Genomic DNA, 55452 nt, shown 5'->3' with positions numbered 1-55452 from the left:
GGATGCATCCAAAGCCCGATCACGGCGAGAAAACCTACAAAGGGGCAGGTCGGTTGAAAGGGCGCAAAGCCCTGATCACCGGAGGAGATTCTGGCATTGGACGAGCCGCAGCGATTGCGTTTGCACGGGAGGGTGCCGACGTCGCCATATCGTTCCTGCCGGAGGAAGAACCGGACGCGAAAGAGGTTATCGAGTTGATCGAGGCCGAGGGCCGCAAGGCGCTCGCCTTGCCGGGTGATGTGAAGGATGAAGACTGGTGCCGCGCGTTGGTGTCGCGGGCACTGTCCGAGCTTGGTGGCATAGATATCCTGGTGATCAACGCGGCCCGACAACAGTTTCGCAGGAACGTCTCGCTTGTAACGTCCGAGGACTTTGACGCCACGCTGAAGACCAACCTCTACGCCTTGCACTGGATTGTTCAGGCCGCCGAGCCGCATTTGCCCCCAGGTGCGTCCGTCATCACAACCGCGTCCATCCAGGCATATCAGCCATCGCCAATTCTCCTCGACTACGCCACGACCAAAGCTGGGATCGTCGCCTACACCAAGGCACTCGCAAAACAACTCATCGAGAAGGGTGTCCGGGCCAACGTCGTGGCACCGGGTCCATTCTGGACGGTCTTGCAGCCAAGCGGCGGCCAGCCTGACGAGAAAGTGAAGAACTTCGGGAAGGACAGCGATTTCGGTCGGCCCGGCCAGCCGGTCGAGCTGGCCCCTATTTACGTCTTCCTCGCCTCGCAGGAGGCAAGTTTCGTCAATGGTGAAGTTTACGGTGCGACCGGCGGAAAAGGCGTTGATTGATGCCGTATGATTTCGGCGCGGCCGGTGCCGACGGCCGACGGGCTGGTGCGGCAAGCCGCCTTCAAGGGGCTCCGCGAGGATAAGCCAGCTGCCGAGATTAAGGCAGAAAAGCCGGCCCGACGGCGGTCGCTCCACTATCGCCGCGAGCCCGGTCAGGGGCGACTGCCTCCATGCCTCTCAATTGGGCGCAAGTGAAATCCGATCTCGGCCCGAAGCGGTTCATAGCGCGCACGGTCCCGGCGCCCTCACCAAAATCAGGGCCGAACCGCCGAGCGACGTTCGCGGTTAGAACTTCGTCAACGCTGGGCAGAAACGGAAGCCGAGCGAAGCGAACCGGAGACAAGGAAGGCACGTGGACAGGCACAATTAGTGACGAGGAGCAGGATGTAAAGGCAAAGGGCAAGGAAAAAAATACAGGCGCGCTATCCGATACTCCTCGATGGGAGATCGCCCCTACGAGCGCGCGATCGCCACGCATGTTGGAGTAGTCCTTCTAACCAGGTCTTACGGCGAAATAGCAGATATCAGAACGGTCCGCAATCTCTATTTCCCTCCATGGGTGCGATGAACTTGTCTGGGCTACCTGGCCGCGGGGTTCACTCGATGAACTGGTAAGGACCTGGTCCGAAAAAACGACGCCGACCTCTGAACTCAAGCGGGGCTGATGGTTTCCGACATTGGAAGATTTGCGGCAGGCGCGTCGCGGGGGCAGAAGTGGGTTCCGCTTCCCCTCGCAGTTCGCTTTCATGCGTTTGGAAGAACGGCCCTTGCCGCCGTGCTTTTTGCCGGTCTTCAACGGTGCCTTCAGGCAAAGGGTCCCGTCGCCTCGATCAAAACGGTTGCCTTTGAAGGCGTCGCAAGCGCGGCCATGATCTATGACGACGAGTCGATCGTCGACCATTTTCGACGGATCAATGACGACAGCTTGATGGGACTGATGGCCATGCGAGATGACGATCGGTTTTATGTTTTTGAACTTGAGAGGGTCATCCATCCCATCGCGCTGGCGCAGAACCTGCCCGTGGGCTGACGAGAGCCAGCCGTGCCGTCGTCAAGGTCTAAGGGTCGCGGATGGTTCATTTCCGGGGACGACGCTCCGCTGCGACCGACTTTTTCAAGGCGTCCATGATGTTGACGACGTTGCTGGGTGGCGATGGTGTGGTTGACGATTTGGACTTGGCCCTGGACGGTTTCTTTATCGCCTTCTTCTTGGCAGCGATGATGTCGACCAGGCGTTCCTGCACGGGGTCCTCCACCATGCTGGGGCTCCAATCCTTCGTCAGCTTCTTTATCAATCGCTGCACAAGCGGCATCATTTCGGGGTCCGCCTTGGCGTCGCTCGCGGTGGTGAAGTACGTTTCTTCGCCACGAACTTCGTCGCCGTAGCGCAATGTCCAGAGCACGATCCCCTTGCCACGCGGCTCGAGCATGACGGCTCGTTCCCGACGCGATATGACCAGTCGTGAAATACCGACCATATTCTGGGCTTCCATCGCATCTCGGATAACAGAAAAGGCCTCCTGGCCGACCGGTTCGCTCGGAGAAAGGTAGTAAGGCGTATCGAGCCATATCCACTCGAGGCTGTCGCGCGGGGTGAACGTCGAGATATCGATGGTCCTGGTGCTTTCGAGTGCGACAGTCTCAAGCTCCTCGTCCTCGATCACGACATACTCGTTTTCCCCGCGCTGGTAACCCATGACCTCATCGTCTTCCTTGACCTCTTTCCCGGTTACCGCATCGACGAAGTGACTGACGACACGGTTCTCGGTCTCGCGATTAAGCGTGTGAAAGCGAACCTTTTCGCTCTCGGACGTGGCCGGCATCATCTCAACCGGGCACGTCACCAGCGAGAGTTTCAAATAGCCTTTCCAGTAGGGGCGGACAGCCATGGCTCAATCTCCCGTCAGCCGGTGCGACGCGACGTTGCCGCCTGTTTCGACTTGGAAGACGAGCTCGACTCTTTTTGCCGACGAGCGCCCTTGTTTGCGTTGGCCGCTTGACGCTTGGACTTCGACTTGCTCGCATTGACGCCCGCGCTCTCGCGGAGCGCCTTGAGCAGATCGCCGGGTTTGGATGCTACGGGCAACTTTTTCTTCGGCAGGGCACGCCCCTCGATTTTGGCTTTGACCAGCTCGGCAACAGCCGCCTCGTACCGATCATCAAAGTCGCCGGGGTCAAAACTGCCTTTCTTGGTGCGGATAATGTGCTCTGCAAGTTCCAGCATCTCGCCCTCGATCTTGAGGTCGGGAAGCTCCTGGAACGCCTCTTTCGAAGATCGCACTTGATAGTCAAAGTTGAGGGTTGCCGCCACCAGCCCCTTGCCGTGTGCGCGGATAAGTACGGTTCGTAGCCGGCGAAAAAGCACGGTCTTGGCGATCGCGGCGACCTTGGCCTTAGCCATCCCATCACGGAGCAGTGCGAAAGCCTCCCCGCCCATCTTGTCGGGTGCAAGATAGTAGGGTTTGTCGAAATAGGTTGTGTCGATCTGCGAGCAGGGAATGAAGGCCTCGATCTTCAGGGTCTTGTCACTTTCCGGAACCACCGCTGCGACTTCTTCAGGTTCCAGGACGACGTATCGTCCACCCTCGATTTCATAGCCTTTTACCTGATCGTCGGCCTGAACGGGCTCTCCCGACTCGCTGTCAACGAACTCGCGCTTTACCCGGTTGCCTGTTTTTCGATTGAGCCTATGGAAGCTGATGCGTTCGGACGAGGACGCGGCGGTGTAAAGTGCCACTGGACAGGTGACCTCTCCGAACTTGATGTAGCCTTTCCAGTTCGCTCGCGGGGCAACCATGGCTCCATTCCTTTCGACACCCGGGAGGGACGCAACCTGTCGGTATGCAAATCGTTCCACGGTCAATTTCGTCAAACTCTACGAAACGTCTAAGCGCTTTTGTCAGGTGCCGTTGTTGCGACGAGAGAGCCTGCCAATCATCAGGAACGTGCGAAGGCCAGTTTACGGTTCAGGTGATCTGAACGCATCATGGCCGCCTTGGTTCAAACTAGCGCATGCTCTCGAGACGTTGACGTTCCTTCTCGACTTCGTCGGCGGTGTAGGGATCGAGCGTCTCGTCAAAGCGTGTCCAGCCCTGTTCCGTGTAGGCGGCGCGGCGTTGGACAGGATCCACCCAGGTCCCTCGGCGCAGGATCGCTTCGGCATCCGCCTGGAGCGCGTCGTCGACCCGTGCCGTGACGACCGTGCCACCGCGCCGTACGCCTTCCGCATAGACATGGGCATGTTCCTCCGGAACGCCCGAATCCGTCATCGCTCCGATAATCCCGCCGGCGGCACCACCTGCTACCGCGCCGGCGGCAGCACCCGCCGCGGTCGCGGCAAGCCAACCGGCTGCGACCACCGGCCCGACACCCGGGATGGCCATGAGCCCGAGACCAGTCAACAGGCCGCCAATGCCACCGACCGCAGCGCCGACACCGGCGCCCGTCCCAGCGCCTTCAGCCGCGTTGCTTTCGTCTGCAGTGCCGTACCAATCGCCAACATTGTTGGAAACGATGCTGATGTCGTCCGACGGCACGCCGCGATCTTCAAGGGCTGACACTGCTGCTTGGGCGTCCGAATAGTCGTCAAAAAGTCCACTAACGGTTTTCATGGGAATTTCCTCGTTGCTGGAGTTAGTTGGCAACAATGTTGCCCTGGTAGTCGAGCGCGACCTGCATGGATTTGCCGTCCTTCGAGGCAGTTGCACGCCAGACGCCCTTGTCGTCGAGCTTTAGACCGGTCACATCGGTGTAGCCGGCATCAGTAAGGCGATCCTTGGCCTGTTCTTCAGTGAAACTGTTGGCACCGGCGACGGGCGCTGTTGGATTGGTGGTGTCTGGTGTTGCCACGGCAGGCGTATCACCATCTGCCGTAGCCGGAGGTGTGGCGGTCTGCGCGAGCACGCCCAAACTCGATCCGCCGAGGAAGACCGCGGCGAGCAGTACGTTCTTCATGATGTTCGGTTCCTTGTTCTCAGCCCGTTAAAGGCAATGTTCAAACTCGGCGAAACGCTTTTGGTTCCTAAGCATTTGGTCTTTTCCACTCCCGACCGGAGCACTCGAACCATGAGCGGAGGCTAGTCCGCAATTCTTTGCGCTTACGCAAGTTGCATTTGCCGAAGTCGGGTGGGAGCTGCTTTTAGCATCAAGAAGTCAACGCCGGACGTTCTCTGCTTTGTAGGAAATGTGATTGCTGCGGATAGTCGACGTGCCATCGTGAGCCGAGCCTCACTGGCACGCCCAATGGTCTGGCGCCGCAGATCTCGTTTAGCGTTGGCCCTCGAACGCCGTCCGCCGAGACCCATCAGTTAGAAGGTGCCATGCTTATTTTCTGGCGCTTTTGCCTCTTTGCATAAGAAGCTGCATTTCTTCAAATCGGCGTCGGCGTTCGCCATCTTCCTGGTCGGAAGAGTAGCAAGTCCGGGAGACGCAGAAGCGTAGGAGTTTTGTGATCGGATTTGGCTGATCGAATTCGCAGTCGAACGTATCTGACATTTCGGCCTTCTTCGTATCCGATCTCTCAGAATATTTGAAGCGGACGCCAGGGGGCTTAAGCTCAGGGAACGATTGCACGACCCCGACATTCAGCGTGTCGGTCATGAAAAAATTCCTTGCGACCGACGTGCAGGCCGATTCAAGTTCGGCACTTTGGGCAAAGGCGGGGCCAGCGATAAGAACTGCGGTGACAGGAAGCCATTTCATTTTCCTCTCCATTCGCACCTGGTCCACACGAAAAGGTTGTTGCGTGAACCCGAAAAGACCGGGAAAAGTTCCAATCCATGAGCAAAATGCGGACAACCGATAGAAACCCACGCCTGGTCCAAGAAAATCTCCTACCACCACGACCTCATCGAGGTTTCAAGGAGCGAATGGAGGGACGCCGAGCTTAGAGGTGGGCCGCCAGTCGATGTCGTCATGCTGGACAAGAACCTTCAGGGGATAGCGGGCTTCGGGTAGCAGACGCCTGCAAGGAGAAATCGATAGCGTTTCTTATCTTGAAGTTCGGGAGCGCCCAAACTGCCCCAATTCTCTCCAAGCCGTTTTCGAGCTAGGCCCTCATCGAGGGGGTTGAGGCCCTTCTTGAGCAAAGCAAGAGGAACGGCATCTTCCTCAACATGATCGGACAGTAGAGCCCTAAGCTCGCAGCACCGCAGCGTCCGTTGGCGGACGCTGCGGTGCTGTGCAGGGGCTGAGGGAGTCCCTGCGCAGGGCGGGGTTGTTCCACGAGATCGATCGCAGTCGCCCAGCGTCTTCATTGGGCAGCGCCTTCGGATCGAACAAACGCCAAGCCGAGTGCCGTATGAGGCAGGGAACAAGATAGCGATCCGCTGGTTGGATCGCAACGAAGGGCCCGCGTCAGAGAACCAGGAGGTTTGTGATGATCGAAAACCCGGAGAACCGTAGACAACAACAACAGCAACCTATTTCGCCCTCACAAGAAGGCGGCCCTTATTCTGGGGGGGCGAGAGCGATGCAGGTCGGCCCCGCGTCGACCAGAACGTCGCGAGTGACGATCTTTCGGGCCAGGCAAAAGCGGCGGCAGCCAAAGTCGTGGATGACGAAAAGGGGGCATTGGCGCGCCAATTGCGTGGTCTTGCTGGCGCCATGGAGAAGGTGGGATCTGAACTTCGCGATTCCGATCAACCGGGGCTTGGCCGCTACACCCAGGACCTTGGAAATTCGATCGGACGGCTGGCCCGCGAATGCGAAGACCGGGATCTCGGTGAAATCGCGTCGATTGCAGAAAACTATGGGCGGAAGCAGCCCCTTGCCTTTCTTGGCATGGCAGCGATTGCGGGACTGGCAGCGAGCCGATTTCTTCCTCTGCTTTTGGGAGTGGCGGCAGCCGTTCTTCGGTTCCTGCGGCAATGCGGCGCGCCTCGCTCAATCGGGCGGAACGCCGTCATGCGATGGGCAAATTCGATAACGCGCACGAATTTGTCCGCTCTTGTGCCGAGCGCACAATCGCAGATTGCATCCATCGGCGCGGGAACGCTTTCTGGAACTTTGCGGGGAGGCTCGGGTTAAGCGATCAACTCTTCTGGAAAGGACAGTAAAACGCCACGCCTCCGATCTCAAAGACGAAGATTGCTCCAAAGGCTGCCCTTAATCGCGGTTGCTCTGCCTGGCTGCCAGGGCACTCAATCCGCGTTGAGCCCCGCGGGTTCGGAAGCAGAGGCGACGTTGACTCTGTTTGTCGTCATGTCCATCGGCGCAGCCGCGATCTGGTTCGCGGTGGTCGCCTTCGTCTGCTTTGCCGTGCGCAGTCAAAGACGAGTTTTCGCAGAGCCTGCCGCAAGCCGGCTCGTCCTGTGGGGCGGCGGCGTGTTCCCAACTGTGACGCTCTTTGCCCTTTTGACATATGCATTCTGGTTAATGCCGACGCTTAGACCTTCGCCGACTTTTCGCGATGCTACGGATTTTCGGGTCGAAGTCACCGGCAGGCAATATTGGTGGCAAGTGGTCTATGTCCATCGCGGCCTCACAATCGCAGCGGCAAACGAGATCCGCTTGCCGGTCGGTCGGCGAATAGAATTTCTACTGAAGAGCGATGACGTGATCCATTCCTTCTGGATACCCTCTCTCGGGGGCAAGATGGATATGATCCCGGGTCGCGAAAACCGCCTTTCGCTGATGGCGCAAAGAACGGGGGTATTTCGCGGCGCGTGCGCCGAATTTTGCGGGACGTCTCACGCATTCATGGCGCTCACCGCAGTGACCATGGAACCCGACGCGTTCGACGCATGGCTTGCCAGCCAGGCGAAAGCCTCGATAAACGTCGCGGGAGAGGGGCGCGCACTCTTCTTGCGCCATGGCTGCGGCTCCTGTCATCGCGTTGCGGGCACGGAGGCCGCAGGCGCGGCTGGACCCGATCTTTCTCACCTAGGGTCTCGGCAGATGCTGGGAGCCGGGATCGTCGCCAACACCGAGGACAACATTGCTGGCTTCATCGCGAACCCGGGTGCGATCAAGCCTGGTGCAGCCATGCCCGCTTTCTCCATGCTGGCGCCGCAAGATATCCGTGCAATCGCCGCCTGGCTGAAAGGACTGAGATGACCGAGCCGGGCGCCCGCGCGAGTGAAGAGGAGCGCGCAGCGCAGAGCGAGCGGCTGCGCAAAGTATGGGAGAATCCGCACGGCTGGCGCTACTGGACGAGCGTCAACAACACGCAGGTTGGGCTGTGGTATGCGTCCACCGCCTTCATCTTTCTGCTCTTTGCCGGCGCGCTGGCATTGATTATGCGGGCGCAATTGGCCATGCCCGACAATGATCTGGTTTCGGCGGACTTCTACAATCAGCTATTCACGCTGCACGGGACCGTCATGATGTTCCTGTTTGCCGTGCCAATCTTCGAGGCAGTGGCGATTTTTCTGTTGCCGCCGATGATCGGGGCTCGAGAGTTGCCGTTTCCGCGACTGGGCGCGTTCGGGTTCTGGAGTTTTTTTCTCGGTGGCATCTTTGTGTGCGGCTCGATTTTCTTTGATGCAGCGCCTTCCTCCGGTTGGTTTATGTATCCGCCGTTGGCAACCGACGAAAAACTTTCCGGCATTGGCGCCGACATCTGGCTGCTAGGCCTCTCTTTCATCGAGGTGGCTTCGATTGCAGCGGCGGTGGAGCTCATCGTCGGGATCATGAAATGTCGCGCGCCCGGCATGCGCATCAATCTGATGCCGCTCTTCGCCTGGTATCTGCTGATTGTCGCCGGCATGATCCTCTTTGCATTTCCGCCGCTGATTGCCGGCGATATCCTCTTTGAAATGCAGCGCATGTTCGACTGGCCCTTCTTCGATCCGGCACGCGGCGGCGATCCGCTGCTGTGGCAGCACCTTTTCTGGATTTTCGGCCATCCGGAGGTCTACATCATCTTCCTGCCGGCGATTGCCTTGATGGCGATGATCGTTCCAACCTTTTCGGGGCGTCCGATCGTGGGTTACTCCTGGATCGTGCTTGCCGCGGTCGGCACGGGCTTCCTGTCATTCGGCTTGTGGGTACACCACATGTTCGCGACAGGACTGCCCCAGATATCGCTTGCCTTCTTTTCGGCCGCTTCCGAGGCAGTGGCGATCCCAACGGCGGTTCAAGTCTTCGTCTTCATTGCCACCATGCTTGCTGGCCGCGTCATCCTTTCTACTCCAATGCTGTTCGGGGCAGGCGGCATCGCCATTTTCGTCATCGGCGGGCTAACCGGCGTCATGGTGGCAATTGCGCCCTTCGACTGGCAAGCGCACGACACTTACTTCGTGGTTGCCCACCTCCACTATGTCCTGATTGGAGGGATGCTGTTGCCGGTCGTTGCGGGGATCTACTACTATTACCCCCTCATCGATGCAAAACGTCTGTCCAATACGCTCGGACACATTGCCTTCTGGCTGATGTTTGTCGGTTTCAACGTCACCTTCTTTCCAATGCATCTGACCGGCCTTTTCGGCATGCCGCGTCGGGTTTTTACCTATCCGGCCGACCTTGGGTGGAACCTCTTGAACCTTGTGTCGTCTGTCGGCGCCATCGTGTTTGCCTTCGGCGTTTTGATCGTGGTGTGGGATGTCCTGCGCCCTAAGCACCGGGAGCCTCGCGCCGAACAAAACCCGTGGAATGCCGGAACGCTTGAATGGGTCAGCGAGCCTGAGGAAAACTGGGGTGTGCGCTCCGTTCCCTTCGTTTCGAGCCGCTATCCACTTTGGGATCAACCGACGCTTGCCCGCGAGATCAGCGAGGGGCGATGGTATCTTCCCGACGCCAAGGAAGGGCGTCGCGAAGGTCTGGTCACCTCCGTGCTCGATGCACGGCCGGAACAGGTCTTGCGCGTTGGCGGCACCTCAAAGGTCACCATCCTCTCGGCTTTCTCGCTCGGTGCCGTGTTCATCGCCTTGACGTTTAAGTGGTGGATCGCAGGGGCAATCGCCGCCTTCACCTGTTTCTGTGCGATCCTCTATTGGCTCTGGACGGGGACCGGGGAAATTCCCGAGAAGCCGCAGAAGGACGTCGGCGTTGGGCTCGCCTTGCCGCTTTACGCATCCGGTCCGTCTTCAGTCGGCTGGTGGGCCATGTTCATCACGATGGTGGGCGACAGTACCGCCTTTGCGAGCCTGATCTTCGGCTATTTTTTCTATTGGACGATACACGAAGACTTCACGGCGGGAGCTGGTCCCGGAATGATGTGGCCACTGGTTTCGGCAGCGCTCTTTGTCTTTGCGTGGCTCGCCACCTTAGCTGCAAGACATTTCAACGCCCTCGCGCGTACGGCGTTCGCGCGTGCCGCTTTGATCGTGGCGCTCGCCCTGACGGTCGTCGCATCCGCGGCTGGCATCGCGGGCCCCTGGTTGCACGCCATGAACCCGACCGCCCATGTTTACCCGGCCATCGTCTGGGTGCTGGTTTGCTGGACAGTCGTTCACGCTTGTGTCGGCGCTGTCATGCTTGCTTATTGTCTCGCGCGAAGCCTTGCCGGGCGCCTTACGAAAACCCACGACATGGACCTGCGCAACGTGGCCCTCTACTGGCATTTCCTGGCAATTACGGCGCTCATCACCTTCTTCGTGATCGGTCTTTTCCCGGAGGCACTTTAATGCGTCTGCTGCCAAGGGAAATCGAAACGTTCTGGACGCTGTTCACGGGGCCGGCCATCTGGGCCGGGCACTTCCTGATATGCTACGCCAGCGCGGCGATTTTCTGTGCCAAACCAGCGTTGTTCGCGATGGAGTTCAAATCCTTGCGCCTAGGCATCGCCGTCATCACGGTTTTAGCGCTCGCAGCCATTGGGCTTTCGGCGTTCCTTGCGTGGCGCCAGTGGGGCTTCGGCGCGCACGATCCTCCGCATGACGATCCGACGCGCCACGATCGCCTTCTGTTTCAGGGATTTGCAACCTTGCTGCTTGCCGGCTTGAGTTTCGTCGCCGTCCTGATGACGGCACTGCCGACGATCTTTGTTTCGGAGTGCTTGCGATGAGGGTGCTCTGGCTTGCGAATGGTTGCCTCCTTTTGGCCGTTATCTGGCTTGGCCCGCTGTTGAGTGCGTGGCGCGGCTCGGTTACCGCCCACATGCTCGCGCACATGGGGGTCGTAGCAGTCGCAGCACCTCTGATCGCTATAGGTGTTGCTCCCCGTCTCGCCAGCTGTCGCCGGCCCGTGCTCACCGGGTTGCCGATCGTCGCCTCGCTCGTCGAACTCCTGGTGGTCTGGGGTTGGCATGCACCGGCTGCACGTCGGTTGGCGGAGAGTTCGCTTTGGGGCACCGCCCTTGAGCAGGCCTGCTTTCTAGCCGCCGGGTTGTTCCTATGGTCCACGTGTCTTGCGGCCGGGAGCACGAACAGGTCTTCAAGCAATGCGGCAGGCGCCTTCGGTTTGCTGCTGACGAGCGTTCATATGACGCTCCTCGGCGCCCTCTTAGCGCTCAGCCCACGCACGCTCTATCAATTTGGCGATGTCACCTGTTTCGGCACGACCTTGACGGCGGCTCAGGATCAGCAACTCGGCGCCGTTGTCATGCTGATGGTTGGCGCCGCAGCCTATCTCGCAGGTGGGGTCGCCTTGCTTTCCGGTCTGCTTGCAGAGCCAAACCGGAGGGTCGCCTGATGCATGTTCGATGGAAGCACCTGGCCGTCGGGCTCGCCATCCTGCCGATCGTCGTCCTTTTTGCCACCTGGATCGGCTTCTTCAACGTCGGTGCGTCTTCCGGCCATTGGAGGATAACCGAGTGGTTTTTGCATTTTGCCATGCGTTCGGCCGTTCGCACCTATGCGCTCGCCGTTGATGCCCCGGAGAGGCTACCTGATAACGGCATCCCACCGGCAGCCGGTCACTTTGCCCGTGGCTGTGCTACCTGCCACGGTGCGCCGGGCGAACCGCGGTCCCCAGCAGCACTTGCGATGTTGCCGCGACCGCCGGATCTTTCCGCTGTAGTCGAGCAATGGGAGGACGCAGAACTGTTTCGCATCGTGAAGCACGGGGTTCGCTTCACCGGCATGCCGGCGTGGCCGACCCAGGCGCGCGACGACGAAATCTGGAGCATGGTTGCGTTCCTGCGAAAGCTTCCGGCTATGGATGCGGCCACCTATCGTTTGCTCGCCTATCGCGAGAGGCCACAGCCACCCATGCATGCGTTCCGATTCGAAGATGCATTGGCAGAATGTACCCGCTGCCATGGGACCGATGGGATGGGCTTTAGCCCGCTCACGCCTGTTCTTGCAGGACAGAAGGAGGCCTATCTGCTCGAAAGCCTCAACGCCTATCTCGAGGGACGTAGACCAAGCGGCATGATGCAACTTCCCGTGCAGTCGGTGGATCCGGGGCATCTTCGCGCTCTTGCCAGCCATTTCGCAGCTTTGAAGCGCAATGCGGTGGTGCAACCACTAAAAGACGATCGGGTGGGGCAGGGCGAGCAGATTGCGCAGCACGGCCGTCCCGCCCAAAAAGTTCCGGCATGCTTGGGCTGCCACCAAAATTCGCAACGTAACCCGTCCTACCCAAGGCTTGACGGTCAGCCCGAGGCATTTCTCGCGGCACAACTGAAGCTCTTTCGCGAAGGCTCGCGATCGGGAACTCCGTTCAGCCATTTGATGGAGAGTGCGGCAGAATACCTGTCTGACGCAGATATCGAGAATGTTTCGGCATATTTTTCGAGTTTGCCTCCTGAGGATTGAAACACCTTCGTGCCGAAATCGTTTGGCTCGGTCATTGAGGAGCCGGTCATGAAAAAGCTGCTGATCACCGTTCTTGTTGTCGCTGCGCTTGTGGTTGCCGCGGGTGGGGGCTTAGTTGCGCTGTCCCGGCATGAAGCCACGGTGCCGATCGAGCAGACCTATGGACCGGATCCGGTTCTCGTTGAACCGAAAGCGGAGTGGTTGCCTTCCGTGAACGTCGCCGAGGCCACGCCCTGGCCCAATGGGCAAATGCCCGTCGCGGCGCAAGGGCTTGAAGTCAAGGAATACGCCGGCGATCTGGAGCATCCACGCTGGCTTCATGTGCTGCCCAATGGCGATGTTCTGGTGGCCGAAAGCAATGCGCCGCCGAAGCCCGACGCGGGCTTTTCGATCCGGGCCTTCTTCATGGGCCTCTTCCAGGCTAGAGCCGGTGCCGAGACGAAGAGCGCCAACCGCATATCGCTTCTGCGTGATTCAGATGGTGACGGCGTGGCGGAAACCAAGACACCGTTCATCACTGGGCTCTACTCCCCCTTTGGAATGTCATTGCTCGACAGCACACTCTATGTCGCCAATGCCGACGCCATCGTCGCCTTTCCCTATCAGGAAGGCGCAACGCAAATCACCGGGGCGCCTGACAAGATCGTCGACCTGCCTTCAGGTCGCAACCATCACTGGACAAAGGATGTCATCGCCAGCCGCGACGGAACAAAGCTCTATGCCACCGTGGGCTCCAATTCCAACGTAGCCGAGAATGGCATGGATGAGGAGAAAGGACGAGCCGCGGTCCACGAGATCGACCTCGCCAGCCGACAGACGCGGCTGTTCGCATCCGGTCTTCGCAACCCCAATGGGTTGTCCTGGCAGCCTGATTCAGGCCAGCTCTGGGTCGTCGTCAATGAGCGCGATGAGATCGGCCCTGACCTCGTGCCCGACTATATGACGTCCGTACAAGATGGTGCCTTCTACGGCTGGCCCTATAGCTGGTATGGCCAACATGTTGATGATCGCGTCGAACCCCAGAACCAGGAGCTTGTGGCCGTCGCTATCAAGCCTGACTACGCGCTCGGGCCTCACACGGCGTCACTCGGCCTGACTTTCAACACCGGCGATCTGTTCGGGCCCGAGATGAAAAGCGGTGCCTTTGTCGGTCAACACGGCTCATGGAACCGCATCCCGCGCAGCGGCTACAAGGTCATTTTCGTGCCTTTTGCCGCCGGCCGGCCGTCCGGCCCGCCGCGCGATATCCTCACGGGTTTCCTAAGCGCCGAAGGTAAGGCTTTGGGTCGGCCGGTGGGCGTTGCGATTGCTCGCGACGGCGCGTTGCTGGTCGCCGATGATGTCGGAAACAAGGTGTGGCGCGTAGCACCCCACGCCAATTGAGTGTCGGGATCACCGCAGCGTTCGGCTGACCTTGCCCCTGGGCTGGAGGAATGCGGCGTTGCACGGTGGTCACCGCTTTTCCAGTGCACCATGGCCCGATAGCCGTAAAATGTCACCGTCACGCTCCTGTCACGCGACAAGGCGGTCAGGGCCCGATAAGTTGCGCGCTCATGTCAAGCCTCGAATTGTCGCTGGCAGCGCGCTTTGTTTCATCAGCGCAGCGGCATCACGTACGGAGTGGGATCTCATGCGCCGCTATCTATTTAATATCCATACAGCAGGCGTCGTTAGCCGCGACGAAGTCGGTCGAAAGTATTCATCGGATGGGGCTGCCGTCGCTTACGGTCAACGGGTCGTAGATGAGCTGACCAAGGATGAGGAATATTACGATGCCATAATAGATGTGGTCACGGCATCTGGACGGTTGGTTGCGCGACTTATATCGCGCAACGCTCCGCCCATGCGTCCCGTGAGCCAGCCGACGCGCCAAGTTTCATTGCATTGAGCATTATCTTCAGTGAGAATCTCTCCCGATCGCTAAGGGACAGGATGGAGTTTTCGCAGCATCTCCGGGGAGATCATAGATATTGCTCGTTCACTGGTGTGTCAAAGATGTGAGCTGTGCGCGGCGGCGGTACCTAACCTGGCGACCCCGCCCGAGGAGCGATGCTCGCAGCCGCCTGGTTCCCGTCGCGACCTGTTGGATGTAACTCTCAGGATATCGCGGCCAATTTACAAACAAGCGACACAGAAGAATGGTTGTCGGGGCTGTCGACTGCTCATCCAAACGTGGGTTGTTCACGACCCTCCTGGAATCAGGAGCAGCTTGCCAGTTGTCTTGCGGCTGGCCATGTCCTTATGTGCCTGCGCAGCATCCTTGAGAGGGTAGCTTCCCCCTGCAGTGACCTTCAACGACCCGTCCGCGATCCAATCGAAAAGCCGGCCGGCGCGCTCGCGAAAGAGTTCGGGTGAGTGGATATGGTCGAAGAAGACGCCATAGCCGATCTTGACGCTTTTCGGCAGGCTCATGATGTCGAGCGGGCCCGGCCCACCCAGCACCGGGCCATACCAACAGAGCGTTCCTGACCGCCGCAGTACTTCGAGGGACGCTTTGAATGTCTTGGGACCGGAGCCATCATAGACCACGTCCACTCCCCGACCACCGGTGAAGCGGAGCACCTCGTTGACAAACTCTCCTTCTGTATCGACGATCACGTGCTCGGCGCCGGCATTTTGCGCGATGGCGACCTTGTCTTTCGATGACACGCGCCCGATGACGCGCCCGCCTCGGAGCTTTATGATCTGCGTCAGGAGCAGTCCTACGCCGCCCGCTGCAGCATGAACGAGCGCGATGTCCCCAGGTTGGACGGCATAGAAATCGGTGGCAAAGTGGCTGGCGGTCAGGCCCTGCATCATGATTGATGCGGCCGTTCGGTCATCAATGAAGTCGGGGACCTTGACGAGCGACGTTGCCGGGATCGACAGGCGCTCGGAGTAGCTTCCGGGGGCATAGACCCAGGCGACGTGATCGCCCACGGCAATATCCGTAACGCCGTCGCCAACACTGAGCACGCGGCCGGCGCCCTCGACGCCAAGCACTTTCGGGTTCGGGGTTTCCGTCCACGCCATGCCCTGCCGAACGCCGATATCCATGAAATTCACACCTGCCACGCGGACCTCAACGATAACGTGTCCGGGCGTTGCCACAGGCTCTGGGCGCTCAACGAATTCCATAACGTCGCTATCGCCCACGCCGTTCATGACCACAGCTTTCATAGTCAGTTCCTTTCTTGACTGATTGTTCCAGAATTGTGCAAATTTTTTTGGGGTGCTACCGGATTGCACGGATTGCCAGTTCTCCGAGGGATTCCAATTCCGAGCGAGGGCTACCTCCACGGGCCGCGATACGAATGCCAGCGATGCTGGTAATGAGGAAAGAGGCAACAGCCTCTGCCGACAGCGATTTTTCGACATCGTTTTCGGTTTGGGCTTGCTTGATGCATTCCACTGCCGCTTTCCTCAAGCGATTGTCGGCAGCATGATGGAGCGCGTTAAGTTCCGACCGGCTCTGGCCAAATTCACAAATCGAATTGACGCCGAGGCAGGCGCAATGGGCGCGCTCCACCACTCGTTCTATCATTGCTGCGATCCCGTCGACGGCCCGTCGCTGGCTGCGCAACATCGTCACGTGGGCTTCAGTTTCTTCGAATGCATAACGTTCCACTGCTAATCGGTAGAGCGCCCATTTGTCTCCAAAAGTGTCGTAGAGGCTTTGTCGTCCGATCTTCATCGCGCGCACCAGCATCTCAGTCGATGTGCCCTCGAAGCCGTGTTCGCGAAACACGTCGATTGCGGCACCCACCGCCTTGTCTTTGTCGAATTCCTTTTTTCGCGCCATCGCCGTGAAATAGCTATTCTGGAACGATCTGTCAAGAAATGACATTGTGATCTGTAGTCTATGCGGCAACGCACAGGCGATCTTGATTTCGAGGAGTCGAGCGCGTCGCGGGACAACGTCATCGATATCGCTCGACGGCGAGGCCCCTAGTAGGTGAGGGGCGGGCCTTTCTCGTTGGCGATCGGCGGAATGCCGCGGCCAAGATACCTCGCCTTTGCCCCGCCTTTGGCTATGATCCTTTGGCTTGGGGGGCAAATTTTCTGAGCGAGGTCTAGGTCACCTCTTATCGCCGTCGCATCGACCAGATCTTGCGTGAAGGGCAGCCTGCCGCCTGGCAGCGCCAGCCCTCACGGACATGCGCCAGAAGATCGACCGTTATGGTCCCTTCGCGCGGCTCGGCGCCGAATTCGTTCATCAACCCGATTGCCGCAAACCAGAGAGCGTTGACTGCCGCGCGCCATCTTTGGCGTAGTGCCCGCCGGCGACGCTTCAGCCAGAGAGACTTCGAAATCCTTGGTTGCTGCTGATGGTGATACCGGTCGCGGTCGGCCAGATGTCGACCGAAAGGCTGCCGACGAGCGGACCCAGCTCCAATCAGCCGGCAACGTCTTCTGGCGACTAAAGTTCAATCCTTCACGGTCACCGACGGCGACAGGGTTCGCATCAGCATGGTACGAGCGTTCGGCTTGTCGGCTTCAACACTCCGGAAAAGTTCGAGCCCAGATGTTCGCGCATCGCCGACATGTCCGGTCGCTGGTGGCTGGCCAGGTGAGGTGTCGGCGCCCTGGATGCCGAGAAATTAAGCTTTCACGTCGAGTGTCATCTCGACCATCGTCGGGCGAAAGCCCGCTGCGGCAAAGAGCCGTTGAGCAGCTTCGTTTCTGTGCGCCGTGGAAAGCACGATAAGGTTTGCTCCTCGCTCTTTAAGCGCTGCAACAGCTGCCTCGAGCAGCATCCGGCCGATGCCTTGGCTGCGCTTTTCGGGCTCGACGAAAAGATCGTGAATGACGCCCGCCGGTCCTCGGAGCGCCATGTAGTCATGGCCCTCAACAGATGCATAGGCGTAACCGACGATCATTTCATCTTGCTCAGCGGCGAGGACCACGACCTCGGACTTTTCAAGCTGACTTCCCAACCATCTGGCATAAGATGCCTCCGTGCCGGTTCCCGTCGGGATGAAGCGCTCGGGGTCCCATTGATGATGAAGCGCCATCAGGTCAGCCCCGTACTTTCCGAGTACAGGCACATCTTCATCGCGGGCGGCTTTAATCGTGATGGTTGATAGCATTTTACGGCATGATCCGTCGTTGGTGTTATCCGGCCATCACCTTCGATATGCCCGGCCGAAGAACCTTGCATCGTAAATGAACTTCGTCGTGGCTCAACGGCTCGGAGGCAAACAAAAGGCGCTCTATCTTTGCCGCCAGGCTCTGTTCGCCAAATTTAACGGCGCGGTCGCAGACACGCCGCGCCGCTTGCCTTCGGACTTCGGGAATTGGGCGGTTTAGCGTAGAGAGTTTGCGGGGACAGCGTCCGGTCAATCCGCAATAGCAGCAATGTTTCCAAGTTATTCTATTGCCGCTTTCCGCGACCGCTCGCTGCTTTCGTCGAGATCGATAGCGTCGCCGAGCGGGGTAGCCGCGATTGATTTGATTTGTTGCGCGAGAGCCGAAAGCTTGCTCGCTATATCCTGCAGCTCCGACGCTGAGTTTGAGCCCGGGCGGAAGCCGTTACCTTGACGCACAACCGGCCATTTGGATCTGAGTGCCGGTCCAAGCGGGGCCTCACCTGGAGTTGGATTGCGAAACAATGCTGCTTATCGGCCACGCTCGCGCGCCGTTCGTTACAAGAAATGCTGCGCGCGCGAAAGAATCTGACGTGGCGGGTAGCGGTGCGGGTAGTCGTGTCTGTTAGTGCGTGCTAATGAGAATTCAACGATCTGACACGAACACCGCTACGAGCGTCGCAGACCTCGTGATCCAATTTAAAACGGCCCAGTGCCAACTGGATGAGACGGTTTACGGGTATGATATTGAGCGCTTCCGCTCACTCGAAGAGACGATTAAGCAGTTGTTTCAATCGATCGAACGACGCGTGCCGCGCGACGCAGCCGAATTCGGTACGATCGCGACATTCTATCTCGATCTGCTCGAGGACTGTGATGGCGGCTTCAACAAACGGCTTCATGATGGCTTGCGCCAGCTGTTCGATCGGCACACCCCGCGTGGGCACCCGAAGGGAATTGGGTTTGCGACGAGTGGCCAACGGCAATTGATGGCAGGGGGTTAGGCGGAGCAATGAAGGAGGACGGAGAGCGCACGATTATTGTCGAACTCACAGATGCGGATGCGACGGACTCCGGGATCTTCACCTGGGATATCGTTCGCGACCTTGTCTATGGAGATTCGGCCCTGGCTGCGCTCTTCGGTCTCGCCGCGAGCGAGACGAGACAGGGACTGCCGCTGAAACTTTATCTCGACCGGGTCCATCCGGAGGATCGACCAGGGTTGGCAAAGACAATTACGGAAAAGATCGTGAGCGGACGAGCTCAGCAGTCGTTCTACCGCGTCAGGACGCGGGCTGGCTTGTATGTCTCGGTCGTTGCTTTTGGTCGGTGTTTCCAGGATCGCGATGGAACACCGGTCCTCTATTCCGGCATCGTTGTCCTGGAAAGCGCAACATCGACCAACGACAACCGGCGGCATTAGCGCCGGAGCGGGATTTTCCCGGCGATGTTGGTGGGCCTGGCCGGACCTTCGCCGGATCGTTGCCGGTTGACCGGTGGACCTCGAGCTCCGATCTAAGGCTCCTGACGCTGTACAACCTGGCGCAACAACTGGTCGGCGGAATTCCTGCTCTAAGCGGAAGAAACGAGAGAGCCAAACAGTGAGACTGATCATCCGCCCGAACGACCGGTATCCGCATCTCGGATTGGACCGTCGTCCTTTGGCGATTGCGTGCGGCGAAGGTTGGCTGGGCATCCTGCACGCATTCTTCACCGAGGCCGACAAAGTGATGGCTGTAGGAGGCTCGTTCACGGTGCTCGAGGTGATGGAGAAGAAGGGCGTTCTGCACATGCATCATGCCATCGCACAGATCGCACCTGATGCTCGCCGCGCGATCGACGATGCCTGCCGCCTAGCCGCCGCGCGATCCTTTCACATCTGCGAGGTCTGCGGACGCCGTGGGCGTCTGCACACCTTCGGCGACCTCCGTAAGGTCGTCTGCAGCGAGCACGCTGACGGCGAACTCGGCAAGGGCGTACCATTCGAAGACCCTCTCAATGCTCCCGATCCCTATTTCCCTGACGTGGATCCGTTCATAGCAGCTCGGCCGACCGTTACGGAGTTCGATTCTGCTCCGATCATTGAAGGGTGGCTTATCGAGGAGGACAGCGAAGGCGGCCGGCGCCCGTGGCTATACGGCTGGTTCTTCAGCGATCCTGTGACCCGCGACGGGGAGCATGGGCACACGTCTCCCATCGTCCAAATGGACGATATGGTGCCCCCACGATGGGTTCGAACAGACACTCGGCTTTACCGCCTCGGCATGTGTTACCCGCCGGCCGAGCGCGAGATCCGTTACTGGGCGCAGAAGCTGTCTCGACGCCCTGTGCCCTACGGCGAGCGTCCCGGTGGCAGCGATGACATGGAGGCGATGCTGGCCTTCCTCCGTTCCAGCGGCCGCCTGCGATCAACGAAGATTGACCGCCTGGAACAAGCCTACCGCGAAGAGCAGGGACACGGAAACGAAGTCGGAAAAGTTCGCACGACGTAAGGCTGTGCTGATCGTGGTGCATCGGCTCCAACGCCGGAGTTCCGCTGACTTGGAGCCCGGCTTTCCTGCTCGTCGGTGTGTTGCGGTTTTCGTGCGCAGCGAGTCATTCCAAGTATGGGCGCCGGTGCGCTGACGCGCGCGGTTGCCCCATTGTACCTTGTGTAACCGTTGTCCATCAGCGCTTCGGCGTAGCAGCCGTCGCATGCCGGACTGACCTTGGTGCAGCTCATCCATGGGTTCCAAGTGTGGGTAATACGGGAGATCGGAATTCTCGGCCATCATTCGGCGCTACCTGCGTTTCGGTGCGCGTTGCCGCGCTCAACCCCGATCAGGTCGTCGAAGAAGTCGAGCATCGCCACCTTGCTCTGTTGGAATTCCCGCTTGTCCATCTCGCCACGTACCGGGTGACGGTCGCCTCTTGTCGGGCGAAATGAAAAACTGATCCCCTGGAGGTGCGGACGAATTCTTGGACTGCTTATGCTGCAATTCCTCAGTTCGCTTGACACCTCTTTGAAATCGACGATGGAAAAGCCGTCGATCGGCCGGATGCAGGCCGCCAAGGGCGAACCCAGAAGCAATGGACGGAATGCCCTCTCAAAGCTTGGTGGAACAACGAAACCGACGTCGTTCGCTACTCGGAGATGAAGGAAGCCAACGCGGCTGAGAAAGCCGCGACCTCCGCGAAGAGATCTCGAAGCCCAGATCTTCCGCATCAAAAATCCATCAACAGCGCCGACAACGGCGTGCGAGACTATAAACTCGCAGTGATCACCCGTCTTCGTGATGGTGCCATCGGTCTCTCGCTGCCCTTGAAGAGCGCGCGGCGGCAGCCTACCTCGGGCCGGGCGATACCAACGTTATCGGAGAATGCCGGCTTCTTTCGCAGCAGCTTCAAAGGCGGCCCTGGCTTCCGCGCCAGGAATCGTTCCCTCGGCAGCATCCAGGCAAGCTTTCCGGGCCGCTGCGTAACTCGCGCTCTTCGTCTCTGGCCAGGACTTCATAAGGAATGCGACCGCCTCTCGGGCATTCCTGATGACGTGAAAATGATTATCAAACGTCACTTCAACATTCGCATCCCAGATGTTTATCATCGCGGCCTCCGTAGGGTTGGCCTTTCCGAAACGTATATTAGGGAATTCTGTTCCAACGGAGAGATCCGACCGGGAAGCTTAGCAAGCTTAACCGCTCATCTTAGCCGGTATTTTCTCACCTGGCACAGGGGTGACGTCTGGCGCCTCTTCCGGGACGTCGTCCGGTCCGGGCTCCTCAATGGGGCGATCCGGATTGTCTGGCATGGGATCGGGTGTCTCGCCGGGCGGGACCTCCACGGGCTTTCTCGGCTCTTTGGGGTCGTCGGTCATATCGGTCTCCCTTCTTGCAGGCCTAATGGAGCCGCATAAGTTTTGTTCCGCGAACCGGGAGGTGCGGCAGCATAAGACGAATGGATTCAGCGCAGCCTTGTGACCTTTGCCTCGGCGATCGCTTCAATGAGCGCGGCGCGAGCTTGCTCCCATGGATACGTGCCCATCGCCGCGTCGGTGCATTTGTAAAGCGCGTCCGAGTACGCGACGCCAAAGTCTATGGGCCAGTTCTCGCTCAGGAGCTTAGCCGCTCGACCCGGGGTCCATACGATTTGCACCCCGTCGAGCTCCGGAAGCTGGATGATACGCATTTGCTCCAACTCTGGATTTCCACCGGCCTCTCCTTATCTTGCGGTCGCGCCTACATTTTCGGAGGAATAATTGCGCCGGGCACAGGGCTAATAGGAGGTACGTCGGGACCGACGTCGGGCTCCGGCTCCTCGATCGGGGGCTCCGGCAGATCTGGTGGAGCATCCGGCGGCAGGTCCGGCGGAAATTCGGGATCTGGAATGGTCGGGATTGGGGACTTGGGCATGGAGGCCTCCTCTTTAGTGGTGCAACCGCGACCGAGCGGTGTTTGTTCCAAGAGCTCGGGCCGGGGCGCCCCGGCGAGGTGGCGGCATGACCGAGCACGTGTCCGCGAAACAGTACCAGGCCGCCATCGCCATGCCGAAGCGTGGGAACAAGTACCAGGCGCAGCGCACCGCCTCTCGACGGCATTTGGCGTCGACGAGGTCGGCAAATGCATCGCCTCACTGATGGACGCCGGCATGATGATCCCCGCATCGATCCAGTCCCAAGATCCGACCGAGGAATATCGGATCGCTCTCACGGGCATGCTGATCCACGGTCGGCGCACCGTGTTCGTCGGCCTGAAGCGTGGCGAATACAAACTGCAGAACAGGTCCTTCCTGCCGATCTCATCAGAAATGGCGGCTATGGCCGCCCTCGAATGCCGAAGCCTCCGCGAAGAGCGGATGCGCCTCGGAGATGATCAAGGCTGGCCGCCAAAACGCTGCGCTCGGTGGCCCGCGCAGGTCCCGCTACGGGCTTAAGGACCTGCGCATCACGCAGGAGAAGAGGCGAGTTCGCCGCCCAGGGCTTCGTCGTCGTCGCCGAATGCCAATCGCACGACGAGTTCGCCAACGGCTGCAAGGAGCGCCGGTGGCGTCTCGGCGCAAAGCATCTTTGGGCAATCAATCAGGTATAGGCTCCTGGCGCCGCAAAGCAGGTCCTACCGGAGGCGCAAGCCTCTGCTGCATAAGCATCGGCTCGGCCAAGACACCAACCGATCACGTCATCGCCGTCCGCGTCCACCAGCTGCGCACGCTCGCCTAGCTGACGCCCACCGACTATGTCCGGCTTCGGAGCCTCGAACTGCGGATTCTGTCAAAGGTCATGCTCGGCCCGTCGCACTTCATATTGCTCGCGAAGGCTGTCCTCTATCTCTTAACGGACCCCCGGCGAGAGGAGGACATTGCGACAGTTCGAAGACGTTCTCGCGGCTCTCGAATTCGCCTCGTAGGTCACCCAAGAACGCGGACCGTGTTTCGTCCCTGCCGCCCCAATGTCAGGTGGAAGTGCCAACTATAAGTAAATTTATAGTTGGCAGTGGCCGTCGAGGCGAATGTATAATGTCGGTTTTTTACTCGGCTTTTTTATTGGCCATACAAGCGTTTGGATCCCCAAACGAAATCGATAACATCCCCAACTGTCACGAGTTGCTCCATCGACTCCTCGGCGATGAAAATCCCAAACTCCTCTTCGATCAACATCGATAACTGGGATATTTTCAGCGGGTCAGTTCCAAGATCGTCCACGATTGCAGCGGTGTCGGCAAGGTCCGCGGCTTTGACGCCAAGTATTTCGATGAAAATCATCTTGACGCGGGCGGAGATACCGGCTCGTGTGGTAGCCATACGTCGCTCCCGTTTTTGTGTTCGCGACGCCGACTTTAGCCCTTATTTCGTTTCTCGGCTAATGCGTTCGCCTTCTCTCGCGAGTTGCCTGCTTCTTTGATGATCTTGCGGGCCTGGTCATCGGTGAGGCCGTGCTTCCGCTTGAAGTAATTGAGTTCGTAAGCCTGTCCGGCGGCAACTCGTCCGCGATCGCGACCAACGTTCTTCTTGTCGTCTGCCATAGGGTTCCTCCCGGGTTGTGACTGTTCACAACCGTGGAAGCCGCAGGAATGTTCCGCGACAAACTGAAATCCCATAATCTAGTGGGGGTTAGTTGTTCCGCTTTGCCACATAAGTTGTTCCCGGATCGTTCTGGTGCGTATTAGTGGCCGAACCAAGCAAATGTTCTACGTGAAAGATATCAACCACCGAGCTACCAACAGGCCGACGCGGTGGTGGCAGCTGAGGGATCCGGCAACAAATCGATGGAGGCTGGCTAGCGGCGAAAACCGAATTGGATTCGCGTTACTGTCGCTCGTCTTTATCGCCGCGTCAGTTCTACTTTTTTGGCCTTGACGACGAACCAGTGCGTAAGGCGCAGTGTCCGCTAACGCAGCCCGCTCGAATGTCGGCGTTGGCGTTACTTCTTATTGGTGTCCTTCACCTGAGATCCGAACGTCGGCGCAGCGGGTTTCGCGGCAGCCTTGTCCTTGTCCTTTTTGGGCTTTCTGGCTTCCTTGTTGCTTCGTACTTGACCCTTGGCCATTGGCGCGTCTCCTGTTGACGAAAAAAGCTAGCCGCTAACGGCGGGAGATAGCAACCGAATTCGGTCATCTTGAATGCATTCCCACTCTCCAAGGTTGGATCAATACCAGTCCTGAAAAGCGCGCGATACGAGAGGTTCGCGCAGGCACTCGCCAAAGGCAAGACAGCAGATGACGCATATGCGGCTCGATCAGAGGGAACACTCGCTGGATCTTAGCGAGGACTTCACCGCCTCACGCCTGCGTCTATCACTGCTAATATTTCAGAAATCCGGCCGCCGCTGGTAACCGATTGGGCAACGTGGCGCGGCGCCTGTTAGTCTTCAGCTAGTTGCTCCACAGTCGCGACGACCTCGGAGTGCCGAACGTCCCGTCGACATACTTGAAAAAAGTATGCTCATGATCCAGGCGACGATTGCGATGACGACTATCTTCATGAGGCACTTCCGGTTCGTCACGATCTACAGCAACACCCCGGACGCCCCATTATTCCGTCGCAGAGCAATCGGGGGGTCCCTAATTGGTGGGGACCATCGCCGGCGGCTCCGGTGGTGCCGTCTCGACCCCCGGTTCGAACATTAGGATGCTCAATACCAGGGCAACGAGAATGCAGATGAGCACCAGGAAGGCGACGCCGGCTTTATCCATGCCCCACTTCAGCCCTCGAATGTGGGCATAAGGAGGCAGACAAGCGCGACGACCCAAGGACCGCGGTTTATGCGGTAGGGGCGGCAAGCAAGAGAACAATCGCGATAGCGATCAGCAGCGGCCCCATCCATCGAAAGTGCCTCGTGAGTTGAGCGAGCCATGGTACCTGAGTCTTGGTCTGAACGTAGCCAAACCCTGCTGCCGTCATCCAGAGGCCGGCACAAAGCATGATGATCTGATCAACATAGGCCAACACTTCCAATTCCTTTGCCTACAGCCGGAGAGGTGGATGACGCGGGTAGCCAAATCGGGATACGGGGGAAATCGCAGCGGCCTTCAGTTTACCGAATGATGAACCATTCCATGGGATCGGCGCCTCGCTTGTAGCTCAGCCCCGCTTTCTCCAAGCTCTGCTTTAGGTCAACCGGACACAAACAGAGGTCCATTCGGCGCCAGTCTTCGCCGGGAGGCCATTTGGAAAACGGGTTGTGATCCTGCCACACAAGGTTTCGGCGCCGCTGAAGTCAACCAGTTCGCCAGGAGGTTGGATCATCGCCTACGGCCCGATTTGAGCACGGATCCTGGAATCGCGGCGTGATTGATGTCCAGATTAATGCAGCCCGCGCGACCGTCGGCGTTACTTCTTATTGGTGTCCTTCACCTGAGATCCTAACGTCGGCGCAGCGGGTTTCGCGGCAGCCTTGTCCTTGTCCTTCTTGGGCTTTCTGGCTTCCTTATTGCTTCGTACCTGACCTTTGGCCATTTGCGCGTCTCCTGTTGACGAAAGAGCTAGCCGCCAACGGCGAGGGAATAGCAAGCGAATTCGGTCATCTTGAATGCCATCCCCACTCTCCGAGGTGGGATCGATGCCAGTCCTAAAAAACGCGCGCCATGAGAAGTTCGCGCAGGCACTCGCCGACAAAGGCAAGACAGCCGATGTTTTAGGGAGGACGGCGCCTGTTAGTCTTCAGATAGTTGCTCCGCAGTCGCGACCACCTCGGAAGTCCCGAACGTCCCGTCGACATACTTGAAAACAAGTATGCTCATGATCGAGGCGACAATTGCGATGACGACTATCTTCATGAGGCGCTCCCGGTTCGTTGCGATCTACAGCAACACCCCGGACGCCCCGTTGTTCCGTCGCAGACCAAGCGGAGGGCCCTAATTGGCGAGGACCATCGCCGGCAGATCTGGTTGTGCCGTCTCGACCCCCGGGTCGAACATTAGGGTCCTTAATACCAGGGCAAGGAGAATGCAGATGAGCACGAGGAAGGCGACGCCGGCTTTGTCCACAACCAACTTCAGGCTTCGAATGTGGGCAGAAGTAGGCGGGCGAGCACGCGAAGAACGCCGGTGGTCGCTTCCAGCACTATGTTAACCGCCGCAATAGAGTTTCAGTGAGGCTGCGCGCTTGCCAATCTCAACAGATCTCGCAACGGCGGAAGGGCTTTGCGTTGGGAGCTTGCCGCCGCTTGATTGCATCATGACTTCGAGGGCTTGCTCGAATTCTGTCAGATCAACGGTCTTCTTCTGCGCAAGAAACCAATCTGACGTTTTTTGCCGTATCATATTGCGAAATCCTGCCTCTACGGCGCCCTTGTACTTAAGTGGGGCAACCACGCGCATGCGCGCCGGTTTCCCGTCGGACGTGCAACCGTAGACGAAAATGCCGTTCTTCGCGGCGATCGCGTTCTCGCTTCAAAACGAGAGGACCCCGGCTATTAGCAATGTAGCAGTCAGCGTGGGTTTCACAATTGCCCCTCGAAATTTCCCCAAGTATAACGTTCACTCAACGGCGCAACAAATGCAAGTTGTGCCCCTGGAATGCGCGACCATGCAATGACCGCCGCCTATGCGGGAGGGTGGCCGCCTTCTTTCGCGGTCTATTGGCCGTCCGATTCCCTCAACGAGGTACGGCGTCTATGCGGTCGGTTTTGGCTGCGCTAGGCGGTGTTTCATAACCAGTGAAGATCGTCGGCGCGGGTCTGAAGGCCCAAACCATAAGGATGCCCACGGAAGCGATGAGTAGCGAGAAAACGAGACGACTTGACATGGTGCTTTCCTCCTAGTTGGAGCGCTGTGAATGCTGATGCATTCGTCGCCATTGTCAGCTCGTCATTTCTGGCAAAGAGACGCGCAAGCGCCGTTTGAGCCTCGCGGTCCGTGCGGTTAGGGAGGGGTCGGTTGTGTCCGGTCGCCGCATGGCAACCCCAGAACAATAGCACAGTTCTCGCCGTGTGGTCGCAATTAGATAAGCGCCGAGGTCTTCGTCAAATTACCAACTGCACGATATGAGCAAAGGGCGTCATTGCCCACTTGCCGCTGTTATCCTTCGCAGTTTTGTAGATGATGAAGTCGCGCCCAATAGTAAAGGGTCCGTGCATCGTAATCTCATTGCCGGTTGAGAGTATTGCCCGAAATTCGTTTGTGTGGCGCTGCTCAATTTGGCCCCTGATCAAATCGGATAGGTCCTGGTCCAAAATACTGGACTGCGTGTCTATCATTGGATTCCCCCGAATTGTTGCCGCCTAGATTTTGATGGCGCCACAAATCACGACCGTAGGCAAGGGGCAGCCGTCAATGTCTCCGAGCGGTGGAGCGGCCGGCACGAGTTCGCAAAGAGTGAGCACCGGCAACGATGAGATAACCAGCGTTCGAGCACCAGTCGGTCTGGTCGTGTGGGCATGGCAGGAGCGACTGGCGGCGAACCAGGACGGGCAGTTGAGAAAACACGCTCAACAATCTCAGTTACGATATCCGGCTTGTGCGGGAGATCCTCCAGTGCCTGGAAGAGAACGGTCGTGGTTCAAAGATCCGCTCGCCCAAAGCGTGAGGAAAAGAGCGTCAAATGGCGCGCTCGCCTGTTGTGGACTGTTGCTCAAACTTGCAAGCATTGTTCGGGCCCGATGCCTGCAAATGCAATCGTTGATAGCGAGCATATACACACTTATCCCGGTTTTTAGGCAGGTCGCTGAAGCGGCGGCCTCGATGCGCGCCGTGGAGGCAGGCCGACCAGGCCACCGACGCCCCCGGCAACTGCACCAATCAGACCGACAAGTTCGGTGCCAAAGGATTGCCTCGAAGGGCGCCTGACGGGGCCATAAGTTTCGAGGTCATCGACGGGTCCGGAGGGGATTGCCAATCCAGACCCGGTACGTAACAGATAGGATAGGGGCTCTGGACCGCTTGATTGTCAGCCGTGTCCGATCACATTGAGTGCATGACCGAGCCACCACTACTCGGTGTGCAGCAATAGATGGCTTAGCGCTTGCGGAAGAACTGTCCGGACCCTCCACGTTGGAATATAACTCGAATGTAGTACGCAGGACGCCCGTTTGGGTGAATTGCCTTGCATTTCTCAGATTGGCAAACTGCGCCTGCATTTACACAAACCGCTACCGATTTCGACGCTATCCACCTGCGTTCGCGGTTTATATTGGCGTGTAGATGCTTGATATAACATATATAATTATGCGCGCATGAGCCTCCGCTCGGTGTCCCAGCGGAGGCTCACCCTCTCAGGCGCGCCGTAGGTAAGCTCGGATTTGAAAACAAGAAACGGCGTCGCGGGCGAGGGGTTCTAATTGGGACTCATCGGTTTAGGGATCCGACTAAGAGAAATGGCCCGATGGCGTGGTGGGGGGGGGAAGCCTTGGGTCGTCGCCGAACTCGACGCTGTCGCGGCGATGGCCCCCGGCGTGAGCTTCTGGGCTATCAGACGGATCGTGTCCGTGATCAGTTGCGATCTGGGTAAACAAAAAGGCCTCGTCGTTCGGGCGCGACGAGGCCAGTTGGCTTCATAATCATGAAGCACGGGCGCGCTTTCAATCCCCGGAGGGCGGGGAGCGATATGCGCGTTATCTAATATAGGGCGCAGACGTTCCAGTGCGAGGGCTCCGGCGAGAAGAAATCGCCCGGCAATACAGCGCTGATGATTGGCGTCAATGTGAGCGCTAGTGCCGCGTCGTCTCGGCCGATCGACCAGAGGTAGGCGACGATCTCCAGCCTAAGAGGATCTCGGTCCCGGTATTTCTCCGTTATCCGACGTACCTCTTCGGTTGCAGAATCCTTCACCTCGCCGATCACGTACATCTCATGTCCAATGGCCGTGATATCGCACCCAGCCGCGATCAACTCATTCACGATCCCGCAAAGGTCCTAATCCGTTGTCAGACCCAAGATCCTCCGCCTTTACTGGTTGAGTAGTAAACTGCATGCAACGATCTCAGATGATGGCCCCAAAAGTGCAACCAACGGGGCCAAGAGGTTCAGTGTCCAATGAGCCCTCGCAGGGGAAGTGGATAGCTTGGGCTCGTTGTCGAAACCGCAATCCAGGGGGCTTGTTCCGCGCCACCATGTTGAATCCTACAAATTGCGCACTGGGGAAGCCTGATCTGATACAGGCATGGTCACGAAACTCACAATAGGTGGCGCTGGGTTTTCAGAAAAGAGGCCGGGGCGCACCTTCATAGGTGCCCCACATGCACGTGCGGGCTGCGCAGAACAGAAAGAATTGGCCCCCTGGAGCTATCGGGGGCCAATTCCTCTCTCCGCAGGGCAATGCGAAAACCTGGGAGCAGACTACAAACTGCTGTCTTTGGAAACGGTTCCGTCGTGACGAGACATCTAGGACGAACTCTTCAGGTGTCTGCCGACACCGTTGGGGTGCCCATCACGTTTAAAGGACTTGGAACTTAATTGATCTACGATCCGCTGCGTGAGCACGGAGTCTTCCCGCTTGACGGGCAAGGTACGCAAAGTTGTCCATCGTCTTGTCGCTTTTGCGCTTCTTAGGCTTTTCGAAGCCGATCAGTGTTGACGGTCTTTGGATCCGGGCTTTCTGTGGGGGAAATCAGGGTGAGCGTACAAAGTGCGTTGGCAAAGCCATGATCTTAACCGAAACAAACGCGCAATTGCATCATTCGACCGAATTTGGGTGAGCTATCTGTTTGGGGCCGTTGGACAATACGTCCCCGAACTGAGGAGATGCCAACTCGAGCCAGGGTTTTTCCTGTCCTTACCGACTGAACCTATTGCAGCGACGATTGTTCATAAGGCGGCACATGCCCGGTTTATCAACGTCGGCATTCCTTACAAAAAGCTTGCATCCGACAAGCGTTCCCCCACCCACGTCGAACCAGGGTTTACTGCGACACCGCCCGCGAGCGCACTTGGAAAACAGGCGAGATCGCTAGTGTCGCCATTCGGCAAGCAAAATGGCCCCGTCATTCTCGACGGGACCTAGAGCGCGCGTGCTATACCAACCGTGCTACACAAAAGGGGTCTCCATTCTTAAAAATTTCGATGAAGGCCCGCCTTGATCCGTTGGGCAGTGGATCATCAGCAATGCAAACAACGGCCGCGGATGCGGAATGTTCCTCTGCGCTGACCGATTGCGAATGAGATCGCTTGGTACGCCAATCGAATCGAATCAATTGTGGCGTTTAACTGTCTGTCGATAGTAAAGTGAACCTATCCACGAGTATTGCGTTAGGGCCAAGCGGTGCGTTGAGGAGGCGGTGCTGTGAACACGAAGCTCCATATCGACGGGTCATTTCAGGCCATGCGTCAGGCGATTGACGATGCGCGCCAGGCGTTCGCGAGCGGAGGCGCCGATCATCATCGCGACGCCCTACAATACCTCGGTCGCGTGGTAATGAACTCATTGGCCGAGATCATTGAAACTGACGGCGGCACAGATGGTTACCTCTACGACGCCGACGGCATCGCGCAGGATATCGAGGATTGCTACCAAAAGCTGGTAGAGGAGGAAGAGGCCGCGGAACCGGACAACGAAGCGCGGCAACCTACTCATGGAACTATGAACCTTCCACAGCAGGGAGTGGGGCGATGATCACTGGCTCGGATCTGCTGCAGATTTCCTTGGCACGCATCAACATGGAGCGCTCTGAACTCGAAGAGGCCGGGGTAATCGACAAGGGGATTGACGGCGATAGAGCGTGGTCCAACTTCGGACGGGACATCGATACTTTCATTATAAAGCTGCCCCAAAGTCGGCTCGCTGCGTTAGCCGCGATGATCCAGAGACGAGCAAATCGTCAACGTTGAATGGCTAGAACCCTTAGAAAGAAACCAACCTCCACGCCGCTGCCCGAACCGATGCCGCGGCGCGTCGAGCCATGCGTCGCTACCCTCGTCGATCAGCCGCCGAAAGGTCCGGAGTGGACCTTTGAGGTGAAGTGGGACGGGTATCGGCTGGCGATCCATGTCGAGCCAGGCGAGGTGAGGGCGATCACTCGCGGCGGATATGACTGGGCTAAGAAGTTCGGTTCCGTCGTCGCCGATGCGCGCGAGCTCGGCCATGCGACCATGATCATAGACGGCGAGGCGGTTGTGCTCGACGACCGGGGCCGCTCGGACTTCGGGTTGCTGCAGCGCGCGGTCGGGAGAAGGCCGAGCCTGCGCGATGCCGGAGAGATCATCTTCTTTGCCTTCGATCTCCTCTATCTAGACGGCCAGGACCTTCGGATGATGCCCTTGGGTGAGCGCCGGCAACTGCTCGAGCCGATCGTCGCCGGTAGGGCTGGCACGATACGTTTCTCCGAGGAAGTCCAGGCTGACGGCGCCGATTTCTTCCGCGCAGCTTGCGAACTCGGCCTTGAGGGGATCATCGCGAAGCGGCGGGACGCACCCTATCGATCCGGGCGCCGGCCGGAATGGCTCAAGGTTAAATGTGCTTGGCGCGATTGGTTCGTGATCGTCGGATATGAGCCTTCGACGATGCCAGGCGCGATCGGCCGCCTGCTTCTGGCGGCGAGGAAGGGGGACGAGCTCGTCTACGTCGGCGGGTGCGGAACGGGATGGAGCAACAACGAGTCGGTGCAGCTTCGCGAACTGCTCGACGCGATCCCGGCTAAGCGGCCACCGGTGGCACTCAAGCGCAGGGGCGCGATCTTCTCCGAACCGCTGCTAGTCGCCGAGGTCGAGTATCGGGCGTGGACGCAGGACGCGAAACTGCGCCATCCCTCATTTAAGAGGGTCGGCGAGCGGGCGGAGAAGGTCGAAGTTTACCATCTCGATTAAACGTCTGATCTTTTGGTCGCCGTGCTTGGTGAGGCAGTCAGTGCTCGTGCCCATGCCGACAAGTCCGGCAACAAATCTCCGACGGTTCCACCTCCACCGGCCGCCATCCCATAGTCGATCGGGTCGCAGAATTCCTTTAAGCGCGCTTCGAGGTCCAACTCATTACGCGTGCCGGTCATGTAAAGTTCCAGCGCATATCGGGCCAAGCGTTCAGCCTCCTCGCTCTCGCGGCTTATTGCTCGCGCAATTGCGACCTTATCAAAGACCGATGAGACGACCGTAAAATCTTGAGGAAGAATGTATCCAGATTGGCGTGGAGAAAGCATAGCGCAATCCCTCCCTTAGGGCGAAAGCGCGTATGATCTCCCAGCCGCCGGAGCCCTTCTTAAAGTCCAGCGATAGTCTCATAATGCGCCGTTGGAGGCGCATTGGAAATTAACTTTGACATGTGGAGCGGAATTCTCGTTCTTCCGCTCTTGGCTGTCAAATTTTCGGAAAATTGCGGCGCGCAACATCAACTCTTTAGCATTGATGCGGATGCAAACTCGCGTCGCGGAATCCCGGAATAGTTCCCGAAGTCGGTGTGTCGACACGGCGCAAACACTCTACGCTACAGGGGCGCGGGCCGGATAGCCCCACGCTCCTAGGGACCTCGACACGTCATGATTGCTCGCTCATAGCTGCGGGCCGCATCGGCCATTCATGTTCGAGAAAATCCGGCGCGTCGTAAAACGATGCGAAAATGCGGTTCGTTCCTGGCTGCTGGCGGACCGATAGCGGAACCGTCGAAGGTATCTCACGAAGCGCTAAATATCCTCCTTCGGCAAGCTAACTGGCTGAAAAATAAACTGAATTAGTCGTGTCGGGGGGCGGGCTAGTACATACGCCGTACGGATTGCGACAACGCGGGAGGGGAAAAGCTGGTGCCGACACGATTAGGATCGTCATTTGAGCCGGTTGATATATTAGCAAAGCCGTACCGGAATTGTCGAAAGCGACCTTCCTTGCGGGCGGCTTTGTTCGTATCTGAGCGCATCGGCTTGGCCGATGGAGTTTTTCTTCCCCGCGTTCAGAGAGTCATCTGGGTGCGAACCTTGCCCCGCCTTCCCCGGCGGGGCCTTCTCTCTGCTTGGCGATTGTCCGTGCGCGAAGATTTCTGCCTCGTCGGCAGCGCCAGGGCGCGACGAAACCTGATCAACCGCGAGGTGTGAAAAAGCATGAGAAAGCTGGTCGCAGGGAAGCTCCATGGCATTTATGTCACCGAGGCGAACCTCAACTATCATGGGTCGATCACTCTTGACCCGGACCACTGTGAGGAGGCCGGCATCTTGCCGATGGAGTTCGTCGAGATCTGGAACAAGAATTCCGGGGCGCGCATCTCCACCTACGTCATCCTCGGTGAACGCGGTTCTAGGTGCTGCATCCTCAATGGTGCGGCCGCACGCACATGCCAGCCGGGCGACCAGATCATTATATGCAACTCGGTTTACCTCGACGAAAGCCGGCTTACTTCCTTGAAGCCGAAGGTACTGACCTTCGACGAGAACAACCGCGTGCAGGATCGCCTCAGCTACTCGGTTGAGGTCGATGCATCTGGCAAATTCACTTTCGAAATCCTCGACGAGGCCGAGACGGCATTGCCGATACCGCTTATGGTGTCCGGCAGCTGATTGGATTTGGCCAAGAGGCAAACCTGACGGCTGTGTCGTCGCCAACGAGGCGGCGTCCGCACTCTTCAAGGTCAAGCCGGGGATGGCTGAGGCTTTTCTCGGCGCTCACCGGGACATAGCTCAAAGCTGGTCGGGTCTGCGTCATGCCAACATCATCGAGGCTGGCGAGGGACGATACTGCATTATCGCGGAATGGGGAGCATGGAAGCATTGGCGGCGAGCCGGCCGCAGATGGTCGCCACGCTTGACAGCTTTCGTGAGACGCTCGAGGACCTCGGAGGAGGGCTCGGCGTAACCGACCCAATTGCAGGCCTGGTCGTCCTATCAGTGAAATAAACCGGAAGCGGGTTTGCCGTGGCGATGCGTCGTTGGGCTCAACATTAGCCGGCGATGCCACAAGACCTGTCTCGTCGTTTAATTGCGCTTTGCCGTTCGGGCACGTTCGCGCAGCATTTTCAGGTGCCTCCGCCGGATGTCATCGATGGAAATGTCACCCGCAATCCAGAGTCTGAGCAGAGCCTGGAACTCGGCGGTGTGGTCAATTGCAATGCCCCTTGCTTGCCACTTGGCAATCACACGATCGGCGATTTCTTTGCGGGTGGCCACGTCCTTTCCCCTTCCTGGTCTGTCCATTCATTATGGCGCGGGGCGCCCCTGCGACGTCAGTAGCAAGGATTGGTCTGGGCGCTCGCGCGCCGTCGAGGACTGCCGATAAGTGTTCGTCAGCCTTTCCGCAATTTGCATTGCTTGCTGCGCGGTCAATCTGAACTGCAGCGCCGACACGTTTTCGAGATCCGGATCGGCGCTGAATTCGATCCTCAGGAAAAGCTCGCCCGTCTCGTCGATTGCAGTGTTCCAGCCGACGACCGTTGATGCCCTTATGTTGCCGTGACCGTCCGTATTCCAGTCGATCATATTCGAACCTTTCCTCTTCGGGAAACAAGGACGCGGAGTTGGTCATCGTATCGATGAGCCGAACTCATCCGTTCACGGCAATTGCGTCGCTCTAGAGCGCACTTCCCATGACCTGGACTACAACGGCAACGACGGTGGCCGCCACAGTGAGCGCGGCGCCAAGACGTGCAACCTTCATCCGGCGATGCCGCGCGCCGCTCCAGTCATAACTCATCGCTTAACCTTGCGCTTGTGGTTGAGAGGTGCCTGGCTTTATGGGCAAAACCGTAACCCGTGGGCGGGGTTACGGTTCTGAGTTGCCGCTGTACGCTGGAATGTGATTGGCGACTGAACACAGTTTGCAAGCTTATGGTTAATTAAGAGTTTACTGAATAAGGTCGCCGGCTCCCCGCGAAGGCCGCCCGTTCGGTGATCACGATTTCCATGATTTGTTCGAGTGAACGGAGCGAGCCTCGGTGGGTGCGGCTCGCGCTGCTGCATTCTCAATGGGCTGCACGGACGTGCCGTCATTTGCAACGCGGTCTGTCACGGCGAGGGGAAGCTGGCCGCATGACCCATCCCACTATTGGTAGCCGGCGCATAGTTGATCGCCAACCCTCATTCGGTCGTTCGGTGTCCTGGCGGACGAGCAAGGTGTTTTAGAGCGCGAAGGCAAGCTGTGGCTTGCTTTCGATCGTTGCTTCATCGAGTGACGACAGTGTCACGCCCAGCAACCGAATGCCTTTTGGGGCAGGGAAGAGTGGAGACAACAGCATCGTCATGACCGCGGCAAGCTCTGTAGCACTTGCGATCGGTGCCGCTGTTGTCTTGCTCCTAGTGATCTGCGTGAAATCCGCCCATTTCACCTTGAGCGTCGCGGTCTTGGCGCGAATACCGTTCCCTTCGCAGTAGCGCCAGACCTTTTCGATCAGCGGTTCGAGGCCAGCCCTGGCGGTCTCGAAATCATGGACGTCTATGGAGAACGTGTCTTCCGCGCCGATGGACTTGCGCACCCGGTCGGCCTTCACTTGACGTTCGTCGACGCCGCGGGCGATCCAGTAGAAGTAAGGTCCCGATTTTCCGAAGTGTTGCTGCAAGAAGGCGATATCGTGAGCCTTCAGATCGGCGCCCGTTTCAATCCCGAGCTTGTGCATGCGCTCGGCGGTTGCCGGACCGACGCCATGGAATTTCTTGACGGGCAGCGCCTCGACGAAGGCCGGACCGTTCTTTGGCGTGATGACGAAGAGGCCATCCGGTTTTCTCTGGTCGGACGCCATCTTGGCGAGGAACTTGTTATAGGAAACGCCGGCCGAAGCGGTCAGGCCTGTCCTTGCCTTGATCTTGGCGCGGATCTCCTCGGCGATCTCCGTCGCAAGTTCCATTCCCTTGAGGTTCTCGGTGACATCAAGATAGGCCTCGTCGAGCGAGAGCGGTTCGATGAGCGGCGTGTATTCGGCAAAGATCGCGTGGATCTGCTGTGAGACTGCGCGGTAAGCATCGAAGCGCGGCGTCACAAAAATCAGCTCCGGGCATTTCCGCTTGGCGGTGACCGACGGCATGGCCGAATGGACGCCGTATTTGCGCGCCTCGTAGCTTGCGGCAGCCACGACGCCGCGCGCCTCGCCAAAGCCAACGGCAATCGGAAGCCCGCGAAGTACGGGATTGTCCCGCTGCTCCACCGAGGCGTAGAAGGCATCCATGTCGACATGGATGATCTTTCGCGTGCGCTCAGAGCGTTCCATCACCGATCACGCGACCCAACGACTGATCATAGCAGCAGGTCTTCTTCGGGCAGGGCGGCAGGAGGCTCGACGACAACAAGCATGTTGCCCGGAAGCGGCCGCTGCAGGTGCTTCACCTCGTCCCAGGATCCGGTGAGCCACAGATCGACCTCGTCAGGTGTGGTCAGGATCACCGGCATGGCCTTTTGATGGATTGGCGAGACGATCTCGTTCGGGGATGTGGTGAGGAAGCCGAAGAGCTCGTATTCGCGCTCACCATCGCGCACGCGCCTGACACCCTTCCATGGCGTCCAGAAGCCGGCGAAGAACATCAGCGGCCGCTCCTTAGTTCCGGCAAACCAGGCATTGGGGATTTTACCGCCGGGAACCTTGGCCGCCGGATCCGGCTCGGCGAAGGAGTTGAAGGGGACGACGCAGCGACTGGTCGCCCCGAGCCAGCGTCTCCAGTGCGGAGAGGCGACGTTTCGGATGTTGGTGACGCCGGGATCGTAGTTCTTCACGAAAGCGGGCGGCGAGGGCATGCCCCAGGTGACACGCGCGATCTCTCGCTCTCCGTCTTCGCCGACGCGGACTACGGGCGCCTGATAGCCGGGATAGACGTCATAGGATGGCTGGTTCCAGCCTGCCTTGTCGCGGAATGCCTTGGTGAATGCGATCACGGCATCACGTGTCGTCGTGATGTTGTAGAGATTGCACAAAGTTCAGTCTCCCTTTCTCACCTAGCTTCATATCAACGACTGCTCGCTTCTGTCCCCGTTCCCCGGCATTCGATCTGTTCATTGCACCAAGCAGCGTGTCCGTGCTGGCGTCTCGATCGCAATCAACAGTCTCTTTTCTGAACTTCGTTGACTCGCAACTCAAATAGGAACAAATAGAGAACATATCAACAGGAAGCGCTAATGCATAGCCCTAAGGAGTTGTTCCTTCCAAAATGCCCCGTCCAGTCGACAATACCGTCGTCTCAGAACTTCGCGAGCGCATCCAGCGCCTTGAAGGCGCAAGCGGCCGTGGACGACAGGTGCTGCCGTTTGGTGTCACCGAGATTGATCGGCGATTGCCGGGTGGGGGGCTTGTACTCGGCTCGTTGCATGAGGTCGCCGGCGGCGGCAACGGTGCGATCGACGGCGCGGCGGCGGCTCTCTTTTGCGCGGGCATTGCCGCCCGCTCGAAAGGCAAGGTGCTCTGGTGTGTGACGCGGCCCGATCTCTTCGCGCCGGCGCTGGCTCAAGTCGGTCTTTCGCCGAGCCGCGTCATCTATGTGGAGGCCGGCGACGAAAAGGCGCTTCTTTCCTGCATGGAAGAGGGGCTTCGCCACGGCGGCCTCGGTGCCGTCGTCGGCGAGCTCGCGCGCCTTTCGATGACCGCCTCGCGCCGCTTGCAGCTTGCAGCCGAGAGTTCCGGCACGTTGGGCATTGCGATCCGCCGCTGGCGACGACAGGCCGAAGCCTCGGATTTCGGGCAGCCGACGGCATCGGTCACGCGTTGGCGCGTGTCCGTCATGCCGTCTGTCCCCTTGCCGGTTCCAGGCGTCGGCCGCGCGCGCTGGCTCGTCGAACTCATCCGCTGCCGTGCCGGCGAAAGTGCAGATTTCGAAGTGGAGGCCCCAGATGCCAAGGGTCGTATCGCTCTTCCTTCCGAGCTGGCCCACGGATCGCCTGAGGCGCAAGCTCGGCGACGCAGCGCCGCCGGCTGAAACGCCTCTCGTCCTCGTCGGTCGCGAACAGCGAAGGCGTGTGGTGCTCTCGGTAAATGCCGCGGCGATTGCCGCAGGCCTGAGACCCCGCATGGCCGCCACGAAAGCCCAGGCGCTCGTCGCAGGTCTTGTCGTCATGGACGCCGATCCGGCCGCCGATCAAGAAGCGCTCGAACGCCTGGCGCTCTGGGCGCTGCAGCGCTATGCACCGATCGTTGCTGCCGATCCGCCCGATGGCCTGGTGATCGATACGACCGGTGCCGATCACCTGCATGGCGGCGAGGACCTTATGCTGTCAGGCATGGTCAACCGGTTCTTCGGATCCGGCATCGAGGCGCGGGCTGCGATTGCCGATACTTGGGGGGCGGCCCATGCCGGCGCCCGGTTTCTCGCTCATCCGACGCTGGTCGTCGCTCCGAGGGCGCAGCAGGAAACCATCCGTGACCTGCCCGTCGCAGCGCTTCGCCTCGATCCTGCAATCCTCCATGGCCTTCGCGTGCTGGGCTTCAACACGATCGGTGAGGTGGCCGGCGTGCCGCGGGCGCCGCTTGCCCTTCGATTTGGACCCGAACTTGGCCGTCGCATCGACCAGGCCATGGGAGAGGTTGCCGAGCCGATCGATCCGGTCCGCACGCCTGAACTTATCGAAGTTCGCCGTTCCTTCGGTGAACCGATTGCGGCCGCCGAGACGATTGCGCGCTATGCCGCGAAGCTTGTGGGCGCGCTCTGTCTGGTACTGGAAGAAAGAGGCCTCGGCGCGCGGCGCGTCGACCTTCTCTTCCATCGCGTTGATAACACCTACCAGGCGATCCGCGCAGGCACCGCGACGCCCGTTCGCGACGCCAAGCGCCTGATCCGGCTCATCACTGATAGGATCGAAACGATCGATCCGGGCTTCGGGATCGAAATCATGTCGCTGACGGCAACCCACGCCGAGCCGCTGGTGGCAAGACAGGTCGTTTCCTCGCTGGTCGAGGAACCGGAGGCCGATGTTTCCGGCCTGATCGACATCCTGGGAAACCGCATCGGCGCACGCCGGCTCTATCGTTTTCAACCGGTCGCCAGCGACGTGCCCGAACGCTCCATCAACCGCATCGCGCCGATGGCGCCGGACGAAGGTCTCGCCTGGCCCGGCCATTGGCCAAGACCGGTGCGCTTGCTTCCCCATCCTGAAGCGATCGAGACGATGGCGCTTCTGCCCGATCATCCGCCGGTCAGTTTCACATGGCGTGGTGTGCGCCGACGGGTGAAACGTGCCGACGGCCCCGAACGCGTCTTCGGCGAATGGTGGAAGCGCGATGCCGAGCTCGTCGCCATACGCGACTATTTCCAGGTCGAGGATGAGGCCGGCGAGCGCTACTGGATTTATCGCGCCGGCGACGGCGAACACAGCGAGACCGGCAGCCACCAATGGTTCCTGCACGGGATTTTCGGATGACGACGCCGCTTTATGCCGAGCTGCAGGTGACCTCGCATTTCTCCTTCCTGCGCGGCGCATCCTCCTGCGAAGAGCTATTCCAACGTGCCGCCGAACTTAGGCTCGAGGCGCTGGCCATTGCCGATCGCAACAGCCTCGCCGGCATCGTGCGAGCGCACCAGGCGGCCAAGGATGTCGGCGTGCGGCTGGTCGTCGGCTGCCGCCTCGATCTTGAAGGCGATCTATCGGTCCTCGTCTTTCCGACCGACCGGCCGGCCTATGCGCGGCTTTGCCGGCTGCTGTCGCTCGGCAAGAAGCGCGGCGGCAAGGCGAAATGCCGGCTTGCCTGGTCCGATCTCGTTGCCTATGGCGAGGGACTGATCGCGGTTCTCCTTCCCGATGCCGCTGACGAGGACTGCGCGCGGGAGCTGCGCCGTCTGAGGCAAGAATTCGGCGACCGCGCCTACCTGTCGCTGACACTCCGCCGCCGGCCGAACGACCAGCTGCGCCTTCATCAGCTCTCCAACCTGGCAGCTTCAGTCGGCGTGCCAACGGTCGTCACCAACGACGTGCTGTTTCATGTGCCGGAGCGACGCATCCTGCAGGATGTCGTCACCTGCATTCGCCACAACATCACGATCGACGAGGCCGGTTTCCGCCGAGAGCGCCACGCCGATCGCTACCTGAAGCCGCCCGAGGAAATGGCGCGGCTCTTTGCGCGCTACCCTGAAGCGCTTGCCCGCACCATCGAGATCCTGAAGCGGTGCCGGTTTTCGCTCGACGAGCTCGCCTATCAATATCCGGAGGAGCGATCCAATCCTGCACTGACAGCCCAAGAGACACTGGCGCAACTGACCTGGGAAGGTGCAGCCTGGCGTTACCCAGAAGGGTTGCCGGAAAAAGTCCGCAAGAACCTCGAGCACGAACTGCGGCTGATCGAGAAGCTTCAATATGCGTCCTACTTCCTGACAGTGAATTCGATCGTGCGTTTTGCCCGTTCAAGGGACATTCTATGCCAGGGCAGAGGATCGGCCGCCAATTCGTCTGTCTGTTATGTGCTCGGCATCACCGCGATCGACCCTGAAATCAACGACCTTCTCTTCGAGCGCTTTGTCTCCGAGGAGCGGCGCGAGCCGCCGGATATCGACGTCGATTTCGAGCACGAGCGCCGCGAGATCGTCATGCAATGGGTCTTCGACACCTATGGCCGCGATCATGCAGCGCTCTGCTCGACCGTCATCCGGTATCGCTCGAAAGGCGCCATTCGCGATGTCGGCAAGGCGCTTGGGCTGCCCGAGGACATGACGAAGATGCTGTCGTCGCAGGTCTGGGGCTGGGGCGAGGACATCGGCGAAAAACATGCCGAGGAGCTCAATCTCAACCTTTCCGATCGGCGCCTCCGCCTCACGCTCGATCTGGCCCGGCAGCTGATGGGCGCGCCGCGTCACCTGTCGCAGCATCCGGGCGGCTTCGTCCTGACGAACGATCGCCTCGACGAGCTTGTCCCGATCGAGCCGGCGGCCATGGCCGACCGCCAAGTGATCGAATGGGACAAGGATGATATCGATATCCTGAAATTCATGAAGGTCGATTGCCTGGCGCTCGGCATGCTCTCGTGCATGAAGCGCGGCTTTGACCTGCTCGCCGAACACAAGGGCATCAATCTCGATCTCGCGAGCATCCCGGCCGAAGATCCCCGCACTTACGCCATGATCCGGCGGGCCGACACGCTCGGCACCTTCCAGATTGAGAGCCGCGCGCAGATGTCGATGCTGCCGAGGATCAAGCCGCGCACCTTCTATGACCTCGTCATCGAGGTGGCGATCGTGCGCCCCGGCCCGATCCAGGGCGACATGGTGCATCCCTATCTTCGCCGGCGCGAGGGCAAGGAGGCGGTGATTTACCCGAAGCCGGAACTGGAGCAGGTGCTTGGGAAGACGCTTGGCGTACCGCTCTTCCAGGAACAGGCGATGCGCGTCGCCATCGAGTGCGCCGGCTTCACGCCGGGCGAAGCCGATCAATTGCGCCGCGCCATGGCGACCTTCAAGCATACCGGCGGTGTTTCGAAGTTCGGTGAGAAGCTTGTCCGGGGCATGGTCGCAAACGGCTACGAGCCGGACTTTGCGATTAAGACCTTCAAGCAGCTCGAAGGCTTCGGCAGCTACGGCTTTCCTGAAAGCCATGCGGCGTCCTTCGCGCTGATCGCCTACGCCTCCTCGTGGCTCAAATGCTGGCACCCGGACGTCTTCTGCGCGGCGCTTCTGAACGCGCAGCCGATGGGTTTTTACGCCCCGGCCCAGATCGTGCGGGATGCGCGCGATCATCGGGTCGAGGTTCGGCCAGTTTGTGTGAACGCCAGCCGCTGGGATTGCACGCTCGAGGCAACGGGGGATGAAAGCCGCTTTGCCGTTCGCCTTGGTCTTCGCATGGTCAAGGCGCTGGCGAACGCTGACGCCGCGGCAATCGTTGCCTCGCGCGACGAAAGGCCTTTCGAGACCGTCGACGATCTCTGGCGTCGGGCAGAGGTTCCGGCAGCCTCGCTCGTCCAGCTTGCCGAGGCCGATGCCTTCCAGCCTTCACTGAGGCTTGCCCGGCGCGAGGCACTTTGGGCGATCAAGGCATTGCGCGACGAGCCGCTGCCGCTCTTTGCCGCGGCATCTGCCCGTGAAAGTCGGACCGTCCCCGAACTCGATGAGCCATCAGTGGCGCTAAGGCCGATGACTGCGGGCGGCGAAGTGGTGGAGGACTATGGGCATGTCGGGCTGACGCTGCGCGACCATCCGCTCTCGTTCCTGCGTGCGGATCTGACGAAGCGCCGCATCGTCACCTGCCGGGAGGCGATGCAGACGCGTGACGGCAGGTGGCTTGAGGCGGCCGGCCTGGTGCTTGTCCGCCAGCGGCCGGGCTCCGCCAAAGGCGTGATGTTCATCACGATCGAGGACGAGACGGGCATTGCCAATCTGGTTGTCTGGGCTAAGACCTTCGAAAGCTATCGCCGCGTGGTCCTCGGGGCCGGCATGCTCGGCGTCTATGGTCGTATTCAGCGAGAAGGCGAGGTCGTGCATCTGGTCGCCCATCGGCTGACCGATTTGTCAGGCGAACTTGCCAGCGTCGGCGAGCGGGAAGCCAGCTTTCCGCTTCCGCATGGGCGGGGGGATGAATTTCATCATGGGGCTCCGGCGCCCGATCCGCGCGGGCTGCCGAAGGGACCGCGGCCGCGCGACATCGTCGATCCCTATCTGCATCTCGATCAGATCAAGGTGAAGACGCGGGATTTCAGGTAAGCACGGTCCTACCGCTTCCCAATCGTAGCGCAACTAAGACGACAACCGCTATGCCTTCAGACGAGAACGATTCTTCTGGACCTCAAGCGCCCGAAGTCCAGCCCTTAGGAAATCGCCGATGTAATCACCCCAGTCGGAATGCTCATCCTCGGGAACGGGAATCCCTAGCGCGATTGCTATTGGAATGAATAGCCTAAGCGCTACGAGTACGCGCTGTCCTTCGTCATCGTTGTCGTCAGGGCGCGTAATCTCGATGAAGCTACTTTGCTCTCGACCTGAATGAATGGCGACTTTTTCGCCCAAGCCGAGTGCCATGCCATGCTTTTCGTATTCATCGAGAACTTTTGAAGTGTCGAAAAATGGAATTGTGCGCCAAATGCCTGAGATTTCCATCTTGAGATAGACAGGACCGTTCCAAGAAAACTCTTTGGCTAAAGCAACTTGAATGCGCGCGATTCCAAGCAAGACGTGCAGCAGGATATTGAGGTCGATGATTGTCGGGCTGAAATATCGTTGCTTATGGCAAAGTCGCAGAAAACGGTGGGTGTGTTCATAGCCGTCTAACCACGGAGCAAGGTCGCTCAGACTATTCTGCCGGAATTTTGCAAGCGGCACGATAATTTCGCTGTGAAAATTACTGCCGAGCTTCCATGTGAGGCCCATTAGCTCAGGATTGTTACCTGCCGTCTGACGGCAGACAAAGCCGCCAGAGGTTTGATATACGTTGTCAAAGGGGATGGAATAGTCGCCACTGGCATCCGCCACAATTTCACGTACTCGTCGGAGTGATATGGCCTTCCTCGGCCCATGGTCGCCCCAAAAATCTGCAATGAGGAAGAGCCTAACGAAAGCAGCGTCTTTTTCCGCTTCGGAGGTTTTGAGATCGCCCTCGACCCAGTCCGCGTACCTTTGCGTTACCTTCGAAGAGCGACCCCATAGCTGATCAAGAACGAACCTATCGTTTTCAGCTCGAGGCTCTGATCCGTCGCCCACACGACTCTGCAAGACCTAGACGCTCGGCCGGACCAAACAACGCCCGAGCTCTAAAATAGGGGGATGGCTGAGAGTGATTGGCAACAGCCTGACGAATCCGTTGTAGCACACCGTCAGCATCTTCTCTGGAAACTCCGGGGAAGGCGCCGGCGACAGCGTCGTCCTTAGATTTTTCGGCTACACCGTAAAAGAGCCATCCGCCGTAGGTGTTCGCTAGAGCCGTGATTGATTTCGCAATGGAGCTGGCGTTGGGTACTTCTTGCTTGTATTCGACGTACCACCCTTCGGCGACGGACGAGAGATCGGCCAAATCCTCTCTTGCCCACTGAGTAAATAAGCTAAGGCTAAATTCATTGATCTGGGTCAATGCGGGCGCAGGGCGACACGGCTACCTTGATTCCGGTTGCAATCGGGAGGCTCCCATGTTCCGCAACATCCTCGTACCCACCGACGGCTCACCGCTCGCGACGCTGGCCGTGGATGCCGCCATCACGTTCGCAAAGGAAGTGGGTGCGAAGATCACCATCCTTATCGTGACGGAGCCCTTTCACCTCGTTTCTCTGGATGCGGAGCAACTCAGCAACACCCGGGCGCAATATGAGGCGCTTTCCGAAGTGCACGCTGCCGAGACGCTTCGCACCGCTCGGACCAGGGCCGAGGCGGCCGGGGTTCGCTGTGTGACCGATCAAACCAGCGCTCATGAAGTTTACCTCGAGATCATCAGAAAAGCGCAGGATATCGGCGCCGATCTGATCATCATGGCTTCGCACGGCCGCAGCGGTGTCGGCGCGTTGATCATCGGCAGCGTCGCCGCCAAAGTTCTTACGCATTCGACCATCCCCGTCCTGATATATAGGAAATAGCACGAGGATTGAGACAAAATCGTCCGGAAAGGTGTGCATCGCCCGTCTCTGTAGGATTTACCAGTGCAAGGATGACAAGGCCAAACCACAAGGTGCGCTCAGGAGCATGCCATTTATTATTCCCCCTGATCGTGCAGCAGGCTCCCAACAGGTACTATGGCCTCTTGACGGGCAGATAGCATGCGATTGCATAAACCGTCCCATCGACGTGATCTCAGCCTTACAAAGCATCGTGCTACGCTTCATCTGGCTCAGGAGATCGCAATGCGGATAACGATCGTCTTAATGATTGCCGGCATCATTGCAACGGTTCCGACGGTCCACGCCCAGGACATGAAGCAGGGGCGCCAGCTCGCGCTTGAGGTTTGTGCTGCCTGTCACGCCGTCCTCGCAGATCAATCGCAATCGCCCATTGCTGAAGCACCGAGCTTCGAGACGGTTGCTGCGACACCGGGAATGACCGCAGCGGCGCTTAACGTTTGGCTCACGGCCCAGGACCATCCGACCATGCCGAACATAGTACTCTCGCAGACCGACGTTCAGGACATCTCGGCCTATATCCTCAGCTTGGGGGGACGGGAACTTGCACATTGATGACTGTGAAGGGGGACGTCGAAGGTGCTTGCGCCTCTCATTGAAGTTCCGGCGGTCGCCATGCTCGTGACCGGGGAGAAGGTGGCGTGCTCCGAGATTACCGGTGACATTACACTAACGGAGGCGGAGCTCGATGCGGCGCAGTCTTCCGCGGCGACGGGAACTCACCAGCTTGCCGAAGTGTACTCGGAACAGGAGTCTCAAACGGAACGTCCGGAGCGCGCGCGGTGATCGGCCTGGCATTCGAGCCCGGCCGCCGCCCCGAAACGCCGGACGCCGTCATCGACGTCGTGCGTCATATCCTGGCGTTGGCGCTCGAGGCCCAACAATCGAGAGGCAGACTATGATGGCCCGCAGCCATTGTTCTCGGTTCTGGATATCCTAAAGCCAGCCAAAACTTGGATTGTTTCAAGATGCATCGGAGCGCAGCTCACGGATCGAAGTGGGCAAAGCCGCCCTTATCAAACGAGGTCGCCGATCGGACCAGGCAACGTTTTAGTCATCGGCGATCGCAGCAGGATGTCAAACGTCTGTCCAGTGGCTTATCCTAGCCGATCCCTCGCGGTCGCTGTGTCCGTGACCTCCTTCTTTATCGGCTCATTGCGATCCGCGATGTCGATGGCCGCCGCCGACTGCCTGCTGTGCGCTAGCCTTGTCGCAGTTCCTTGCGAATGAGGACGAGGGTCGGATCATCCGTATAGGGAACTGCAACGAAACCCTGTTCCCGTTCCAGTTCGATTGCTTCATGGTTTGCGCGGCTTTCGAGCGATTCGAGGGATTTGGCGCCGGAGGCCTCTGCAAACCGGGCGGCATGGCGCAGCATTTCCCAGGCGACGCCCATGTGTTTGTGTTCGGTGCGAACGGAGATCGCGACTTCTGCTCTTTGGGTGGTCGTGTCGCAAGCGACCATGGCGCTGGCGATGATCGCCTCGCTATCATCGCTAAAGGCAAGGAAGTTCTCGGTCGAACTGTGATCGACCTGCGTCATGGACAAGAGACGCTCGTGGCTGACCTCCCTCACCCCGCCAAGAAAGCGGAAGCGCAGGTCTTGAGGCGTCAGATGAGCGAAGAATTCTGCCAGGCGCGCATCGTCTTCAGGACGCACCGGACGAACATGAAGGACAAGACCGCCGCGCGTCAAAAGATTGCAGCTCCAGACGTCGGCCGGGCATGAGCCTTTGGTTTCTAACTCAGTCGCGCTGCCCGTCTGAAGAGGTTGAGCGAAATCGGTCTCGACTATCACCTTGAGAGCTTTCGTGCGTGAAGCATTGCCAAAGGTCTCGTACGCATCGGCAATCTGACTGAGGTTGAAACGATGTGTGATCAGGTTTTTCGGGTCGATTCTTCCAGATTGCACCGTCTTTAGCAGTAACGGCGTTGTCGCCGCATCGACAAGCCGGGTGGTGATGGAGATGTTTTGCGACCAGAGAGTTTCCAGGTGCAAATCGGCCTTGACGCCGTGAACCCCGATGTTGGCAATTACACCCCCGGGTGCGACGATGTCCTGGCAAAGCTCGAACGTGGCGGGGATACCAACCGCTTCAATCGCCGTATCGACACCCTTGCCCTCCGTCAGCGTCATAACCTGTCGCGATGCATCTTCACCGCTCGCCTGTATTGTCTGTGTCGCACCGAGGCGACTTGCAACTGCGAGGCGGTTCTCGTCGAGGTCGATCATGATGACTTCGGCCGGCGAGTAGAGTTGCGCCGTCAGCAACGCCGCCAGGCCGATCGGCCCGCAGCCGACTATGGCGACCGTCCCGCCCGGCTGCACCTTGCCATTCAGCACGCCACACTCGAAGCCGGTTGGAAGAATATCGCTGAGCATGACGAGGGCCTCTTCGTCAGCGCCTCGCGGGATCGGGTAGAGGCTGGTGTCGGCATGCGGAATGCGGACGTATTCGGCCTGGGTGCCGTCGATCGTGTTACCGAGAATCCATCCGCCAGCGGTGCAGTGGGAGTACATTCCGCGACGGCAATAGTCGCATTTGCCGCAAGACGAGATGCAGGAAATCAGGACGTGGTCGCCCTTCTTGAACTGGCTTACAGCAGTCCCTGTTGCTTCCACGATGCCCACACCTTCATGACCGAGAATGCGGCCGGCCGTGCAGCTCGGCACGTCGCCTTTGAGAATATGCAGATCCGTCCCGCAGATCGTCGTCCTCGTGATCTTCACGATGGCGTCGGTTGCAGCGGCGATCGTCGGTATCGGCCGCTCCATGAGCGACTTGCGTCCCGGACCTTCATAGACGAGAGCCTTCATCGATTTCTCCTTCACAAGCTTCGCTGGGGTCGCAAGCATTGACGATTGTGCACATGCTGCCGCGACCCGGCTTTGACGACGGTCAAAGTTCGAGCGAGGTGCGCGCATTACGTGGAAATGGGGGGGCGGCATGTGCGAACGGCCGGCCAATGAACCGAGCTCCTGCAGGGGTCGGTCGCGCATTCGAGTACCGAGGCGGCGGCCCGACCGCGCAGGTAGGCGTTGCCTGCGATCTGGCCATCGTGATTTTGATCGGTGTCAAAGTCGAACTTGCTCCTGTGTGCGATGGTTGAAGGCGGAAAGCCGGACTTTCGCGATACGACCGTGCCGGCGTGGAGGGGGAGCAATGAAAAACAGCTCTGCGAAATTCATCCTTGCAAGTATCTTGAGCCTCGGTCCGGCACTCTCGGTGGCCGCGCAGGAACATGGCGACGCCGGCACGCTGGACCCCGCCAAGGCCGAAAAGGCCTTTGCGGCCAAGCCGCCCTACTCTCCCTATGTCGGCCGCAATTTTCCGACCCGCCCGCTGTTCGGCGACACGCATCTTCACACCGGAGCCTCATTCGACGCCGGGGCCTTCGGCGCGCGGCTGACCCCGCGCGACGCCTATCGGTTTGCCCGCGGCGAAGAGGTCATGGCGTCGAGCGGCCAGCCGGCCCGGCTGTCGCGCCCGCTCGACTTCCTCGTGGTCGCCGACCATTCCGACAATATGGGCATGTTCCCGGACCTGTTTGCCGGCAAGCCGGACGTCATCGCCGACCCGCAGGCCAGGACCTGGTACGAGATGATCAAGTCCGGCCAGGGTGGAAAGGCCGCCCTTGAGATCATCTTCAGCTTCAGCAAGGGTACCTTGCCGACCTCGATGATCTACGGACCCGATACCCGCCCCTACAAGAATGCCTGGCAGGATACGATCAAGGCGGCCGAGGAATACAACGAGCCCGGCCGCTTCACCGCCTTCATCGGCTATGAATGGACCTCGAACACGGCGGGCAACAACCTGCACCGCAACGTCATCTTCCGTGACAACGCTGACAAGGCGAGCGAGGTCGTGCCCTACACGACCCTGAAGCCGCTCGGCAGCGACAATCCGCGCGATCTGTGGAAGTGGATGCAGGCCTACGAGGACAAGACCGGCGGCAATGTGCTGGCGATCGCCCACAACGGCAACCTCTCCAATGGACGCATGTTCCCCATGATCGAATCCTTCACCGGCAAGCCAGTGGACAAGGACTATGTCGAGCAGCGCGCCCGGTGGGAACGACTCTACGAAACGACGCAGACGAAGGGAACCGGCGAGGCGCACCCGGCGCTTTCGCCCAATGACGAGTTCGCGAACTTCGAGATCTGGGATTTCGGCAACCTCGATGCCAGCGAGCGCAAAACGCCGGAGATGTTGGAGTTCGAATATGCACGCTCGGCCTTCATGAATGGTCTCAGGCTCGAGGCTCAACTCGGCACCAATCCTTACAAGTTTGGCCTCGTCGGCAGCTCTGACTCGCATACGGGCCTGGCGGCGATGGAGGAAGAGAACTTCTTTGGCAAAACGACCCCGCAGGAGCCGAGCCCGGAACGGCTAACGGCGACCTTTGTGAAGGACGCCAAGACCAACATCACCGTGATGGACTGGGAAGTCGGCGCTTCGGGTTACGCGGCGGTGTGGGCTGAAGAAAACACCCGCGAATCCATCTGGGACGCCATGCAGCGCAAGGAGACCTATGCGACGACCGGGCCGCGCATGCTCGTGCGTTTCTTCGGCGGCTGGGACTTCGGGCCGGCGGACGCCGAAAACCGCAACCCCGGCGCCATCGGCTATACCAAGGGCGTGCCGATGGGAGGTGACCTGACGGCCGCGCCCGAGGGCAAAGCCCCGACATTTCTCGTTGCCGCGCTGCGCGATCCGATCGGCGCCAATCTCGACCGTTACCAGATCGTCAAGGGCTGGCTCGACGACAACGGCGAGACGCACGAACAGGTCTATGATGTCGCCTGGGGTGGCGATCGCAAGCCGGGCGCAGACGGCAAGGTGCCATCGGTCGGCGATACAGTCGATGTCGCCAACGCCACATGGACCAACACCATCGGCGCGCCGGAACTGATCGCGGTCTGGAAGGATCCGCAGTTCGATCCGAAACAAAAGGCATTCTACTATGGTCGCGTCCTTGAAATCCCGACGCCGCGCTGGACGGCCTACGATGCCAAGCGTTTCGGAACGAAGCCGCTGGAAGGCACGCGCATGACCGTGACCGAGCGCGCTTACACCTCGCCGATCTGGTACACGCCATGATCCGGAAAAGGGACGGCGACCCGTGGGCGGGCGCACGGCGCGTGCGCCGATCGCCATCCGTCAAGCGAACGGAGAAGGGTATGTTGAAACGTATCCTGGCAGAGCCGCTGGTCCACTTCCTCGCGTTGACGCTTGTGATTTTCGCCGTCCATAATCTTCTGCGCGGCGGCGCTGATGCGCCTGAAGAAATCGTCGTAGGTGCCTCGAAAATCGAGCAGATGGTCACGGTCTTTTCCAAGACCTGGCAGCGCCCGCCGACGACGGACGAGCTGAAAGGCATGATCGACGACTATGTGAAGGAAGAGATTCTGGTGCGCCAGGCGCTCGAGCTCGGGCTCGACCGGGACGACACGGTCGTGCGCCGCCGTCTGCGCCAGAAGATGGAGTTCCTGAACGCCGCCGAAGCCGCCCCGGTGACAGTCACCGATCCGGAATTGGAAGCCTATCTCGTGGCCCATCCGGCGGCCTTTGCCACCGATGCGCAGTTGGCATTCGAACAGGTCTTCTTAAATCCGGCACGGCACGCCGATACCATCGCCAAAGACGCCGATATCCTACTTGCGGAACTCCGCAGCAACGACATGGCCGATCCGGCGCAGCTTGGAGATACATCGCTGCTTCCCGCGACCGTCGAACTCACGAGCAGGGCGGCGATTGATCAGATGTTCGGCGGTGCGCTGGCCGACGGGCTCGAAAAGGCACCGCTCGGTGAGTGGATGGGGCCAATCACGAGCAGCTTCGGCCTCCATCTGGTGCGGGTGACGGAACGCACGCCGGGTCAAGTGCCGCAGCTCGCCGACATCCGCGACGAGGTCGCACGAGAGTGGGAGAATGCGAGACGCACAGAACTCGAGCAGCAACGCTTCGGCGCATTGCTGGCCCGCTACGAGGTGAGCGTCGAAGCCCCCGCGCCTGTGGGAGGCAACCATTGAGAAAGCTTGGCGCCCTTCTCGTCCTGCCACTCCTCCTGCTCTTCGGCACCCCAGCCGTGGCCCATGAGGTTCGTCCCGCATTTCTCGACATCCGCGAAACGGCGCCCGACGCCTTCACCGTCCTCTGGAAGGTGCCGGCGCAAGGCCGGATGCGGCTGGCGCTTGACGCGCATCTGCCGAAACAATGCGCCGAAAGGGTCGCGCCGATACGGTCCTTCGAGGGCAGCGCCTATCTGGAGCGCCGGGTCGTCGATTGCGCGGGGGGATTGCGCAATGGCGAGATTGCCGTCAATGGGCTCAAAGCGACGCTGACCGAAGCGCTGGTGCGCATCGAGTATCAGAACGGCGGCACAGAGGTGGCGCGCCTGATGCCCGATGCACCCTCCTTCACGGCGGCCGGTGCACAGACGAGCCTCGAAGTCGCCCGGACCTATTTCCTGCTCGGTGTAGAACACATCCTGCTCGGTTTCGATCACCTGATCTTCGTCCTTGCACTGATGCTGCTGATCCATGATCGCTTTATGCTGTTCAAGACGATCACAGCCTTCACCGTCGCCCACAGCATTACGCTCGCCGGCGCAGCGCTCGGCTATTTCAGCCTTCCCCAGAAACCGGTCGAAGCGACGATCGCCCTCAGCATCGCCTTCGTTGCGAGCGAACTGCTGAAGGCGAGACCGAACGAGGTGCGTCTCTCCGAAGCTCATCCCTGGGTAGTCGCGTTCGCCTTCGGCCTGCTGCACGGCTTCGGCTTTTCCGGCGCCCTGAAGGAGATCGGCCTGCCGCAATCGGATGTGTCGCTGAGCCTAATGACCTTCAACCTGGGCGTCGAGGCCGGACAGATCCTCTTCGTTGCCACGGCGCTGGCGATTGCCTGGGCGGAGCGCGCCGCCATCGGTTTCCACCCCGCCTTTGCCCGCCGGGCCATGGCCTACGCCATCGGCACCAGCGCGATGCTCTGGTTCATTCCCAGGATCACTACCTTGGCGATTTGAGTGCCGTGGTACCGGGTCGAAAGCATGGAGCGTGCCAGGCTGGCTCCCCATTGAAATAGTTTAAGTCACATTTAGCGGATCATTCGGAGATGCAAGCATGAGCGAATTTCAGAACAAGGCCGTTCGGCTGACTGTGGCGTGCAGTGGCGCCGCATCGGTGACTAACCTTGGCGAATGTCAAAAGAGGTTCCTGACGGCCGCCCTTGAGCTCAACCGCGCACTTGATCACGAAATTGATCATGAGGTTGACCGGTCGTCGGAGGGAGCGGGGGCCACGAGGCGCATCGACCTCTTTATTGGTGATCTCATGAAAGAATTGGCGGTCGTCGGTCACCTGTTCGACATTGATATCATGCAAGCTGGACATAATACCCTCGATCGACGGATGGGCGAGATCAAGAGTGCTCTTATCCGGCCCTGACAAGTTTGAAAGGTGATAACGCGGGCAAATCCCTTAGAGGGTGTTGGAAAGGGGGGCGGTCCGGCCAACATGTGATGTTTACGGTGTGGTTTCGATGGAGGGCGTGGGCTGCGTCCAGCCACTGAAACAAGCTTTTAGGACTCTATCATGCCTGAGGGCCGCTCGGTCCGGCTACCCATTCCACGATCATCCGATACTGGACCTTGGCTTGCGAGTAGGTTCGATAGAAATCGAGAAGATCTCCCGTCGGGTCAGACAGGCGCTGGAAGCCGGAAACGAAGGCCATCACCGTACCGATCGTTGTCTGCCCTGTGATCACGAGATAGCCGCCAGCGAGCAGCACCATCAGCGAGCCGAGCGAGTTGGCGATGTTAAGCAGGGTCTTCAATCCAAATTTCAGCAGATAAAGTTCAATCCTGTTCTGAAAGATCGTCCGAATTGTTCGATGCGTGGCATGGAGTACAGCCGACTTTCTCGACGAACGGTCAACAGCCTGATCGCCAAGCCTTCGCACCAGGCCGATTTGCCGCTCGACTCGCGTGTTGAGGCTCCGCTGCAGGTACTTGGCGAGGAAGAACTGAGGGATCACGGCACCAACGCTGAATAGGGCGATCACCGGCTCCATGTAGATCATGTAGGCGAACACAGACATCATCATGCTGGTGTTGACGACAAACTCCGAAATGCTCGTCCCGACGAACCCGCCCACGGTGTCGACCTCGTTGCCAAGAACATTCGCAGTCTGTCCGCTTGCTTCGGTCGGCTGTCTCGCGCGCTTGCACGCGACTGGCGCCAGTTGGTCGCGCGCGGTTTTTATTGCGCTTTCGGCAATCCAGCCCTGATAGATAAAAAGCACATACTTCAGACAGGAATAGGCGCCCAGGACCGCGAGGTAGACAAATCCCAGTATAGCAAGTCGCCTGATATCCTTTGTGGCAACCGCCTCGTCGATAACTCGGCGTTGCAACTCGATCGGAATGAAGTTGAAGAGCGTGACGCCGATGGCGACTGCGCCGACGTAAAACTGGTGAAGACCGGTGACATTCCAGATGAATTTCCCAAAGGTCTCGTTCAGTTGAACGGGCGCAGATGGGCGGAGCGGCCTGATGCGGCGTGCTATCGCCCTCGAAAGGTTCCATCGCGGACGCGTCATTGACGGATTTTCTGTTTCTGTTGCCATGTCAGACCCCGATCACGTCGAATTTGAACACTGCCATTGCCCGGCCGGCTTATGTTTGACTGATAAGTCGGGTGGGCCCGAACAATTCCTCAGGGGACGGTCTTTCTCTCGTCAATCGCCCTCAAGGGCACGGTAGATTTCCTGTTCCTGGGCAAAGTGCAGTCTCACGACCGCTTCCAGCCCATGGAGCAGCCGTTGGATCTCGTAGAGTTGCTGCGGTTTCAGACCGGAAAAATCGATCGCCTGGCGCAGGGAGGTGAGAAGATGGACCTGGCGCTGAATTTCCATGTGGGTGCGGCTCATGCCGGCGAGGGCATGCGACGCGCCGAGCCGTCGGCGAAGCAACGGATACAAAACGCAGTCGTCTTGGCGTTCATGGGGAAGCAGTCTCTCACGCAACAGCGCATCCAAATCGGCCAAGCGTTGTCGCGTTTCCGGTTCGGGCAGATGCTGTATCCGTTCGGTCGTGTGCCGGATCTCGTCGACGACGGACATGAGGTTACGGTGTTCTGCTTCCAGTTCCAGGAGCTCTTGCTGTGACAGTTGATTGGCTCGACCCCATCGGCGAACCGGGTGTGCAAGCGCACGCAGGCCGTTCAGAATGGCGACGACGTCAATTGCCTCCTGAACAAGGGCGCCCTCGACCGGCGCGAGATAACCGAGCGCGGCAGCAATCATCCCTGTAATTGACAGCCCCATCCCGACGTAGACGCTCTGAAGTGCAATCCGCCGGGATCGTTTTGCTATGTGGACGGCACTGACAAGACGATCCAACCGGTCAACGAGAATGACGACGTCGGCCGCTTCCGTCGACGCTGCGGCCCCCCGGGCACCCATCGCGACCCCGACGTCGGCTGCGGCCAGGGCGGGCGCGTCGTTGACGCCGTCGCCCACCATCATGACCGGCCCGGCTCTCCTCTCCGTCTCAACCAATCGCGTCTTATCGTCCGGCTTCATTTCTGCGACGATGTTGTCGATGCCCAGAAACGCGGCCAGGCTTTTGGCGATATCAGACCGGTCGCCGGTAGCAAGCACAATTCGTCCAATGCCGGCTTCGCGCAACTGCCTGAGAACCGTGCCGGCTTCCGGCCTGACCTCATCGGCCAGAAGAAACGCTCCTACAAGGACGCCTTCCTCCGCCACTGCGACCGCGACCGTGCCCTCCCTCTTGATCCAGATCTCGATCTCGCGCGAGAAATCGGTGTCATCGATGATGGGACGGATGAAGTCCCATCCGCCGACGGCTATCTGCCGCTCCTTGATCCGGCCGGTGATGCCCGAGCCAGAAGATTCCCTCAGTTGGGATGGCGATAAAAGGGCGAGCCCGCGCTCGTGGGCGGCGGCGACAAGGGCGCAGGCGACGACGTGACGGGACGCCTGGTCGATCGAAGCTGCCAGCCGTAGAACCTCTTGCGGGGCAAGGTCGCTGCGAACCTTAGTCTCCAATAGCCGGGCCCGGCCGTCCGTTATCGTCCCCGTCTTGTCGAGCAAAACGGTCCTCGCGCGCGCAAGCATTTCGAGGGCACCGCCGCCCTTCACGAGGATGCCTTTGCGCGCGCAGCGAGACACGCCTGAGATGAGGGCGACCGGAACTGCGAGAATGAGCGGGCAGGGGGTGGCAACCACCAGAACCGCCAATGCCCTTGTCGCCTGTCCTGAAAGTACCCACGCGATCGTTGCCAGAAGAAGCGTCACCGCGAGAAAGCCGAGCGCGTAACGGTCCGCGAGACGAGACATTGGCGCCTTGGCGCTTTTCGCAGCCTCGACCAACCTTGCAATACCCGCATAGGTGCTCTCCTTCGCAACGCGCGAGGCGACCATTTCGAAGGGATCTCCCGGATTGACGGAGCCGCTCATCAAGTACTCTCCGGATCGATGAAGGACCGGCAGGGCCTCGCCTGTCAGAGCGGACTCGTCGAGCATTGCTGAGCTGCCTGTCAAGCGACCGTCAACTGCCAGGACCTCGCCGCTGCGCACTAAAATCCGGTCACCAGGCTCTATGTCGTCGATCGCGACTTCTTCGAATTGCTTGCCTGTGAAGCGTGCCGCGGTGCGCGGTACCCGGTCTAGCAGTGCCGTCAGTTCATGGCGTGCTCGCCGTTGGGCAAAATCCTCAAGCGCTTCCCCACCTGCAAACATCATTGCGATGATGATCCCGGCGAAATACTCGCCCAGCAAAAGCGCGCCGCTCATGGCGAGGGCTGCGATCAAATCCAGGCCGAATTCTGCTTTTGCCAGGCTTGTTCCGATCTCCGTGACCAGGCTCGCAAGGATGATTGCCGTTCCCACTCCCCATATCCATGCGCTGTGGTCGGGACGGTTGGCGAACCATGTAAGCGCGCCCCCTGCCAGGGAGACAGCGCTCACAGCAAGAAGCGCACGTTTCGGCGTTACTTCTTCTGGCCACCGAAGAGCAATTGTGTGCTGCGCGCTCAAGAGCCTGGTTCCTCAATTCAAAAACGCGGTCAGTCTCGCAGGCACCTTTGCACCAGGCCGACCGTTTCTTCTTCGCAAG

Annotated in this window: 59 protein-coding genes and 3 pseudogenes (1 of these 62 cut by a window edge); 28 read left to right on the top strand and 34 right to left on the bottom strand. The window is 59.4% G+C overall.

The genetic code is table 11. The features are described 5' to 3' along the window. The 3 genes and pseudogenes from IB272_RS31390 to IB272_RS31380 form a co-directional block, all read left to right on the top strand. On the top strand, positions 1-800 hold the 3' portion of the coding sequence (locus IB272_RS31390; protein ID WP_192358670.1) for an SDR family oxidoreductase. 94 nt of this gene lie to the left of the window's left edge; 800 of the gene's 894 nt are visible here — the last part of the coding sequence; the start codon falls outside the window, past its left edge; its stop codon occupies positions 798-800. Positions 801-919: 119 nt separating this feature from the next. Further along, positions 920-1042: pseudogene (locus IB272_RS31385) on the top strand (ATP-dependent DNA ligase); the annotation flags it as partial. A 470-nt stretch (positions 1043-1512) separates the two neighbouring features. Continuing rightward, positions 1513-1830 (top strand): annotated as a pseudogene (locus IB272_RS31380) (DUF4334 domain-containing protein); the annotation flags it as partial. Positions 1831-1876: 46 nt separating this feature from the next. Here IB272_RS31380 and IB272_RS31375 read toward each other — a convergent pair. From IB272_RS31375 to IB272_RS31355, 5 genes are all read right to left on the bottom strand, one after another. Next, positions 1877-2689 carry a Ku protein gene (locus tag IB272_RS31375; RefSeq protein ID WP_089046027.1) on the bottom strand — a complete coding sequence of 271 codons (813 nt, stop codon included), beginning with the start codon at positions 2687-2689 and terminating at the stop codon, positions 1877-1879. Between the two features lie 14 nt (positions 2690-2703). Further along, positions 2704-3597: a Ku protein gene (locus IB272_RS31370; RefSeq protein ID WP_192358675.1), complete on the bottom strand. Its 894-nt coding sequence runs from the start codon at positions 3595-3597 to the stop codon at positions 2704-2706. Positions 3598-3805: 208 nt separating this feature from the next. Further along, on the bottom strand, positions 3806-4411 hold the full coding sequence (locus tag IB272_RS31365) for a general stress protein (RefSeq protein WP_029742952.1): 606 nt from the start codon (positions 4409-4411) through the stop codon (positions 3806-3808). A gap of 22 nt (positions 4412-4433) precedes the next feature. Further along, complete coding sequence (locus tag IB272_RS31360; RefSeq protein WP_192445725.1) at positions 4434-4754, bottom strand: PepSY domain-containing protein; 321 nt, start codon at positions 4752-4754, stop codon at positions 4434-4436. 369 nt (positions 4755-5123) lie between these two features. Next, the gene (locus IB272_RS31355; protein WP_034800313.1) at positions 5124-5501 is read right to left on the bottom strand and encodes a hypothetical protein; all 378 of its coding nucleotides are present in this window, start codon (positions 5499-5501) and stop codon (positions 5124-5126) included. A gap of 849 nt (positions 5502-6350) precedes the next feature. On the opposite strand from IB272_RS31355, the gene IB272_RS31350 reads away from it, so the two are divergent. From IB272_RS31350 to IB272_RS31315, 8 genes are all read left to right on the top strand, one after another. Continuing rightward, positions 6351-6827, top strand: coding sequence for a hypothetical protein (locus IB272_RS31350; protein ID WP_192445724.1), 477 nt, complete (start codon positions 6351-6353; stop codon positions 6825-6827). Between the two features lie 174 nt (positions 6828-7001). Then, the gene (locus IB272_RS31345; RefSeq protein WP_246810489.1) at positions 7002-7856 is read left to right on the top strand and encodes a c-type cytochrome; all 855 of its coding nucleotides are present in this window, start codon (positions 7002-7004) and stop codon (positions 7854-7856) included. Then, positions 7853-10366 (top strand): cytochrome c oxidase subunit I, encoded by a 2514-nt coding sequence (gene ctaD / locus IB272_RS31340; protein WP_192445723.1) that lies wholly within the window; start codon positions 7853-7855, stop codon positions 10364-10366. Before IB272_RS31345 ends, ctaD begins: the two co-directional genes overlap by 4 nt. Next, complete coding sequence (locus IB272_RS31335; RefSeq protein ID WP_034800322.1) at positions 10366-10746, top strand: hypothetical protein; 381 nt, start codon at positions 10366-10368, stop codon at positions 10744-10746. The genes ctaD and IB272_RS31335 overlap by 1 nt, the downstream gene beginning before the upstream one ends. Then, entirely contained in the window at positions 10743-11372 is a 630-nt protein-coding gene (locus IB272_RS31330; protein WP_113189677.1) for a cytochrome c oxidase assembly protein, read from the top strand. The genes IB272_RS31335 and IB272_RS31330 overlap by 4 nt, the downstream gene beginning before the upstream one ends. Next, positions 11372-12439, top strand: coding sequence for a c-type cytochrome (locus tag IB272_RS31325; RefSeq protein WP_063891187.1), 1068 nt, complete (start codon positions 11372-11374; stop codon positions 12437-12439). The genes IB272_RS31330 and IB272_RS31325 overlap by 1 nt, the downstream gene beginning before the upstream one ends. Before the next feature lie 48 nt (positions 12440-12487). Then, entirely contained in the window at positions 12488-13822 is a 1335-nt protein-coding gene (locus IB272_RS31320) for a sorbosone dehydrogenase family protein (RefSeq protein ID WP_060520201.1), read from the top strand. A 247-nt stretch (positions 13823-14069) separates the two neighbouring features. Next, complete coding sequence (locus IB272_RS31315) at positions 14070-14327, top strand: hypothetical protein (protein WP_192445722.1); 258 nt, start codon at positions 14070-14072, stop codon at positions 14325-14327. A 293-nt stretch (positions 14328-14620) separates the two neighbouring features. Here IB272_RS31315 and IB272_RS31310 read toward each other — a convergent pair whose 3' ends face one another. The 3 genes from IB272_RS31310 to IB272_RS31300 form a co-directional block, all read right to left on the bottom strand. Then, on the bottom strand, positions 14621-15598 hold the full coding sequence (locus IB272_RS31310) for a quinone oxidoreductase (protein WP_192358681.1): 978 nt from the start codon (positions 15596-15598) through the stop codon (positions 14621-14623). 55 nt (positions 15599-15653) lie between these two features. Beyond that, complete coding sequence (locus IB272_RS31305; protein WP_192358713.1) at positions 15654-16220, bottom strand: TetR/AcrR family transcriptional regulator; 567 nt, start codon at positions 16218-16220, stop codon at positions 15654-15656. Between the two features lie 799 nt (positions 16221-17019). Then, the gene (locus IB272_RS31300) at positions 17020-17508 is read right to left on the bottom strand and encodes a GNAT family N-acetyltransferase (RefSeq protein ID WP_034800331.1); all 489 of its coding nucleotides are present in this window, start codon (positions 17506-17508) and stop codon (positions 17020-17022) included. A 686-nt stretch (positions 17509-18194) separates the two neighbouring features. Here IB272_RS31300 and IB272_RS31295 point away from each other — a divergent pair. The 3 genes from IB272_RS31295 to IB272_RS31285 all read left to right on the top strand — a co-directional run bounded on the left by IB272_RS31295 (position 18195) and on the right by IB272_RS31285 (position 19997). After that, positions 18195-18509, top strand: coding sequence for a hypothetical protein (locus IB272_RS31295; RefSeq protein WP_143034301.1), 315 nt, complete (start codon positions 18195-18197; stop codon positions 18507-18509). Positions 18510-18517: 8 nt separating this feature from the next. Next, entirely contained in the window at positions 18518-18928 is a 411-nt protein-coding gene (locus tag IB272_RS31290; protein WP_192358684.1) for a PAS domain-containing protein, read from the top strand. A gap of 178 nt (positions 18929-19106) precedes the next feature. Then, positions 19107-19997, top strand: coding sequence for a hypothetical protein (locus IB272_RS31285; protein ID WP_192358687.1), 891 nt, complete (start codon positions 19107-19109; stop codon positions 19995-19997). Here the strand turns inward: IB272_RS31285 and IB272_RS31280 are convergent. The 5 genes from IB272_RS31280 to IB272_RS31260 all read right to left on the bottom strand — a co-directional run bounded on the left by IB272_RS31280 (position 19943) and on the right by IB272_RS31260 (position 21669). Further along, entirely contained in the window at positions 19943-20227 is a 285-nt protein-coding gene (locus tag IB272_RS31280) for a hypothetical protein (RefSeq protein WP_192358690.1), read from the bottom strand. The two genes, IB272_RS31285 and IB272_RS31280, sit on opposite strands and share 55 nt — an antisense overlap. A gap of 48 nt (positions 20228-20275) precedes the next feature. Then, on the bottom strand, positions 20276-20710 hold the full coding sequence (locus IB272_RS31275) for a hypothetical protein (protein WP_192358715.1): 435 nt from the start codon (positions 20708-20710) through the stop codon (positions 20276-20278). Positions 20711-20854: 144 nt separating this feature from the next. After that, entirely contained in the window at positions 20855-21088 is a 234-nt protein-coding gene (locus tag IB272_RS31270; RefSeq protein ID WP_034800350.1) for a DUF982 domain-containing protein, read from the bottom strand. An 87-nt stretch (positions 21089-21175) separates the two neighbouring features. Beyond that, positions 21176-21358 carry a hypothetical protein gene (locus IB272_RS31265; protein ID WP_192358693.1) on the bottom strand — a complete coding sequence of 61 codons (183 nt, stop codon included), beginning with the start codon at positions 21356-21358 and terminating at the stop codon, positions 21176-21178. 86 nt (positions 21359-21444) lie between these two features. Then, positions 21445-21669, bottom strand: coding sequence for a DUF982 domain-containing protein (locus IB272_RS31260; RefSeq protein ID WP_192445721.1), 225 nt, complete (start codon positions 21667-21669; stop codon positions 21445-21447). 459 nt (positions 21670-22128) lie between these two features. Here IB272_RS31260 and IB272_RS31255 point away from each other — a divergent pair, with 459 nt between their 5' ends. Further along, complete coding sequence (locus IB272_RS31255; protein ID WP_192358699.1) at positions 22129-22413, top strand: hypothetical protein; 285 nt, start codon at positions 22129-22131, stop codon at positions 22411-22413. A gap of 603 nt (positions 22414-23016) precedes the next feature. Here the strand turns inward: IB272_RS31255 and IB272_RS31250 are convergent. The 10 genes from IB272_RS31250 to IB272_RS31235 all read right to left on the bottom strand — a co-directional run bounded on the left by IB272_RS31250 (position 23017) and on the right by IB272_RS31235 (position 28811). Further along, a complete protein-coding gene (locus tag IB272_RS31250) occupies positions 23017-23277 on the bottom strand; it encodes an acyl carrier protein (protein WP_090300806.1) in 261 nt (86 codons plus the stop codon). Between the two features lie 35 nt (positions 23278-23312). Beyond that, entirely contained in the window at positions 23313-23498 is a 186-nt protein-coding gene (locus tag IB272_RS31245; RefSeq protein WP_192358703.1) for a DUF3606 domain-containing protein, read from the bottom strand. 398 nt (positions 23499-23896) lie between these two features. Then, positions 23897-24022 carry a hypothetical protein gene (locus tag IB272_RS35470; RefSeq protein WP_255381443.1) on the bottom strand — a complete coding sequence of 42 codons (126 nt, stop codon included), beginning with the start codon at positions 24020-24022 and terminating at the stop codon, positions 23897-23899. A gap of 514 nt (positions 24023-24536) precedes the next feature. Further along, the gene (locus IB272_RS35465) at positions 24537-24668 is read right to left on the bottom strand and encodes a hypothetical protein (RefSeq protein ID WP_255381441.1); all 132 of its coding nucleotides are present in this window, start codon (positions 24666-24668) and stop codon (positions 24537-24539) included. A gap of 67 nt (positions 24669-24735) precedes the next feature. After that, complete coding sequence (locus IB272_RS35190) at positions 24736-24921, bottom strand: hypothetical protein (protein ID WP_246810487.1); 186 nt, start codon at positions 24919-24921, stop codon at positions 24736-24738. A gap of 384 nt (positions 24922-25305) precedes the next feature. Beyond that, on the bottom strand, positions 25306-25431 hold the full coding sequence (locus tag IB272_RS35460) for a hypothetical protein (protein WP_256386711.1): 126 nt from the start codon (positions 25429-25431) through the stop codon (positions 25306-25308). Between the two features lie 197 nt (positions 25432-25628). Continuing rightward, on the bottom strand, positions 25629-25751 hold the full coding sequence (locus IB272_RS35455; protein WP_256386710.1) for a hypothetical protein: 123 nt from the start codon (positions 25749-25751) through the stop codon (positions 25629-25631). A 291-nt stretch (positions 25752-26042) separates the two neighbouring features. Further along, on the bottom strand, positions 26043-26294 hold the full coding sequence (locus IB272_RS31240; RefSeq protein ID WP_192358706.1) for a hypothetical protein: 252 nt from the start codon (positions 26292-26294) through the stop codon (positions 26043-26045). A 644-nt stretch (positions 26295-26938) separates the two neighbouring features. Further along, positions 26939-27172, bottom strand: coding sequence for a hypothetical protein (locus IB272_RS35670; RefSeq protein ID WP_034800367.1), 234 nt, complete (start codon positions 27170-27172; stop codon positions 26939-26941). 1357 nt (positions 27173-28529) lie between these two features. Further along, positions 28530-28811: a hypothetical protein gene (locus IB272_RS31235; RefSeq protein WP_112977347.1), complete on the bottom strand. Its 282-nt coding sequence runs from the start codon at positions 28809-28811 to the stop codon at positions 28530-28532. Between the two features lie 1381 nt (positions 28812-30192). Between IB272_RS31235 and IB272_RS31230 the strand changes: the two genes are divergently transcribed. The 3 genes from IB272_RS31230 to ligD are packed head-to-tail and all read left to right on the top strand — an operon-like array spanning position 30193 to position 31712. Then, positions 30193-30522, top strand: coding sequence for a hypothetical protein (locus IB272_RS31230; protein WP_113553319.1), 330 nt, complete (start codon positions 30193-30195; stop codon positions 30520-30522). Then, complete coding sequence (locus IB272_RS31225; RefSeq protein WP_051659543.1) at positions 30519-30737, top strand: hypothetical protein; 219 nt, start codon at positions 30519-30521, stop codon at positions 30735-30737. The genes IB272_RS31230 and IB272_RS31225 overlap by 4 nt, the downstream gene beginning before the upstream one ends. Further along, complete coding sequence (gene ligD / locus IB272_RS31220) at positions 30738-31712, top strand: non-homologous end-joining DNA ligase (protein ID WP_192445720.1); 975 nt, start codon at positions 30738-30740, stop codon at positions 31710-31712. Here the strand turns inward: ligD and IB272_RS31215 are convergent. Continuing rightward, positions 31709-32038, bottom strand: coding sequence for a hypothetical protein (locus IB272_RS31215; protein ID WP_034800375.1), 330 nt, complete (start codon positions 32036-32038; stop codon positions 31709-31711). The genes ligD and IB272_RS31215 overlap by 4 nt on opposite strands. 891 nt (positions 32039-32929) lie before the next feature. On the opposite strand from IB272_RS31215, the gene panD reads away from it, so the two are divergent. Further along, positions 32930-33382, top strand: coding sequence for an aspartate 1-decarboxylase (panD, locus tag IB272_RS31210; protein ID WP_060606845.1), 453 nt, complete (start codon positions 32930-32932; stop codon positions 33380-33382). 414 nt (positions 33383-33796) lie between these two features. Here the strand turns inward: panD and IB272_RS31205 are convergent, their stop codons facing one another. The 5 genes from IB272_RS31205 to IB272_RS31190 form a co-directional block, all read right to left on the bottom strand. Beyond that, positions 33797-33988, bottom strand: a complete 192-nt coding sequence (locus IB272_RS31205) for a hypothetical protein (RefSeq protein WP_034800379.1) — start codon at positions 33986-33988, stop codon at positions 33797-33799. A 30-nt stretch (positions 33989-34018) separates the two neighbouring features. Further along, positions 34019-34297, bottom strand: a complete 279-nt coding sequence (locus IB272_RS31200) for a hypothetical protein (protein ID WP_192445719.1) — start codon at positions 34295-34297, stop codon at positions 34019-34021. A 91-nt stretch (positions 34298-34388) separates the two neighbouring features. Continuing rightward, positions 34389-34511, bottom strand: coding sequence for a hypothetical protein (locus IB272_RS35450; protein WP_256385321.1), 123 nt, complete (start codon positions 34509-34511; stop codon positions 34389-34391). A 424-nt stretch (positions 34512-34935) separates the two neighbouring features. Beyond that, positions 34936-36018, bottom strand: coding sequence for a DNA polymerase IV (gene dinB, locus IB272_RS31195; RefSeq protein ID WP_192359094.1), 1083 nt, complete (start codon positions 36016-36018; stop codon positions 34936-34938). Positions 36019-36044: 26 nt separating this feature from the next. Beyond that, positions 36045-36716, bottom strand: a complete 672-nt coding sequence (locus IB272_RS31190; protein WP_060520190.1) for an SOS response-associated peptidase — start codon at positions 36714-36716, stop codon at positions 36045-36047. Positions 36717-36949: 233 nt separating this feature from the next. Between IB272_RS31190 and IB272_RS31185 the strand changes: the two genes are divergently transcribed. From IB272_RS31185 to IB272_RS31175, 3 genes are read left to right on the top strand one after another with little or no spacing between them, the layout of a single operon-like run. Next, a complete protein-coding gene (locus tag IB272_RS31185; RefSeq protein ID WP_060581441.1) occupies positions 36950-37711 on the top strand; it encodes an ImuA family protein in 762 nt (253 codons plus the stop codon). Next, positions 37626-39149 carry a DNA polymerase Y family protein gene (locus IB272_RS31180; protein WP_192445718.1) on the top strand — a complete coding sequence of 508 codons (1524 nt, stop codon included), beginning with the start codon at positions 37626-37628 and terminating at the stop codon, positions 39147-39149. Before IB272_RS31185 ends, IB272_RS31180 begins: the two co-directional genes overlap by 86 nt. Continuing rightward, the gene (locus tag IB272_RS31175) at positions 39146-42412 is read left to right on the top strand and encodes an error-prone DNA polymerase (RefSeq protein ID WP_192445717.1); all 3267 of its coding nucleotides are present in this window, start codon (positions 39146-39148) and stop codon (positions 42410-42412) included. The genes IB272_RS31180 and IB272_RS31175 overlap by 4 nt, the downstream gene beginning before the upstream one ends. Positions 42413-42460: 48 nt before the next feature. Here IB272_RS31175 and IB272_RS31170 read toward each other — a convergent pair whose 3' ends face one another. After that, positions 42461-43405, bottom strand: a complete 945-nt coding sequence (locus IB272_RS31170) for a hypothetical protein (RefSeq protein WP_192445716.1) — start codon at positions 43403-43405, stop codon at positions 42461-42463. A 422-nt stretch (positions 43406-43827) separates the two neighbouring features. Here IB272_RS31170 and IB272_RS31160 point away from each other — a divergent pair, with 422 nt between their 5' ends. Together IB272_RS31160 and IB272_RS31155 are read left to right on the top strand one after the other, a co-directional pair. Continuing rightward, a complete protein-coding gene (locus IB272_RS31160) occupies positions 43828-44268 on the top strand; it encodes a universal stress protein (protein ID WP_192445714.1) in 441 nt (146 codons plus the stop codon). 264 nt (positions 44269-44532) lie between these two features. Beyond that, entirely contained in the window at positions 44533-44862 is a 330-nt protein-coding gene (locus IB272_RS31155; RefSeq protein WP_192445713.1) for a c-type cytochrome, read from the top strand. Between the two features lie 646 nt (positions 44863-45508). On the opposite strand, the gene IB272_RS35185 is transcribed toward IB272_RS31155, so the two are convergent. After that, a complete protein-coding gene (locus IB272_RS35185) occupies positions 45509-45850 on the bottom strand; it encodes a GNAT family N-acetyltransferase (RefSeq protein ID WP_281436412.1) in 342 nt (113 codons plus the stop codon). A gap of 243 nt (positions 45851-46093) precedes the next feature. Then, positions 46094-47125: pseudogene (locus IB272_RS34795) on the bottom strand (zinc-dependent alcohol dehydrogenase family protein); the annotation flags it as partial. Between the two features lie 346 nt (positions 47126-47471). Here IB272_RS34795 and IB272_RS31145 point away from each other — a divergent pair. The 4 genes from IB272_RS31145 to IB272_RS31130 all read left to right on the top strand — a co-directional run bounded on the left by IB272_RS31145 (position 47472) and on the right by IB272_RS31130 (position 51757). Then, entirely contained in the window at positions 47472-49412 is a 1941-nt protein-coding gene (locus IB272_RS31145; RefSeq protein ID WP_192445711.1) for a DUF3604 domain-containing protein, read from the top strand. 80 nt (positions 49413-49492) lie between these two features. After that, complete coding sequence (locus IB272_RS31140) at positions 49493-50344, top strand: peptidyl-prolyl cis-trans isomerase (protein ID WP_246810486.1); 852 nt, start codon at positions 49493-49495, stop codon at positions 50342-50344. Further along, complete coding sequence (locus tag IB272_RS31135) at positions 50341-51336, top strand: HupE/UreJ family protein (protein WP_192445710.1); 996 nt, start codon at positions 50341-50343, stop codon at positions 51334-51336. The genes IB272_RS31140 and IB272_RS31135 overlap by 4 nt, the downstream gene beginning before the upstream one ends. Positions 51337-51433: 97 nt before the next feature. Continuing rightward, the gene (locus IB272_RS31130; RefSeq protein ID WP_192445709.1) at positions 51434-51757 is read left to right on the top strand and encodes a hypothetical protein; all 324 of its coding nucleotides are present in this window, start codon (positions 51434-51436) and stop codon (positions 51755-51757) included. A gap of 145 nt (positions 51758-51902) precedes the next feature. On the opposite strand, the gene IB272_RS31125 is transcribed toward IB272_RS31130, so the two are convergent. Both IB272_RS31125 and IB272_RS31120 read right to left on the bottom strand, forming a co-directional pair. Next, on the bottom strand, positions 51903-52937 hold the full coding sequence (locus IB272_RS31125; protein WP_192445708.1) for an ABC transporter ATP-binding protein: 1035 nt from the start codon (positions 52935-52937) through the stop codon (positions 51903-51905). 111 nt (positions 52938-53048) lie between these two features. Continuing rightward, positions 53049-55289: a heavy metal translocating P-type ATPase gene (locus tag IB272_RS31120; protein WP_192445732.1), complete on the bottom strand. Its 2241-nt coding sequence runs from the start codon at positions 55287-55289 to the stop codon at positions 53049-53051. Positions 55290-55452 lie beyond the last annotated feature (163 nt).

This window comes from Ensifer sp. ENS08, assembly GCF_014852195.1.
Lineage (GTDB): Bacteria > Pseudomonadota > Alphaproteobacteria > Rhizobiales > Rhizobiaceae > Ensifer > Ensifer adhaerens.
This window is presented reverse-complemented; position numbering and strand designations above follow the sequence as displayed.

Excerpts from the sequence above, each read along its gene's own strand:
- IB272_RS31375 (WP_089046027.1), bottom strand. The coding sequence starts at position 2,689 with ATGGCTGTCCGCCCCTACTGGAAAGGCTATTTGAAACTCTCGCTGGTG.
- IB272_RS31370 (WP_192358675.1), bottom strand. The coding sequence starts at position 3,597 with ATGGTTGCCCCGCGAGCGAACTGGAAAGGCTACATCAAGTTCGGAGAG.
- IB272_RS31365 (WP_029742952.1), bottom strand. The coding sequence starts at position 4,411 with ATGAAAACCGTTAGTGGACTTTTTGACGACTATTCGGACGCCCAAGCA.
- IB272_RS31360 (WP_192445725.1), bottom strand. The coding sequence starts at position 4,754 with ATGAAGAACGTACTGCTCGCCGCGGTCTTCCTCGGCGGATCGAGTTTG.
- IB272_RS31355 (WP_034800313.1), bottom strand. The coding sequence starts at position 5,501 with ATGAAATGGCTTCCTGTCACCGCAGTTCTTATCGCTGGCCCCGCCTTT.
- IB272_RS31345 (WP_246810489.1), top strand. The coding sequence starts at position 7,002 with ATGTCCATCGGCGCAGCCGCGATCTGGTTCGCGGTGGTCGCCTTCGTC.
- ctaD (WP_192445723.1), top strand. The coding sequence starts at position 7,853 with ATGACCGAGCCGGGCGCCCGCGCGAGTGAAGAGGAGCGCGCAGCGCAG.
- IB272_RS31335 (WP_034800322.1), top strand. The coding sequence starts at position 10,366 with ATGCGTCTGCTGCCAAGGGAAATCGAAACGTTCTGGACGCTGTTCACG.
- IB272_RS31330 (WP_113189677.1), top strand. The coding sequence starts at position 10,743 with ATGAGGGTGCTCTGGCTTGCGAATGGTTGCCTCCTTTTGGCCGTTATC.
- IB272_RS31325 (WP_063891187.1), top strand. The coding sequence starts at position 11,372 with ATGCATGTTCGATGGAAGCACCTGGCCGTCGGGCTCGCCATCCTGCCG.
- IB272_RS31320 (WP_060520201.1), top strand. The coding sequence starts at position 12,488 with ATGAAAAAGCTGCTGATCACCGTTCTTGTTGTCGCTGCGCTTGTGGTT.
- IB272_RS31315 (WP_192445722.1), top strand. The coding sequence starts at position 14,070 with ATGCGCCGCTATCTATTTAATATCCATACAGCAGGCGTCGTTAGCCGC.
- IB272_RS31310 (WP_192358681.1), bottom strand. The coding sequence starts at position 15,598 with ATGAAAGCTGTGGTCATGAACGGCGTGGGCGATAGCGACGTTATGGAA.
- IB272_RS31305 (WP_192358713.1), bottom strand. The coding sequence starts at position 16,220 with ATGGCGCGAAAAAAGGAATTCGACAAAGACAAGGCGGTGGGTGCCGCA.
- IB272_RS31300 (WP_034800331.1), bottom strand. The coding sequence starts at position 17,508 with ATGCTATCAACCATCACGATTAAAGCCGCCCGCGATGAAGATGTGCCT.
- IB272_RS31290 (WP_192358684.1), top strand. The coding sequence starts at position 18,518 with ATGAAGGAGGACGGAGAGCGCACGATTATTGTCGAACTCACAGATGCG.
- IB272_RS31280 (WP_192358690.1), bottom strand. The coding sequence starts at position 20,227 with ATGAGCTGCACCAAGGTCAGTCCGGCATGCGACGGCTGCTACGCCGAA.
- IB272_RS31275 (WP_192358715.1), bottom strand. The coding sequence starts at position 20,710 with ATGCGGAAGATCTGGGCTTCGAGATCTCTTCGCGGAGGTCGCGGCTTT.
- IB272_RS31270 (WP_034800350.1), bottom strand. The coding sequence starts at position 21,088 with ATGATAAACATCTGGGATGCGAATGTTGAAGTGACGTTTGATAATCAT.
- IB272_RS31265 (WP_192358693.1), bottom strand. The coding sequence starts at position 21,358 with ATGACCGACGACCCCAAAGAGCCGAGAAAGCCCGTGGAGGTCCCGCCC.
- IB272_RS31260 (WP_192445721.1), bottom strand. The coding sequence starts at position 21,669 with ATGCGTATCATCCAGCTTCCGGAGCTCGACGGGGTGCAAATCGTATGG.
- IB272_RS31255 (WP_192358699.1), top strand. The coding sequence starts at position 22,129 with ATGATGATCCCCGCATCGATCCAGTCCCAAGATCCGACCGAGGAATAT.
- IB272_RS31250 (WP_090300806.1), bottom strand. The coding sequence starts at position 23,277 with ATGGCTACCACACGAGCCGGTATCTCCGCCCGCGTCAAGATGATTTTC.
- IB272_RS31245 (WP_192358703.1), bottom strand. The coding sequence starts at position 23,498 with ATGGCAGACGACAAGAAGAACGTTGGTCGCGATCGCGGACGAGTTGCC.
- IB272_RS35470 (WP_255381443.1), bottom strand. The coding sequence starts at position 24,022 with ATGGCCAAGGGTCAAGTACGAAGCAACAAGGAAGCCAGAAAGCCCAAA.
- IB272_RS35465 (WP_255381441.1), bottom strand. The coding sequence starts at position 24,668 with ATGGATAAAGCCGGCGTCGCCTTCCTGGTGCTCATCTGCATTCTCGTT.
- IB272_RS35460 (WP_256386711.1), bottom strand. The coding sequence starts at position 25,431 with ATGGCCAAAGGTCAGGTACGAAGCAATAAGGAAGCCAGAAAGCCCAAG.
- IB272_RS35455 (WP_256386710.1), bottom strand. The coding sequence starts at position 25,751 with ATGAAGATAGTCGTCATCGCAATTGTCGCCTCGATCATGAGCATACTT.
- IB272_RS31240 (WP_192358706.1), bottom strand. The coding sequence starts at position 26,294 with ATGCGCGTGGTTGCCCCACTTAAGTACAAGGGCGCCGTAGAGGCAGGA.
- IB272_RS35670 (WP_034800367.1), bottom strand. The coding sequence starts at position 27,172 with ATGATAGACACGCAGTCCAGTATTTTGGACCAGGACCTATCCGATTTG.
- IB272_RS31225 (WP_051659543.1), top strand. The coding sequence starts at position 30,519 with ATGATCACTGGCTCGGATCTGCTGCAGATTTCCTTGGCACGCATCAAC.
- ligD (WP_192445720.1), top strand. The coding sequence starts at position 30,738 with ATGGCTAGAACCCTTAGAAAGAAACCAACCTCCACGCCGCTGCCCGAA.
- IB272_RS31215 (WP_034800375.1), bottom strand. The coding sequence starts at position 32,038 with ATGCTTTCTCCACGCCAATCTGGATACATTCTTCCTCAAGATTTTACG.
- panD (WP_060606845.1), top strand. The coding sequence starts at position 32,930 with ATGAGAAAGCTGGTCGCAGGGAAGCTCCATGGCATTTATGTCACCGAG.
- IB272_RS31200 (WP_192445719.1), bottom strand. The coding sequence starts at position 34,297 with ATGATCGACTGGAATACGGACGGTCACGGCAACATAAGGGCATCAACG.
- IB272_RS35450 (WP_256385321.1), bottom strand. The coding sequence starts at position 34,511 with ATGAGTTATGACTGGAGCGGCGCGCGGCATCGCCGGATGAAGGTTGCA.
- dinB (WP_192359094.1), bottom strand. The coding sequence starts at position 36,018 with ATGGAACGCTCTGAGCGCACGCGAAAGATCATCCATGTCGACATGGAT.
- IB272_RS31185 (WP_060581441.1), top strand. The coding sequence starts at position 36,950 with ATGCCCCGTCCAGTCGACAATACCGTCGTCTCAGAACTTCGCGAGCGC.
- IB272_RS31180 (WP_192445718.1), top strand. The coding sequence starts at position 37,626 with ATGCCAAGGGTCGTATCGCTCTTCCTTCCGAGCTGGCCCACGGATCGC.
- IB272_RS31175 (WP_192445717.1), top strand. The coding sequence starts at position 39,146 with ATGACGACGCCGCTTTATGCCGAGCTGCAGGTGACCTCGCATTTCTCC.
- IB272_RS31160 (WP_192445714.1), top strand. The coding sequence starts at position 43,828 with ATGTTCCGCAACATCCTCGTACCCACCGACGGCTCACCGCTCGCGACG.
- IB272_RS31155 (WP_192445713.1), top strand. The coding sequence starts at position 44,533 with ATGCGGATAACGATCGTCTTAATGATTGCCGGCATCATTGCAACGGTT.
- IB272_RS35185 (WP_281436412.1), bottom strand. The coding sequence starts at position 45,850 with ATGACGCAGGTCGATCACAGTTCGACCGAGAACTTCCTTGCCTTTAGC.
- IB272_RS31145 (WP_192445711.1), top strand. The coding sequence starts at position 47,472 with ATGAAAAACAGCTCTGCGAAATTCATCCTTGCAAGTATCTTGAGCCTC.
- IB272_RS31140 (WP_246810486.1), top strand. The coding sequence starts at position 49,493 with ATGTTGAAACGTATCCTGGCAGAGCCGCTGGTCCACTTCCTCGCGTTG.
- IB272_RS31130 (WP_192445709.1), top strand. The coding sequence starts at position 51,434 with ATGAGCGAATTTCAGAACAAGGCCGTTCGGCTGACTGTGGCGTGCAGT.
- IB272_RS31125 (WP_192445708.1), bottom strand. The coding sequence starts at position 52,937 with ATGGCAACAGAAACAGAAAATCCGTCAATGACGCGTCCGCGATGGAAC.